Raw genomic sequence first — 57,671 nt, 5'->3', positions numbered from 1 at the left:
TTTCTGCAATCTCAATCACTTTAGGGCGCAGCTCAACGGCATTTAGTTTGATGCCAGGTACTGTATCTAGCAGCGCTCTTAATAGGCAGCCTCCGCCTAAGCCTAAAACCGTGGCTCTTTTAGGCTTGCAAAAAAGCAGGCTTAGCATCATTGCTTGGGTGTATTCGTGTTGCAATACATTAGGTTTAGCCAAGCTAATACGACTTTGCTCATCGCCTTGGGCAAAAGATAATAGGCGATATTGACCATCTTCATGGACCGTCATCTTTCCCAGTTCATCTTGGCAAAAATAGATTACTTGCGAGTTTTGCATCTTTTAGCTCTTTATAAAAAAGCACCCGCTTAAATGGCGGGTGCGATGGTGAGGAAGTTAAGCGTTAAACTTGGGCCGCTTCTTTTAAGTGTTTTAGCAGCGCTTGTAGCGGGTGTAATACGGCTTTTTGATCAAAACGTTTCACCTGACTACGACATGAATAGCCTGTTGCTACAATACGATCTTGCAAGGTTTCATCGTTTACCTTGTCTTTCCAAGACAACTCATAAATGTCTTTTGATGTTTCAAGGTTTGCTGTCTCATGGCCATAAGTGCCTGCCATGCCACAACAACCCACATTCTCAACTTTTAAGCTTAAACCCAGTAAAGAGAAGACTTTAACCCAATCTTGGATAGAGGCTGCCGCATTGGTTTTTTCCGTACAATGGGCCAATAAATGATAGGTTTCATCTTCTAAGGCAAAAGGCTGACTCGACAGATGCTTTGTTTTACCGACTAACCATTCTTGTAATAGGTTGACGGTTGGAATCTCACGGTTATCGCCAATGACTTTAGGGTACTCTGAGCGAAAACTTAAGGTCATGGAAGGATCAACCCCCACAAATGGAATCTTATAAGCTGCTAATTCTTCTAACATGTCTAGGTTCTTATTCGCCGCTTTCTCAAATGCCTTGAAGAAACCATGTACATGCAAGGGTTTACCATTTGGTTTGTAAGGCGCTAAGAAGGCTTGAAAACCAAGGCGCGTCAATAACTCCATGGTGTCTAGTACCAATTGTGTCTCAAAATAACTGGTAAAAGCATCTTGCACTATGATGACCGCTTTATGTCTTTCATATGGGTTGATTGCATCAAGCGCCATTGGTGTTGCGAAGCGAATACCACGCTTATCCATCTCTTTTTTGATGTTGAGTTTAGAGAGTGTTGGGCTATCTGTGATGCCTAAATAGTTAGCGCTCAAGCGGTTGATCCAAGCTTGTTCCATCATCCAATTATAAGGCTGAGGGAATTTAGCTAAAGTCGGCATAATGTATTCCATTGAACCAACCACATAATCTTTTACTGGACGCAAATAGCGTGAGTAATAGATCTCTAGGAACTTGGCTCTAAATTCAGGCACATCGACCTTAATCGGGCATTGGCCTACACAGGATTTACAGGCAAGGCAGCCCATCATGGATTCATGGACTTCGTTGGAGAAATCATAGTCACCACGGCGTTTTTTCAAGGTATTACTCAGGCGAGGGATGAAGCTAGTAATAAAACTCCCTAGATAACCCGTTTCTTTTATCTTGTCACTGACAGCTTGAGTGTCGACCCCTTGCTCACTCATGCCTCTTAGCCATTCACGCATTAAAGACGCACGGCCTTTTGGTGAGTGAATACGCTCGCGCGTCCCTTTGTAAGAAGGGCACATGGCATCGTTTGGATCAAAGTTATAACAAGCACCATTACCATTACAGTACATGCCGGCTTGAAATTGATCGCGGTTAACCAGCGGGATTTGACGATCAAACTGACCCCTCATCGGCACTTCATCAATTTTTAATAGTTCAACGCCAAGCTCGAATGGGGTGGCAATTTTGCCTGGGTTTAACTGGTTGTGTGGGTCAAACGCGCCTTTTACCTGCTGAATCACAGGGTAAAGCTCACCAAAGAATTCAGTCGCGTATTCAGAACGAACCCCTTTGCCGTGCTCACCCCATAAAAGACCGTCATATTTCTGCGTTAGGGCAACCACTTTATCTGTGATGTCACGAATCAAGCTTTCGTTCTTTTCATCTTTCATATCGATAGCAGGGCGTACATGTAAAACCCCGGCATCCACATGACCAAACATGCCATAGCTTAAATCATGGGCATCGAGCACGGCACGAAACTCCATAATGAAGTCAGCAAGATTTTCGGGCGGCACCGCCGTATCTTCAACAAAGGGAATCGGGCGACCTTCGCCTTTGGCATTACCCAAAAGGCCAACTGACTTTTTACGCATGGCCCAGATTTTTTTCACATTTTCATGGCCTTGGGCCAAGGTGTAGCCCAGTACCTTGCTATTAGGCTTAGCAAGAGCGGTATCTAATAAATCCGTCAGGACCTTAATGCGATTGTCTACTTCAGTTTGGTCGTTACCTGTGTATTCAACTAAGTTCACACCCTGAAGCTCTTTACCGACATTATCCCCACTTTCATTTGGAAAGAAATCAGCGACTGAATGCCAAATGATGTCGTCTTTGGCAAGGCCAAGTACGCGAGAGTCTACGGTTTCAATCGAGGTTGGGGCCGCGTTTAGTAACTCTTTGGCGTGACGTAATGAGCCTTCAAAGCTGTCATAACGAATGTTGACTAAGGTGGCGAAGGTAGGAATCTTAAGCAGGTTAACCTTGGCTTCGACAATAAAACCTAAGGTGCCTTCTGAGCCACAAAGTACCGAGTTTAGGTTGAAGGCTTTGTTCTCATCTCGTATGTGAGCTAAATCATAGCCAGTAAGGCAACGGTTTAATTCAGGGAAAATCTCATCGATTTTAGCTTGGTTCTGGTTAAAGGCATCATCAACCACACGGTGAATATGGCCTGCATAATCTTCACGCTGTTTTTCTTCAGCCAGCGCCTCATCAGAAATAGGACCAGAGCTAATAAGGGTGCCATCAAGTAATACCGTATCAAGTGAAAGGACATGATCACGGGTTTTACCGTACATGACAGAACCTTGACCACTGGCATCGGTATTTATCATGCCGCCTATGGTGGCACGGTTACTGGTGGAAAGTTCTGGTGCAAAGAAAAGTCCGTGTTCTTTCACCGCCGCATTTAACTGATCTTTTACCACACCGGTTTGGACTCTGGCCCAGCCTTCTTCCGCGTTAATTTCAAGCACCTGATTCATGTGCTTGGATAAGTCCACAATCAAACCATCGGTTAATGACTGGCCATTAGTGCCAGTACCACCGCCTCGTGGGCTTAGTACAATGGACTGAAATTCTTCAAGGTGGGCAAGGCGGGTTAATAGCTGAATATCAGCGACGGACTTGGGGTAAATAACACCTTGAGGAAGTACTTGATAAATCGAGTTGTCCGTGGCGAGTACAACTCGATTTGCATAGTCAGGGTTAGTATCACCACTAAAACCATCGGCCTTTAAACGTTCGATAAAACCTAGATATAGGGATTGAGTTGGGGTGATATCTGACAGCTTAGGGATCATGTTTATTGTCTCTACTTGAATGGCTCGGTGATTTTAACAAATAACCTGTCGCTTTTGGGGATATCTAAAATGAAAAAAAATATTGAACTAATCATTTTTATGCATGTCAGATATTTTAACTTTGAGATTGCTCAAATTTATTGATTCCTTAGTATGTTAGTATTCGCCTCATTTTTAATGAGGCTTTTTTTTGCCTGCCTTTTATTGTTATGAGAACGAGTACGGAATCTTCATGATACACCCCTTAACACTCACCTTAGATGATCAGCTTTTACGTGATAGAAATATCAGTGTGTGTATTTATCGTGGGGATCTTGAGTATGCAGACGCACCGGGTAATAAGTGGCATAAATTAAGATTTAATCTGGCAGCAGCCAAAGCTCAAGGTGCAAAGCATCTGATAAGTTTTGGTGGACCTTTCTCTAACCATTTGCACGCGTTAGCTAATACGGCACAACAAGAAGGTATGATACCTGTTGCGATTGTTCGGGGAGAATTACAGCCTCAACTGACGCCGACCTTACGTGATTTTGTAGCAGCTGGCGGTATTTTGTGGCCAAGTAAGCGTGTTGATTACCGAGCAGGCATGGAATCTGACTTTGTGTCGAGTCTTAAAGGTTATTATCCAGACGCTTTTTGGGTGCCAGAAGGCGGGTCTAATAGCTTGGGGGTAAAAGGTTGTTATTACTGGGCAAATGCTATAAAGCAGCAAGCGGATGAAATTGGCAGCTTTGATACCTGGCTGGTAAGTGCGGGAACAGGTGCAACCAGTGCAGGTTTTTTAGCCAATGATAATGTTCCTAATATGCTTGTCTTTCCCGCGTTAAAAGGAGGGGAGGCCTTGCTATCAGATATTCACTCCCTTGCGCTGCAACAAAACCCTGACAGTCACTTGCAACGTTTATCTATTGTGGGTGAATATCACCATGGCGGTTACGCGAGACTGCCAAGTGAATTAAAGGACTATATTGAGCAACTGCATCAACTTAACCCTCATTTAAGGTTAGACCCTGTTTATACGGCCAAACTTGTCTATGGGGTAGAGCAAGAAATACGCAAAGGTAAGTTGACGAATCAAAAGCTGTTGCTTATTCATACAGGAGGGCTGCAGGGTTGGCGCGGATATCAATAATATCCGACAAAAATACCTAAGCATTTAGTTTTCTTTAGTCTGACGTGGTAAAGTTCGCACCGAATTATTTGTCACTTGTTTTTAAGACAGTGATTTTATCCTTTTGTTTTTAGTATTGATTATCAAAGAGTGATGCACATGAGTCAGTTTGCAAGGGTAGGCATTATTGCCAGACTGGATAACCCCAAAGTATTGGAAACGGTTAAAAAACTGCTGGATTATTTAATCAAAAAAGGGATACAACCGGTTTTAGAAGAAAACCTAAGTACCATGTTACCTGGGATCAAAGTGGATATCGCTCCTATAAAAGAATTAGGGGATAACTGTGACCTGGCCATGGTGGTAGGTGGTGATGGCAGTTTTTTAGGCGCTGCGCGAGCCATTTGCAATTACGATATTCCGGTTTTAGGTATTAACCGAGGTACCTTAGGCTTTCTCACCGATATTTCACCTATCTCTTTAAAAGAAGAGCTAGACCCTATTTTTGCGGGTGAGTATCTAGAAGAAAGGCGTTTTATGATTGATGCCAAGATTACCCGAAATAATAAGCCTAGTGGTGAAGGTAACGCCCTCAACGACATTGTTTTACACCCGGGTAAATCCGCACGAATGATTCGCTTTGATATGTTTATTGATGATCAATTTGTAATGAATCAAAAATCAGATGGTCTGATTGTCGCCACCCCAACAGGGTCAACCGCCTATGCATTATCTGCAGGTGGTCCGATTATGTTACCTAAACTGGATGCCATTGTATTAGTGCCAATGCACCCCCATACCTTGAGTAATCGACCGATTGTAATTGATGCGAATGCAAAAATTCGTATTGTGGTTTGTGATTCAAACTTAACTTACCCAAGTGTGAGTTGTGATGGACAGTTACATATTACTGCTGCGCCAGGAGATGAAATTCACATTGGTCGCAAAGAAGGTGGCATTAGGCTGATACATCCTAAAAATCATGATTTTTATGATGTTTGCCGCAGTAAGTTGGGCTGGCAAACAGGTTACACATCCTAATTTTGGTGAGTTGATAAAAGCATTTTGATACTAGGTATAAGTCGTTTTTAACAATGATTTTTGTTTATGAGTTTGCATTAGAGCAAGACCCCGCTGCCTTAAGTAAGGCTTTATGGCAGCAAAAAATCCCCCATAGAGTGATTCAGAAAGAGGGGATAGACCAACTTTGGCTGTTAGATGAGCGCCATCTTCCTATCGCGCAACAAATTATCAATATGTACTTAGGTTCACCTGATAAGCTGGCCCAACTTCCTGCTAACAATAAAGGTAATGGCACTTTTAATGTATCTGGACTGACACACCAAGTTCGCCTTTACCCTGTCAATGTGAGTTTAATTTTATTGAGCTTTCTGGTGGCCATTCTCACAGGGCTTGGCAGTCAATTTGAAAGCTTGTCTTGGTTTAGCTTTTTACCTATTCAAGTCAGTGGTGACTATCTAACCACCACACATTTTTCTTATGTATTGGACAATCATCAATACTGGCGTCTGATTACCCCGATTTTTATTCATTTTTCTATGATGCATATTGCGTTCAATTTGCTTTGGGTATGGGATATCGGCCGAAAAATTGAAAAAGTCATTGGCTCAGTACTCTATTTAATTTTGGTGGTGATAACCGCATTGGCAAGTAACTACCTACAATACCTAGTGACAGAGTCTCCTTTATTTGGCGGCATGTCAGGGGTTGTTTATGCGATTATAGGTTTTGCTTGGTTGATGCCTAAGCTCATTCCCAATTGTCCCAACCTTGTTAGTAAGCCTATTATGATGTTTTTAATGGTCTGGCTTGCCTTAGGCTACACGACTTTTTTTGAGCAAATAGGCCTAGGGAAAATTGCTAACACTGCCCATCTTGTTGGTCTTATTAGTGGCTTAATTTGCGCTTACCTGTATTACCTTTATGCAAACTCTCGCAGACGTTAATTTGCTAAAGCTTGAACAAAGAGAAAATTATGAATTTTAAAGAAATGATCGACAATATGTCGCCAGAAGTTTATGAAAGTTTGAAACTCGCCGTTGAGCTTGGTAAATGGCCAAATGGTGTGCGTTTAACTGATGAGCAAAAAGAGCTGTGTCTACAAGCTGTCATTACATTTGATTATGCGAATAAAGATGAAGACGAGCGAGTGGGCTTTATTGATCGTAATGCGCACCTTGGTTGTTCTTCTAAAAAAGAGACCTTAGAACACGAAACGGTGAAGTGGGTTGATCAGCCAATTGCGCCTAACGAGAGTGATAAATCATGATCACAGGCAATATCAAAAAAATGGCGAGCCGAGTTAGTGCTGATGGCAAGGTGCATTATCAATTAAACCTAGCAGACACTAGCATTGAAATGAATGCGTTGCTGGGCCAAAAAGTAAGCTTGAATTTTGATGGATCAATACAGTGTGTTAATTGCGCCAGACCGACCAAGAAGTCTTTTAGTCAGGGGTTCTGTTTTCCTTGCTTTAAAAAGTTAGCTGCCTGCGATACGTGTATTATGAGCCCTGAAAAGTGTCATCACCACCTAGGTACTTGTCGAGAGCCTGAATGGGCGCAAAAGTACTGTATGCAGAGCCATTATGTGTATTTAGCTAACTCATCTGGGATTAAAGTGGGGATCACGCGAGGTGATCAATTACCTACTCGTTGGATAGACCAAGGGGCCACGCAAGGTCGTGCTATCTTTAGTGTTCAAAATCGTCGTATGTCAGGTTTAGTGGAAACCCTTTTCAAGCAAGAAGTTGCTGATAAAACCAATTGGCGCAATATGCTCAAGGGTAATGCGGATGATCTTGATTTAGAAAGAGAACAAGAGCGGCTTATTTCCATCTTAGGTGAGGGTTTAGATAGCCTACAATCTGAATTTGGCATACAGTCAATTACAGATCTCTCAGAAGAAAATGAAACTCATTCGTTTGAGTATCCTGTTTTAAGCTTTCCGACTAAAGTGGTGAGCATTAATGCAGAAAAGACGCCTTTAGTGGAAGGCACATTGTTAGGTATTAAAGGTCAATATTGGTTACTGGATACTGGGGTAATTAATATACGTAAATATACTGGCTACCAAGTTTCATTTAGCCAATAGCAGCAGCGCAAAGGAAAGAAGAATCATGAAAGAAGCTCAACCGGCAGCGATTCACTTAAAAGATTATCAAGTCCCTCCCTTTTTAATTGATAAAACAGAGTTAACATTTGACCTTGATGAGTCAGTGACGATAGTGACTTCACGTCTTCATATGCGCCGAAATCCTGCCTCGAAAAAGGCTAATGCGCCGTTAGTACTAGATGGTGGCGAAGATGTCAGGCTTGTGGCTGTGGCGATTGATGATTACCAGCTTCCTCCTGCTGAATATCGATTAGATGACAATCAGCTCATTATTACAGCCACGCCTGATCTTTTTGTTTTGACCTGTGAAACCCTGATTGAGCCGCAAAACAATACTCGCTTAGAAGGTTTATATCGCTCTTCATCCATGTTTTGTACCCAGTGTGAAGCAGAAGGTTTTAGGCATATTACCTACTATTTAGACCGACCTGATGTCATGTCTGTTTTCACCACAAAGATTATTGCTGATGCCAATGTTTATCCAACCATGTTGGCTAATGGTAATCAGGTAGATGAAGGTGAAACGGAAGAGGGCAAACGTTTTCTTGTTTGGCATGATCCTTTCCCTAAACCAGCCTATTTGTTCGCTTTAGTAGCCGGCAACCTTAATAAAATTGAAGATACTTTTACCACTATGTCAGGTAAAAATGTCGCGCTTGAGATTTTTACAGAAAGCCATAATATCGATAAAGTCGATTATGCAATGGATTCTCTCAAACGTTCGATGAAATGGGATGAAGAGGTTTATGGGCGTGAGTACGACCTTGATATCTTTATGGTTGTTGCTGTCGATGATTTCAATATGGGGGCAATGGAGAACAAAGGGTTAAACATTTTTAACTCATCTTGTTTGTTGGCAACCCCAGAAACTACCACGGATGATGGCTTTTTACGTGTAGAAGCCGTTGTTGCTCATGAGTATTTTCATAACTGGTCAGGTAATCGTGTAACCTGTCGTGACTGGTTCCAATTAAGTTTAAAAGAAGGTTTCACCGTATTTCGTGACCAGATGTTTTCATCGGATATGAACTCACCGACAGTGAAGCGTGTCGAAGATGTATCCTTTTTAAGAACGGCACAATTTGCTGAAGATGCTGGCCCAATGGCGCACCCTGTACGTCCCGCGTCTTTTATCGAAATTTCGAATTTTTATACCCTAACGATTTACGAGAAAGGCGCAGAAATTGTGCGCATGATTCATACCTTGCTAGGGGAGGATGCATTCCGTAAAGGCTCAGATCTTTACTTTGAACGTCATGATGGACAAGCCGTAACCTGTGATGACTTTATTCGAGCCATGGAAGATGCGAGTGGGGTAGACCTTAAACAATTTAGTCGTTGGTACTCACAAGCGGGTACACCCGTTTTAAGTGTGGCTTTCGAATATAATGAAGCAGAGACCAGCCTGACCTTGACTGTTAAGCAAATGACACCCGCAACACCGGGTCAACCAACTAAGCTTGCTTTACATATGCCAATTAGAATGGGATTGATTGGTAAGGATGGCCAAGAGTTAACGACTCAGCATCAAGGTGTCGCAGCGAAAGAGCATGTATTGCACCTTAATCAGTTATCTCAAACGTTTGAATTTAAAGGCGTTTCACAAGCGGCTGTACCTTCTCTATTAAGAGGCTTTTCAGCACCTGTTAAGCTAAATATTGACCTAGATGCACAAGAGTTACTATTGCTGTTGTCGAGTGATACGGATGGGTTCAATCGATGGTGTGCTGCACAGCAACTGGCTGTAAATGAATTAAGTGTTTTAATTGAACAGGCCAAAAATGGTGAGACATTAAACATTGAGTCTCATTTGGTTGAAGGCTTTGCCAGCATCTTAAAAGATGAAAATTTAGACCCAGCGATGGTTGCACTCATTTTAACGTTACCTAGTGCTTCTTATTTGGCTGAGCTGGCTGACAGTATTGATCCTAAGGCGATCGCTAAGGCAAGAAAGTTCTTAAAAGAGCAGATTGCAAACCAGCTTAAGGCTGAATTAGTGACTTGTTATGAGCGTAATAAGATGAGTGATGCTTATTTGCCCAATGCTGAACAAATGGCAAAACGTCAATTGAAAAATGTGGTGTTAGGCTATTGGTCTGTTACCCATGACACTGCTGTGGCGAAGGTTATTTCTGAACAATGTTTAACCTCAGACAATATGACGGATGAGTTTGCTGCTTTATCTATTGCTGTGAACAGCGAGCATAGCGAGGCGGATAAGCTATTAGCTGGTTTCTATGACAAATGGTCAAATGAGTCATTAGTGGTAAATAAATGGCTAATGTTAAGTGCGTCTCAAGAAGGAAGTGATGCGCTTGCTAAGATTAAAACCTTAATGGAACATCCTGCTTTTGATCTTAAAAACCCTAATAAAGTCAGATCTTTGTTAGGTGGCTTAACACAAAATGTGCCTTGTTTTCATCATCAAGATGGCAGTGGTTATGCTTTCTTAGCGGATTTGATTATCGAGCTGGATAAACGAAACCCTCAGCTAGCCTCTCGACTCTGTACGCCACTGTCTCGCTGGCGCAAAATGGAAGCAAGTTTGTCGGCCTTGATGAAGGCGGAATTGGAAAGAGTTCAGGCGCAAGATTTGTCAAAAGATGTATATGAAGTGATTTCTAAGTCATTAGCCTAGTTAATGAATTATTTTTTTAGTATCAAGTCGTCCAGCATGACTTAAACAAAAAAAATACTTTAATAGTCTAACTTAATAGATTAATGTAAAAACCTAAGTGATTATCATTGCTTAGGTTTTTTTTATGAAATTTGCAAAGCCTGTTTAATCTTTCTGTAATATCATGGTTTTAACCTTGATTTAAATTACGACTCTGACATGCTGAAAGTTAAACTGAATGGGTCTGCAAATTAGCTGCCGAACTGTGTTTAGCTGGAGGTAATTAAACAAGTAACTATAATCTTATGAGAAAGGCTGAAACGTGTTCAGTTCTTAGGTGCTTGTTTTTATTTTATGAATAATAAATTTTTAACTGGTTTATCTTTTAAGTTGACTAGGTCAACTGTCTCCATTGCCTTTATTTTAGGCTTGTTGGTGAGCTTGCTACAGCTTTACAGTGACTTTGATAATCAGGCTAAACTTATAGATGATAAAGTCGAAGAAATTTTCTCCATCACTGCACCAGCAGCACAGCGTGCAGTGCATCAACTTGATCCAGGCTTAGCGTCTGAATTAGTCAATGGCTTATCCCATTTTGAATTTTTAAATAAAGTGAAGTTGGTCGACGACCGCAAAAATACCTTGGCATCCTTTAGCCGACAAGCCGTACCGTCTAATACCTATTGGCTTTCTAATTTATTTGGTTATTCCACTGAAGAATACTTATTTGATCTAATAAATGATGCACAAGTCAGTGAAGGGGAGCTAGTCCTTGAAGTGAATGGTGATGCGGCCATGGCTCCCTTCTTTCAACGAGCTTGGTATGTTGTGCTATCTGGTGTTTTACGAAACTTGTTATTGGGCCTGCTTCTGTCTGTTGTCTTCCAAAATATTCTTGCTATTCCGTTAATAAAATTACGAGATCAATTAATGAAAATTGATCCTAAAAAACCAGCAGGTTATCGTCTTGAGCCTGTTAAACATCACAACAGTGGTGAAATCTCAGATATTGTTGATACCACCAACTCACTTTTAAACCAGTTAGAAATTAATCAAAGTGTGCTTCGTGAAAATCGAGATCAATTAAAGGCCTTAATTGATGTAAACCCAAATATCGTGATGGCATTGGATCGCAATTTAACTGTCTTGTTTGCTAACAACTCTGCCAACTTATTTTATGGCGTAAAAGCTGAGCAAATCTTGGGCGCTAATTTTTTAGAGTTGCATCGAAGTGTTAACTCTCAAGAGGCGGATAGGTTTGCCCATGAGCTGATTCAAGTTATCCATAACCTAGAAGAATCTTATGAGGTAGAGCGCGAGTTAACTGATGGTATGGCGCGTAAGCGAGTTTTACAAATCAGTTATACCGCCATTGTTTATGAAGGTCATGCGAGCCTCTTATTAGTCGCAAGTGACATGACTGAGAAGATTACCCGCGAGAAACAACTGATTCAGGTTGCTTATCAGGACCAGTTAACCGGTTTACCAAATCGCGAACTCTTTCTGGATAGATTAGGTATGGCGATTACTTATACTGCTAGCCATAAGCAATATGGGGCTCTGTTATACATAGACCTAGATGAGTTTAGATTGATTAATGATTCCAAAGGCCACTCTGTCGGTGATTCTATAATACTGGCTTTGTCTGATCGACTCGCGTCTAAAGTAAACAGCAGTAACACATTGGCCCGAATTGGTGGCGATGAATTTTGTATCATTTTAAGTGGTGTAGACGAAGATAAAGAAGCCGCAATTAATAAAATAGTGAGTACCGCTGAGCTTATTTTAAGTGACATTAGGCAGCCCCTAACCATTAAAGGCAATGAGTTTAGAGTCACCGCAAGTATTGGTGTTGTGATTTTTTCTGAAGAAGATTCCGATGCTGAAGAGCTGTTTAAGTTTGGTGATACCGCCATGTACAACGCTAAATCTGCAGGGCGTAATCGTATTTCCATGTTTAAGATGGAGATGACGCAAGAAGTTGCCAGTTATGTGCGTCTAGAAAATGATTTAAAAAGCGCAATTGAAAACAATGAGTTTGAGTTTTATTTACAGCCCATCGTATGTGTAGGCTCAAATCAAGTGAAAGGGGCTGAGGCGTTAATTCGTTGGAACCACCCTGAAAAAGGCATTATTGGGCCAAATGAGTTTATCGACTTTTTAGAGTCATCTGGGCTTATTTGTAATATCAGTGATGGTTTGTTACGAGATTTATGTGCCTTTATTAATGAAAAAGATTTGTTATCTGTTTTACCTGAAGGGTTTAGAATTTCATTAAATGTCAGTGCGATAGAGCTGCACTCTAAGAACTTCATCGAAACCTTTAAAGCGACATTGCGAGACTATGCAATGCCAGCAGATTTGTTTGAACTTGAAATTACTGAGTCCTCTGCCATTCAAGATATCGAAGAGTCAGTCGCTAAAATGAAAAAGCTGGCTTTGATCGGCGTGCATTTTTCATTAGATGATTTTGGTACAGGTTATAGCTCGCTCAGCTATTTAAAGCGTTTGCCAGTGAATAAAATCAAAATTGATCGTAGCTTCATTCAAGATTTAATTATTGATCATAATGACCAAGCGTTAGTGACCGCAATTATCTCAATTGGTAAACACTTAAAACTAGATATCGTGGCCGAAGGTGTCGAATGGCAAGCTCAATTAGATTGGCTAAAGCAGCATTCCATGATGTACCAAGGTTATTTATTTTCCAAGCCAATTAAGCAACAAGATTTCTACCAGTTATTAATGAGAAATTTGTCTGAAACCCTTGATAAAGACAATGCTAAAACGGTAAAAAGTGATTGATCAAATCGTTAAAATAAGCCTTTGCTCAGTGATTGAATTTTTAAAAAACCTATCTATATGTTGAGGGCGTTATCAATAGAATAAGGGTCAAGCTGCGCACCTCGCCATAAATATAAGCGCTTTTATCCATATGCTGAGGCGGGAAGGCTTGTTCGCTGCTTATCAAGGTTTTGCAATGGAGGCGGTTTTTGAATTATGATGACCTGTTCATATTTTTTATAGGTCATTGTTTTAATTGATGTTGACGGAGTAGGAAATGAAATTGAAAAAGCAATATTTTGTATTGTTCTCTTTAGCTGGTTTTCTTACTGCCTGTAGCACAACTTCCACCACCTCAGATCAAAGTACAAGTGACCCCTTAATTAGCTCGTCAACGAGCCAGACCCATTTGGACACTCAAAATAGTTTACTTGCTAAGCAAACGGTTAAAATTAATCAGCTGGAACAAACGTTAGCGGGTAATCAGGATGAAATCCTTCAATTAACCCGTCAATTAGATTCTCAAGAAGCAAAGCTGTCCCAATTAAAAGCGAATCAGCAAGATACCAAAGCCGCCCATTTACTTGAGATTGAAGCAGAAAAGCAAAAGCTTGTTGAGTTAGAGGCTAAATACATTGCGCTTAAATTAGAAAATGAGCAGCTAGCTTTATCCCTTGAGCAACTTAAAGCATTGAATCAAGAATATAAAACTCAAATCCTAGCAAATAATTTAATTCTAAAAGAAGTAGAAGCGCCTGAGCTAGTTGAATCAAAGTATGAAAAAGCGATTGATGAAGGTGAACCTGATTATGATGTATTAAACAAAATGCATCGTACCTTATTGCATAAATATTCTGCCTTAGATGCTGACTACCAGTCTCTAGATACACAATACTTATCGAAACAAAAAGAGCTGGATGATTTGCAAACTCAATATGCGAGATTAGAGCAAATCAATCAAAAGTCTCGATCTGATTATGCCTTGTTAAAGCAGCAAAATTTAGATCTTGGAGGTGCGATTTCTGATGCGAGGGCGCAGCAGCAAACCTTGTGGGATCAAATTCAGGTGAAGGATAATATTATTAGTCGCTTAGAGGCTGATAATAGTGCATTGCGAGACCAATCCAGCGCCATAGAAAGCATCACCTCAGGGCAGGTGACAACAGCCTTACCAGCGGTTGATAACTCGCTAAAGCTTGGCACGCTCAATGCTAAAGTTTTGGTGTTAGAGAGTGAGATCGCTGCTCAGAAAAAATTATTGTCTGAATATCAGAGTAAGCTGTCTAATCTTGAGCAAAGTGATGATAAGTCGGATCTTAAGAATATCGAAATTGCCCGTTTAGGACAGGCTTTAGCAGATTTAGAGTCTGAGCATAAAGAATTAACCTATGAGTTTGAGCAGATTGAATTGGCACAACAGGTTAGCCAAGAACAACAGCTCACACTGTTACAAGACCTCACCCAAGCTAGAGCAAACCTAGCGGAACTGACCTTGCAAAAGCAAAGATTAGAAGAGGATCTTAAACTGGCTCAAACTGAATTGATTGATTTGCAAGGGCGTTATGAAAATAGCCTTTTGGCATTAGAGTCAGCAAAAGAAACACGCCAAAGTTTAGAAAATCAATTATCTGATCTTATCGAACTCGAAGCGATCAGCGAAGGCTTTAAAAACCAGTTGACCACCAGTTTGAGTAATGTGCAGTGGCAGATTCCTAAGCAAGTGGAATTAGATGCGTCATTTGAAATTATCTTAACCGCAAACGTCAATGATGCTTTAGCAGGTCAAGTATTTATAGCTGAGTTAACAAGTGATAGCTCGCTCGAGTTTGTGAGTTCAATCAGTGCTGAGGCGCAAGCTATTGACGGACAATTACAATGGCGCTGGCGAGCAAAAGGTGTGAGTGAGAGCCAAACAGCCCAAGTAAATCTCTATATACATCAAGACATTCAATACCAAGAAGATAGGGTGTTAAGACAAGTTTATCGGGATCAAAAAATTCTAAGTTTGGTGAATGATAACCTGTTTGAGAAATATGGCTTTTGGGTGATTGCTATTTTTGCAGGACTAATGGGTGGTTTCTTAATTGGCAAGCTTAATAAGGCGCCATCGTCTAACGTATAGGGCTAACTTGAAAGAATCAAAGCAGAGCGCGCAAGAGTGCCTCTGCTTTTTTTGTTTTATAAGCTTAGGTTGATCCATTTATTCCGATATTTTTCATTTAGTTATTATTAATTTTCACTAACAAGTTACCTGCTTTTGGGTATAGTAGCCTTGCATTTTGTTTTTTGAGGTAAGATCAGTGGTTAAATCAAAGTCATATTCATTAATAGAAGAACGTCTAGCGCAAAATATCTTGGTATTAGATGGTGCTATGGGGACCATGATCCAGGCCTATAAGCTAACGGAAGATGATTTTCGAGGTGACCGCTTTGCTGATTGGCCGAGTGATGTACAGGGGAACAATGACCTCTTATCCTTGACTCAAGCTAAGATTATCAAGGATATTCATAAGGCTTATTTAGCCGCTGGCTCAGATATTGTTGAAACCAATACCTTTAATGCTAATGCGATTTCCATGCTTGATTATGGTATGCAGTCGCTAAGTTATGAATTGAACTTTGAATCCGCTCGTCTTGCCCGTGAAGCCTGCGATGAATTTACCAAGCAGAATCCAGATAAGCCAAGGTTTGTTGCCGGTGCCGTTGGCCCGACAAGCCGCACCTGTTCGATTTCACCAGATGTGAATGATCCAGGTTATCGTAATATCGAATTTGATGAGCTTGTGGTTGCTTATACCGAAGCCGTAGATGGCTTGATTAAGGGTGGCTCAGACCTGATTCTGATCGAAACCATCTTTGATACGCTAAATGCAAAAGCCGCCATTTATGCGGTACTCGAATATTTTGAAACTACAGGTGTGCGTTACCCTGTGATGATTTCTGGCACCATTACTGACGCTTCTGGCCGTACGCTTTCGGGTCAAACAACCGAGGCTTTCTGGAATTCAGTGTCTCATGCGAATCCGATTTCTGTTGGCCTTAACTGTGCACTTGGCCCAAAAGATCTACGCCAATATGTGGAAGAGATTTCACGTGTTGCCGATGTGAATGTGTCTGCTCACCCTAATGCGGGCTTACCTAATGCCTTTGGTGAGTACGACGAAACCCCAGAAGAAATGCTTGAAGAGATGCAAGAGTGGGTTAACTCTGGCTTCCTTAATATTATTGGGGGCTGTTGTGGTACTGAGCCTTCGCATATTAAGGCCTTTGCAGATGCGGTGGCTAATGCCAAGCCAAGAGCCATTCCAGAGATTCCAAAAGCCTGTCGTTTATCCGGTCTAGAGCCTTTTAATATTGATGAGAACACCCTGTTCGTAAACGTGGGTGAGCGAACTAATGTGACTGGTTCTGCAATTTTCAAACGTCTGATTAAAGAGGGTGATTTTGACAGTGCCCTTACGGTTGCACGTCAACAGGTTGAAAATGGTGCTCAGATTATCGACATCAACATGGATGAAGGTATGTTGGATTCAGAAGCGGCCATGGTGCGCTTTTTGAAACTGATTGCTTCTGAGCCTGATATCTCTCGTGTGCCTATTATGTTGGACTCTTCTAAATGGGAAATTTTAGAAGCCGGCCTTAAGTGTATTCAAGGTAAGGGTGTTGTTAACTCCATCAGCATGAAAGAAGGGGTTGAAAACTTTACCGAACAAGCCCGTAAATTACGTAAATACGGTGCTGCCGTTATCGTCATGGCCTTTGATGAAGTGGGCCAAGCGGATACCCGTGAACGTAAAATTGAGATCTGCCGACGCTCTTATCAAATCTTGGTTGAGGAAGTGGGTTTTCCGCCAGAAGACATTATCTTTGACCCTAACATCTTTGCCATTGCAACCGGTATTGAAGAACACAACCGTTATGCCTTGGACTTTATTGAAGCAACCGGTGATATCAAGCGTGAATTACCCCATGCGCTTATTTCGGGAGGTGTGTCGAACGTTTCTTTCTCATTCCGTGGCAATAATCCCGTGCGTGAAGCCATCCATGCGGTGTTTTTATATCACGCCATTCAACAAGGGATGACAATGGGTATTGTCAATGCAGGCCAGTTAGCCTTGTACGATGATATTCCGGCTAAATTGCGAGATGCGGTTGAAGATGCGGTGTTAAACCGTACCGATAATGCCACCGATACCTTATTAGATATTGCGACCGAGTTTTTAGGAACGGGCTCTAACGACAATGAAGTGCAGGTGCAAGAATGGCGCTCTTTAGCGGTTAACGAACGTCTCAGTCATGCGCTTGTGAAAGGTATTACCGAATTTATTGATGAGGATACTGAGGAAGCTCGCCTTGCTCATACTCGACCATTAGAAGTCATTGAAGGGCCGTTAATGGATGGCATGGGCATAGTGGGCGACCTATTTGGCTCAGGTAAAATGTTCTTGCCTCAGGTGGTGAAGTCTGCCCGTGTGATGAAAAAAGCCGTTGCTTATCTCATGCCTTTTATCGAAGAGGAAAAAGCCCGTAATCAAGATATGGCCTCTTCAAGTAATGGCAAAATTGTCATGGCGACCGTGAAAGGGGATGTACACGATATCGGTAAAAATATCGTGGGTGTGGTACTTCAATGTAATAACTATGAAGTGATCGACCTAGGTGTCATGGTGCCTGCTGAGAAAATTTTACGAACAGCCCGTGAAGAAAATGCAAATTTAATAGGTTTGTCTGGTTTGATTACCCCTTCACTTGATGAAATGGTGCATGTGGCCAAAGAAATGGAACGTCAAGAGTTCGATATTCCGGTTCTAATTGGTGGGGCGACCACATCGAAAGCTCATACGGCGGTTAAAATAGAACAGGGTTATAAACGTAGCCAGGTGGTTCATGTGACCAATGCCTCACGAAGTGTGGGTGTCGCCTCTAATTTATTGAGTAAAGATACAGAGAAACGCCAAGCCTTTATTGATGATATTAAGCTAGATTACGAGAAAACCCGTAAGCGTTATAAAGAACGTAGTAAAGCGGGTCGTCGAGTATCATTGGATAAAGCACGTCAAAACAAAGCACCCATTGATTGGACCTTGCCAATTCCAAAACCTAAGAAATTAGGGGTAACTGTCTTCACTGAAAAAGATATCGATTTAGCAGAGCTTAAAAACTATATCGATTGGACCCCATTCTTTATGACGTGGGAGCTTGCGGGCGCTTACCCTCGAATTTTGACAGATGAAGTGGTTGGTGTTGAAGCCACCAAACTTTATAAAGATGCCTTGGTGATGTTGGATAAGGTTATTGATGAAAAGCTATTAGAAGCAAAAGCCATTGTGGGGATTTTCCCAGCGAACCAAGTCAATCATGATGATATCGAAATCTATACGGATGAAACCCGTAGCGAGGTCAAAGAAACCTTGTCTTTCTTACGTTTGCAAAATGAATTAACTGCCCCTGGTAAATACAATAACTGTTTAGCAGACTTTGTCGCGCCAAAAGAAACGGGTGTTGCTGATTACATGGGCGCCTTTGCCTGTGCGACCGGCTTTGGTATTGACCCGCTCGTTGCTGCCTATGAGGCGGATCATGATGACTATAACAGCATTATGATTAAGGCGATGGCAGATCGTCTGGCTGAAGCGTGCGCTGAATACCTACATGAAAAAGTACGTAAAGAGATCTGGGCTTATGTGCCTAATGAATCTTTAAGCAATGAAGAGCTCATTAAAGAGAAATACCAAGGTATGCGCCCAGCACCAGGTTATCCTGCTTGTCCTGATCATACGGAAAAAGATAAGTTATGGTCTTTGATGAATATTGAGGAAAATACAGGTATTAGCATCACTGAGAGCTATGCCATGTTGCCAACGGCAGCGGTAAGTGGCTGGTATTTTGCTAACCCTGAATCAAGTTATTTTGGTGTCGGTAAGATAGGCCCTGATCAGGTTGAAGATTATGCGAATCGTAAAGGCATGTCGAAGGATGATGCCGAGCGCTGGTTGGCACCAAATCTGGGTTATGATCCAGAAGATGATAAGGTGTAACCTTGCTCTCTGGTTCACTTGAAATAGAGGTTGCAGCCAGCCAAGATGAGGTCTGGCTGCAATTGGTTAATATCGAGCGTTATGGCCTTTGGTCACCGTCTGTTATGCATGTTGAAATTCCTGCCAGTGCGCCGACCTTATTATCAAGCCCAGTAAAGTTTACGTTAAATACCTTAAGTGGACGCCAGATAAGGCAAGGTAGGGTTGAGGAGTTAAGTGCGCCCAATCGGTTATATTTCAGTTTTACTCGGCCTTATTCTTGGTGGCTCTCAGAGTCTTGGTGTTTTAATCTCAGCTCTGATAAGAGAGGCAATACTAAGCTTGAGGTGGAGCTTAAATATAACGGCTGGATGAAAACACGTGCTTTTCATTTTGAGTACTTGCTTACTAAGGCCTTGCTAGAAGCGCATCTTATCGCCTTAAAAGAGACATTAGAAACCCTCGATTATGATGACAGTCTCGATGACATGAATTTTATGCCATAGCTCTTGTTCCATAACACTTGTTCCATAGCTCTTGTTACATAGCCCTTAAATAAAAGTGCCTATTAAAATGCTTGTTTAATGGACAATAAAATCCTTCAGTTAAACCTTAAAAATAGGTGATTAGATCATGTCTAAAGTGATTAAAGATCCAGAACAACATGCTAAACGCATGCAAAAAATTAAAATGCATGTGGATAAGCGTATTGCTAATGCTCAGCAAGATAAAGGCACCTTTGTCTTGTTAACGGGTAATGGTAAGGGCAAATCCAGTTCAGCCTTAGGTATGGTAGCAAGGGCGTTAGGCCATGGTATGAAAGTGGGCGTGGTACAGTTTTTAAAGGGAGACTGGGATACAGGTGAAATCAGTTTTTTCAAGGCTCAACCCAATGTAGATTGGTTTATTATGGACTCAGGTTTTACCTGGGAAACCCAAAATCGAGAACAAGATATCGCCTCTTCAAAAGCGGCTTGGTCGTCAGCCAAAGCCTTGTTAGAAGACGCAAGTTATGACCTTGTTGTATTGGATGAACTGACCTACCTTCTGCATTATGACTATCTAGAAGAAGATCAGGTGTTAGATGCCATCATGCAGCGACCCGATACTCAGCACCTTGTGATTACAGGTCGAGGCGCCTCTGATGCCTTGATGGAAATTGCCGATACAGTCAGTGACATCAAAGAAGTAAAACACGCCTTTAAGCGAGGGATCAAAGCGCAAAAAGGGCTGGAGTTTTAAATCTGAATTGATTTTATAGGTCCCTTTGATTCTTTTTAAAAAGCCGATAATGACGTTTCATTATCGGCTTTTTTGTTTTTGGGCAATTAGTTACTCGAAAATTAGCAACAACTTGCCTAGAAGTCGGGCCTTTGACGCTTAATTAGCGCTGATTGCAGCTTTATTACGCCTTGGTATAAATTTTGCCTTATTAGTGGCTGCTTTCGCCTTTCATTGTGTGCTTAACTCAGCGATGAAAGTGAACAAGCAAATTTTGATAGGCGTATGGATTGGGCGCTTTTTACTTTTTTGATTTATATGGAAATTACCCATGGCACTAAATAGCGGACTGCAATTTACCCTCACGGTAGAGGGCCTACCTGAGACGGCCTTTGTCGTCACTCAATTTAAAGGGCAAGAGTCCCTCTCACGTTTATTTCAGTTTGATGTGTCCTTGGCCAGTCGTGATGAAAAGATCACAGTAGACCAGGTATTAGATAAAAATGTCAGTTTGAGTGTCTGGCAAGATGGCTTTATAACTCAAAAATGGCAGGGTATTGCTCAAGCGTTTGAGCGAGGGGATACCGGGCTGCACCACAGTTTTTACCGCTTAGAAATGGTGCCGGCGTTTAAGCGTTCTACCCTTAGGCACAATAGCCGTATCTTTCAGCTTCAATCCGCACCAGAGATCATTGCCACATTATTAGAAGAAATGGGCATTACAGAGTACGCCTTTTCAACGGCAAGGGTATGTGAACAAAGAGAATACTGTGTTCAATATCGTGAAACTGATTTCGACTTTATCACTCGTCTCGCTGCTGAAGAAGGGCTTTTATACTACTTTAGCCACCTAGATGATAAGCATACTTTAGTTTTCAGTGATGACAGTCAAAACCTGCCAATTTTACCCCTGCCAGCAAGTTATAATGCCTTAGGAGGGGGGAAAGCCAATCAGCCCTATGTGCGCACATTCAAACGCTTTACCCAATCTGAAGTGTCTTCTGTGCAATTAAAAGACTATAGCTTTAAACGCCCTGAATACAGTTTCTTGCAGGAAACCATGGGCACAGAGCTAGAGGCTCAACAGCTTACCTACGAGCACTATGATTACCCAGGTCGTTATAAAAGTGATGATAGTGGTAAAGCCTTTGCTCAGTATCGAATTGATGCGTTACGAAGGGATGCCATCACCGCAAAAGGGGAGAGTAATCTGTCTCACCTAGTAAGTGGTCATAAGTTGACTCTGCTAGAGCACCCGCAAGATGAATGTAATCAAGACTGGTTAATTGTCAGCATAGAACACACAGGCACTCAGCCCCAAGCCTTAGAAGAAATGGGCGGTGAAGGGGCAACCACCTATAACAACCAGTTTGATGTGATTCCAGGTGCTCGCCAATGGCGCCCAGATGTGAATAGCAAACCCTGTGTCGATGGCCCGCAAATTGCGACGGTGGTTGGCCCTGCGGGTGAAGAAATTTATTGTGATGAATTTGGCCGTATCAAGGTGCAATTTAGCTGGGATAGACTAGGTCTAGCGGATGAGTTTTCTAGTTGTTGGATGCGGGTCTCTCAAGGTTGGGCAGGCGGCCAATATGGCATGCAAGCACTGCCTAGAGTCGGCCATGAAGTGATTGTTAGCTTTTTAGAAGGGGACCCTGATCAGCCCATAGTGACAGGGCGCACTTACAACGCCAATAACCAGCCTCCCTATGCCTTGCCAGAACATAAAAGTAAGACGGTGATTCGTACTCAATCTCACCAAGGGGAAGGCTTTAACGAGCTGAGTTTTGAAGACCAAGCGGAGCAAGAAGAAATCTACCTGCATGCGCAAAAGGATTTAAACCTTAAGGTACAAAACGATAGAAGCGAAACCATTCAACATGATCTGACTCAAACCGTCGGCAATGACAGGTTCGAGCAAGTTGGCTTGAATGACAACCTGACAGTAGAAGGTAACCAAACTGAGACCATCACAGGGGATCATAGTCAGCAGACCGATGCCTCTTTACACATTAAAATCACAGATAAACACCTTATCGAAACGGGGACGGATGTTACCTTAAAAGCGGGTACAAAGGTCGTCATCGAAGCGGGCGCTGAAATGTTATTAAGCGCGGGCGGCAGTACCGTCAAAATCGACGCCGCTGGGGTGAGCCTGTCAGGTGCGGCCATTAACCTAAACTCAGGCGGCGGCGCTGGCAGTGGCGCTGCATACGCTGGACAGCTAGCAGAATTACCTAAGTTCTTAGAACAAGCCGAAGTCATCGATCCCACTATGACAGCCCTTGAAAAAGGCACAGCCGTAGCAGGGGAAGCCAATGTACAAGACGTGGTGTTTGAAGCGGTAGAGGTTGAGTCTCCTGAGCTAGAAGCGGCCGCTATAGCTGCTGTGCCTGTGAAAGGGGCTGTTGGCGAAGTCATCGAAGAGAACGTCGCTGAAGAAGAGGCTCCAGAAGAAGAAAAGGATCATTTCAGAGCAATATTGTTACAAGATCAAAATGCTGAACCCTACGCTAATTGTCAGTGTGAAATTGACACAGGTACCGAGATAATCGAAACACAAACTGAAGCAGATGGAACCTTGTTTTTTGATTTTGATTTATCAATTAAAGAAGTAGATGTGAAATTTTGGCCTGAAGCAGACAATGATTTTTATCATCAAATGCATGTTTATCTAGAGGAGTTAGCGCCTGCAGAAGAACCAAAAGGCGTACAACAGCGTTTAGCAAATCTAGGGTATTTAGACAGCAAGATAGATGGATCAATTGGGCCACTAACTGAATCAAACATTAAAGCACTGCAATATGTTGCACAGTTAGATTTAAGTGGGGAGGCGGACGATGAGCTGCTAGCTTGGTTTGAAAGCGGTGATTATAAAGTCTAGACGCCAGCTCTTTTACCAAACTCATACAAGCTAGGGATAAAGCCCATTAAAGCGATAAATAGCCAGTAACTAATGGATTAATAACATGCTATCAGAACTTGAAAAATACTTACCCAACTTTGATTTAGAAAATAAACAAATCGCCCATGACAATGCGCTAATTGAGAAAATCAAAACAAAAGCAGACGAACTTGTTAAAGAAAATGAAGCGCAATACAACATTTTAGCCTTTAAAGCGCGCTCGCAGGTTGAACTACTAAAGCTAAGAGTGAAAGGGTTAGAGCAGTATATAAAAGATGCCATTTCTGAACATAAAAAGCATTCCTATCCTTACGATAACTATAAAGAAGACCTCGACTTTAACTTAGAGGAGCTTGAGGCTAGAAGAGAGCAATATGATGCCTTGTATCTAGATGAAAAGGTAAGCCTTATTTTTGAAGAAAGTGGGAGTATTTTAGCCCCTAATCAGTGGTCTTTAGACTTAGATAACTTAGGTGAACTGCCTGAGCCATTTGTCCCTAGATGCGTTAGAAGTGTACATACTCACAAAGAAACGCCAGATAAAAAAACCTTGGTGCAGTTCGAAAAATACTACAACTACAGCAATACCATATTTAGATATGCTGATGATGGCTCAGTCATTCATGATAGATTTGTCTTGTATTGGAAGAGTCATACCAAAGAAGCACTAGAAGCGCAGTCGAAAACCACTCATTCTTTTAGTCCTGACTATTTAAGAGCCGCTTATATTAAAAGTGGAGAAGCTCAATGCACCCATTTTAAAGAAACCACCTATAAAAATGACTTTGGCAATGTGCTTAAACGTAAGTATGAAGACTCAGAATTACGGGCGCAAAAGTTTGAATTGGTAAAACCTGTTTTAACAAAAGGGTTAATGGCAACCTCTGGGGTTCATAATGAATATGGACACAGTGATTCAATTATTAACCTTAATTCACCAACACACTTCCTTTTGTACCCCTTAGATCAAGGGCCATTTGTCACTAACAAACTAGATGATCTACCAGCAATAAAAGTCCCTGAGTCAGAAGGTATGGCTCAAAAAGTGACTTCCATTGTTTATGATGGGGGCGATGCGCCAGCACCTAAAGAAATTTACTTGCATTGCACCTTGCCAGAATGGAACTATCGCCTTAAAAAAGCACTCTCTGATGTAGAGCAGCAAACCAACGAATATAATTTAATGGTGTCGCCTCATTTAGAAAAAATGATGATAGCGCAGGAAATGAAATCGCTAGTCGATCTTCATGTTAAATTCCCTTACTTTGATTCCAATAATCTCTTTATAAATACTTCTAAAGTCAGCCGTAGAACAAAGCTAAGTGAGGCATTAGAAGATCTATACCGTGGAATTGATACTGTGGTTCACACTCCTAATGTCCTAAATGCACCCATTTCTGACTTAGCTTTAGCTAAGCAAGATCAAGAAAGCGCTGCAGGTAAGTTGTATCATCTCATCCGCTCCCCTGCCTTATTGGCAGAGTTGAAGCATTATGTTGAGCATATAGAGAGTAAAGAAATTGAACAAGGCACCATGGATGCAGGTCCCTACATGGAGAAAGAAGACAGGTGGCGTGAGATCTTTATCACTATTTCAAGGTGTTATGCGGCCCTGTCTCATTCTGAGCTTTATGGTGAAATGATCTGGGATGAAGATTTAGTTTATTCAATAGATTCGTTAAGTAAGTTATCAGGAGATAAGGTTGATGAGCAAATAAAAGAGTTATGGGAAAGTTTGTCAGATCCTGATGCAGATAGAAAACATACTGAGGAGGATTTTAAAGACGTTCCTGAATACCTCTTAGATCAATCAAGTAGTAATTTCATTGAAGATAATAGTTTACAAACAGAAATGTCTCTATCTTCTTATATTATAGGTCAGTATGAAGTTCTGGCTAAACCTTATTTAAATGCTTTAATTCCCAGTGCTGGCGCACCCTGTATTTTACAAGTGATACTTGGAAGTTATGATAGTTTTGTGAATAGTCATATTAAACAGGCGTTAAGAACGGATCTATCCTATCACATAAGAATGTTTAAAAATGTACTAGTTCTATTTTCTATACTAGATGGGCGAGACTCCATCACTAAATTAGATGTTGGTAGCTTTTTAAATATTTTTAAAGCGTTAATTGTCACTAAAGATATTAGCGCTTCGAATAAAAGAGGGCAGTATATAGTTTCTAAAATGATGGACTTTTTTGCTTCATTAGATGATGACATTAATTCTGGTAAAGGTACTGCGCACAAGTTTTATACGGGTATAAGCGAGCATAACAATAAGTTGGTTAGTTTAGGGGCAGCTTATGGCAAGGTGGTTTATGGGCTATTTAATTTTGCTTTGTCGATACAACAGCTTCAGGCTTTAGAAGAAAAGGCAGTAAAAGAAAACTGGAGCCAAGGTCGCTTACTTACAACGTATGCAGCCAGTACTGTTGAAGTGTTTCAAATGACAGGGTCAGCCGCGCAAAGTGTCTTTATGGTGGCAGCGAGAACCAATACGTTTAGCCATTTAAGGTCATCTTGGATGGTTAAACCAGAAGGGTTAAGCTCTTTACTAAATAAAACTGCGATGCTTACTGGGATATTGCAGGTTATAGTATCGAGTTTTGCAGCAGCAGATCACCTTAAATCAGGTGAATATAAAAAGTTATTTATTGATGGTTTAAATATTGTAGCTGGTAGCATGCTAGTTGCCTCACAAATTCTTAAGCTATTTGCATATCGCTTAGCCTTAGCTGGGGTGCTTTTAGTTGTTGGTAGTGTAATTAATATTGGTTTGTTAGCTTTGATGCTGGCAGAGTTGTGGCATTCAAAAAGTAAAAGTGCATCACAAAACCTATTAGAAGGTTATTGGCAAGAATTCTTGAAAGATAACTCTAAATTAACTCGATCAAAAGTAGAAGCTTACGGGTTAAAAGTATTGAATTACGATAAAGTTGATGACAGAGTGTATCAGATTGAAACAGATTTATTGTATGAGCGTGGTAAAGGTATAGAAATACTAACTGCTTATAATAAAGCGCCTTATGATGTTTATGTTGGTAATTTAGATAAGGTGGGTGTGGATAATAATGGCAACATTAAAGAGGCAAGAAATATAGGTTTTTGGAGCGATGAAGGTTTAACCAAAGAACCTGCTTTAATTGTCAATGATCTACATCGTCAAGACTTCTTTTTTGATAATGATAGTGTTTATCTTGGAAAGCTTTCTTGGCGAGCCATAGTGCCATTATTACAAATGGGCTATCAAGAATCAGATATTGAAGACATGGTAGAATTCCCTACTAGTTGGTTTAATAGTGCTTTTTTTGATGGAATGAAAAGCGTTGCCCAAGTTATTCAATATTACAATGAAGTTAAAGCTGGCGATGAAAAAAATATAGTACTGCCAAAATCCAAATGGAATAAAGCCTATTATGTGGACTCTCTTGAACAAGATGGGGAGGGTGAAAGTGCACAGCCCAAATCTATGCCTATCTATGTTTTAATGGAAAGAGGCACTTTTTTACCACCAGATCATAATCTATATTATCAGTCTGAAAAGTGGAATCATGATGCTTTTAAGCAAAAGAAGCATTTATACCTTATCGTGGAAAAATAATTTCTAGGTTTTAATTTTTTAGGAATTATAAATTAAGTAGAGGAAAGAGATGATTACAAGGATAAACCTAATAATTAACCTTAAAATCTTGGGGACTGGTAAGAAAATTAAAAAATCCATTCCGAACATTCGTAAATTCTTTTTTATGCTCTTAAGCCTTATACTTGGCTTAACTTGGCAGTTTAATGTCTATGCACAAGAGCTAGATTATTCAGATGAGTCAGGTAAGGCAGCTGAGATCATAAAAAACTCGAAGCAGTATCAGAATTTTTTAGCTTTACAAAAGAATATCGCCGAGGAAAATGGCGATAGAGTTAGAAAGTTCGAAGTTTTTGTTAACAACGTTAATGTTCGCATTGTACCAACTGATGATTCTATAACAGAGGTTACCTATAATGGTTATCCTAGAATAAATTTATTTAGAAAAAATGCTTATGATTATGTGTTTCAAAGAAATGATTCAATTATTTTAAACGAAAAAGGAAGTTTTGAATTTATTAACTTAAAACCAATTTATGATGGTGAAATAAAAAAATTAATTTCTTTTTTTAAAAAAATTGAAAGTTTAAAAGGTTTTTCAATAGAGGAAGATTCATACGAATTAAAAGAATTAGATTTACACGGGTTTTCTAATGTTAAATATTTGAGATTATATAAAGTAAGTTATGAAAGTATAAAAATACCAGAAAAAAATTCGATTAAAGATTTTAAAGTAGCCTTTTCTAAAGTGAAAAATATTGAAGGTATTGGTTTTTTGAAACATTTAGAAAACCTTAACTTAATAAGAGTTAAGGTTAGTGATTTAAATGGACTAGAATATAGTAAAGATCTTAAACGAATAGATATTGGAGCGCCAAAAGAAAAAGGATTTCATATTGAAAATATTCCCGACTTATCTAATTTTAGTAAACTTGAATTGCTTATATTTAATTCAAAGTATACAAAAGGTGTTGATGGTATTGAAAATTTACATAACTTGAAAAGATTACATGTAGGGAGCGAATTTAATTACGAAGGAATAGATTTTCCTGATAGTTTAGAGTATTTGCATTTGGCAGGGTTGGAAAATAATAAAATGCCGAATTTGTTTGGAAATAATAAATTGAAAGAGCTTGGTATTGCTAGAACAAGTATTAGTAAAGTTGAGGGTTTTTCAGATTTAAAGAAACTAGAAAAACTTAATTTGGTAAGCAATGAAATTAAAGAGATTTCTGACCTGGATAGTCTAAAAAGTTTGAAAATTCTTAGCTTATCTGGTAATCGTATAAGAAGTATTGAAAATATAGAAAAGCTAAATTTACTTGAAGAACTTGATTTAAGTTATAACATGATCGAAAGTACAAAAGGATTGAGTAAAAACTTAAATTTGAAAAGAGTAAATTTGGAAAATAATAAAATCAAGAAAGTTGAAGATGTAAATAACTTAACTAACCTGATTGTATTAGATCTAGTATTTAACCCAATTGAAGAATTTGATTATAGCACCGTTAATAATTTAACGAATACTAAAATTAGACTTTCAGATACACCAGTTGGCGATGCTATGACTAAGGCTGAAAAGAAGAAATATCGTAAATTAAATAAAATGCTTTTCTTTTAAAAATCAATTTCAAATTAGCCCGACCTGTTTCGGGCTTTTTTATGGTTTTTATCTGTGCATAAATGAGCTAAATAAAGGGAAATTATGAATTTAGGGACAAGCCTAAAAGACAATAATCTTGCAGAGTTAAGTTCAGGTAAGGGTTATAAAAAATCCATGTCGAACATTCGTAAATCATTTTTCATACTCTTAAGCCTTATGCTTGGCTTAACTTGGCAGTTTAATGCCTATGCACAAGAGCTAGATTATGCCGATAAATCAGGTAAGGCAGCTGAGATCATAAAAAACTCGAAGCAGTATCAAGCTTTTTTAGCTTTGCAGAAGAAGATTGCTGAGAAAAATGGGGATAGAGTTAGAAAATTTAGAATAGTAGTTGATGGTGTTAACGGAAAGGAATTTTATCGAGAGTTTAATGAAATAACAAAAAAGGAAAGCTACTACCCATATATAGAAATGAAAAACAATAAATCCATAGAGCTACTTAAGGATTTTTTATATTTAAATTTTGATGGAACTATTAAATATATTAACTTATCACCTAAATATAAAACAGAATTAAATAGAGTTATAGGTTTTTTTAAAAACAAAAAAGAATTGTTAGGTTTTTCTTCTTCGCCTTCTTTTGGTAATGATTTTCATTATGAAAAATTAGACTTTACAAGCTTCAGGAATATTAAATATTTACATTTGAATGATGTTGATATCGAAAAGTTGTATCTTCCAAAAGTAAGTGATTTAGAGTCTATTAGATTATATAGTACAAATACTAAAAGAATAATAAACTTAGATAAAAGTGAAAGTCTTAAAAATTTTGAAGTAAAGGGTCTGATTTTAAATGATTTTAGTCTCTTAGAAAAATCTAAAAAACTTAAGCAATTGGATATTTTGAATTCTAAAGATTCAACTTTAAAAATACCAAATTTATTCAATTATAAAAAACTACAGTATCTATCTATTATCTCAAAAAGCATTGAGCCCTTTATAGGGATTTCTGATTTGTTAGAGTTAAAGTTTTTATATGTAAATTCAAATTACAAGTTCAATGATATAAGGTTTCCGAATAAAATCGAAGAAATTTACTTGTCTGGCATTGAAAATATTAAAATACCCAATTTAAAAAATAATAAAAAATTAAGAGAGTTAGGTATAACAAGAACAAAAATAAAAAAAATTGAAGGACTGGATAGCCTTAATTATTTAGAGACTCTTAATTTAGTAAGTAATGATATTGAAGAAATTTCAGGTCTAAATAATCTTATTAATCTTAAAGTGCTAAATTTATCTGGAAATAAAATAAAAAGAGTTGAAGGTTTGTCAATGCTAAAAAATGTTGAAAAAATAAACCTAAAATATAATAAAATATAATAAAATAAAGAAAATTGAAGGTTTTGATAATCTTCCAAATTTAAAAGAAATTTTGCTAAGTTATAATGAGATTGAAAAGGTCGAAGATGTTAATAAACTTGAAGGAATAGAGTTGTTATCTTTGTTTGAAAACCCTATTGAAGCTTTTGATTACTCAGAAGTTGAGAAGCTTAATCAAACCAAAATTCTTCTTTACGATACACCTGTAGGCGATGCTATGACTAAGGCTGAAAAGAAGAAATATCGTAAATTGAATAGACAGCTTGGTTTTTAATGTTTCATATTGTAAGTTTAGCCCGATCAGTATAGGGCTTTTTTTGAATTTTATCTGTGCATAAATGAGCTAAATAAAGAAAAATGATGAATTTAGGAACAAGCCTAAAAGACAATAATCTTGCAGAGTTAAGTTCAGGTAAGGGTTTTAAAAAATCCATGTCGAACATTCGTAAATCATTTTTTATGCTCTTAAGCCTTATGCTTGGCTTAACTTGGCAATTTAATGCCTATGCACAAGAGCTGGATTATGCCGATAAATCAGGTAAGGCGGCTGAGATCATAAAAAAATCTAAACAGTATCAGGATTTTTTAGCTTTTCAGGAGAAAATTGCACAGGAAAATGGTGATAGGGTTAGAAAGTTTGAGACTTTTGTTGATGGTTATAATACAAACTTGATAAACACTACCGATGATTTGAGCGATATTGTTTATGGGGCGTTTCCTAATATTAATATACATAGAAAAACTAAAATAAAAAATTTTGAATTTTTAGAAAATTATGTTGTTTTAAATGATTCTGGAAATGTTACTTATTTAAGCGTTTCTCCTAAATATAGTTTTGAAATTAAATATGTAATTGAAAATTTTAATGCTTTAAAAGGACTTTCTATAAGAAATGATAACTCAGGTTTGGCTGTTTTAGATTTAAAAAAATTAAAAAATGTAAGCTATGTTAAAATTCACAAGTCTAAATATAAGAAATTGATATTACCATCAGAGAATGAAATTGTTAGTTTGGAAATTCTTTTCACTCCAATAAATGAAATTTCAAACCTGAAATCAATGACTTCTTTGCAAAACCTAGTTCTCGACGGAGTTAAAATAAAAAGCTTAAATGAATTAACTGAGAACTCGTATTTACAAAGAATGGATATAATTAGTAGCAGCAACTCTATTAAAGAAATTCCTGACTTATCTGGTTTTATAAATCTTGTTTATTTGACTTTTAACTCGAAAAATATTGAAGAAATTAAAAACATTAGTTCTTTAAAGAGTCTTAAAAGACTTTCTGTGGGTTCATCTTTTAATTTTCAAGAAATTGATTTTCCTGATTCTTTAGTACATTTACAATTAGCTGGTATGCAAAATACTAGAATGCCTAACTTAAAAGGAAATATAAATTTAAAGGATTTAACAATTTCAAGAACAAGAATAAGAAGCATTGAAAGACTTGAAGAACTTGAAAAACTTAATCTTATTAAAAATGAGATTTCAGAAATCTCAGGATTAAATAACCTTAAAAATCTTAAAGTTTTAAATCTTTTAGGTAATGGTATTATGAAAATACAAGGGCTATCTAAATTGGTTGGTCTAGAGAAAATAAATCTTCAATATAATAAAATAGAAAAAATTGAAGGTTTTGAAAATTTGCCTAATTTGGAAAGTGTTTTGCTGGGATATAATGAAATTAAAGAAATAGACGCGATTAATTTTATGACTTGGCTAGATGTTCTTTCTTTGAATAATAATCCAATTGATACCTTTGACTATCAATCGATAGTGGGCTTAGAAAATACCAAGCTCATTATTAGGGACACACCTCTTTCTGATGTTTTGACCGACGAAGAAAAAGAAAAATATTATGATACGCATAGATATCTAAGGTTTTAATTTCATTATTAAAAAAGCCCGACCTGTTTCGGGCTTTTTTATGAAGTTGTACTGAAACCGTTTTAAGCTGAGTTTGATTTTAAGTTAATTTTAAAAATGGATGTTTAATGGAATACACTAAGGATAAAATTAAGGTCAGTGATTTGCCTTGTAAAATAAGAATTGCCCTCCCACCAAAACCAGGTTCGTTTTTAGACCTTGCTCTAACAGGCGTGTTTGTATTTATTGTTGGCACTATATTTGTGATCTTTGGACCTTTTCCAGGTCCTGATTTTTTTGTGAGTTTACAGAGCTATCCTGGATCTTTAAGCATAATAGGATGCTTCATTGTTATGTCATCTTTTTACCTTGAGAATGTTGCAAAAAAAATCTATTCAAAAAGAATACAAAAAACTGTTAACGAGATGATTGATTTAAACGATTCAGATATGCCTGAGTCTATGAAATTAAATATTGAATCATATAAAAAATATGGTGAGTTCTTTGAACTGTCATTAGTTCATAAATCAGTAGAGGAAAAGCTGGTTATATAGAAAACGTAAATGACGTTTTTATACCCAGTCTTTATCTAAGACTGGGTTGTTTTATTGACATCTAGTTTAGCTATTTATCACAGGCAGTTTTGGCCAAGCACGTTTGTGTAGAAGCTCGCAGCCTGTTTCAGTGATGAGAATGTTTTCTTCATGCACCATCATTTTTCCTGGTGCAAAGGTCATCCCAGGCTCAAGTGTGAGTATCATGCCGGCTTCTAAAGTCACGTCACCGTTTTCGACATTAGAGGGCCACTCAGTGAGCTGCATACCTAATCCGTGACCCATACGGCCCACATCGTTACCCAGTGCGCCGGCATTTTCGAGTACATTCCACATGGCTTGCCAGACATCTCCCGTGGTTTTGCCTGCGCTCGCCGTTTCTAGCCCTGCTTCTGTGGAAGCGTAAACAGCCTCGTAAGCATAATGGGTGTGTTTATCGACTTGGCCAAAGGCATAGTTGCGATCAAAGTCACTAAAGTAGCCATCAAAATTCGCACCTGTATCTATGATCAATACATCTCCTTGGGTGAGAATACGATCCGTTGGCCCCATGATGATATTGTCGTATCCATTTTGACCGGATGCGGAGATAAGGTAAGGGCAAGTATCAGCGCCAAGACGAAGCATTTCTAATTGCATGGCTTTACAGGCTTGTCTTTCTGTCATGCCTGCTTTTAGGTTCTCAAGTAGATAATCAAAGCCTGCAGCCGTAACTTCACAAGCAAAGCGGGTTTTGGCAACCTCAGCAGGGGATTTAACACTGCGCACTTGTCTAATTAAGCCGTTAATGTCTTGTATTTGATGACGTCCAACACTTTGGTTTAATGAACGCTTTAAAGACTGGTAGTTATCAGCAGGCATACGCAGGTGTGTTTCTGGGCCAAGCATGGCACCAATTTGAAAACTGGTGTTTGATACTTCTATCAAGGTATCTCTTAGTAAGCTGATACCGTCATCTTCAGGCCTTGGAGAGGGCCAACATCTGACATCCTCTATCCAAGTTTCATCAAAGCCTGCTTTACCAATTTCTGGCACCACAGCAATTGGCTTGCCTGTCACTGGAATGACTAAAAACCAAGGCCTTGTTGGGCTTTCCCAAAATTGAGACTTAAAACCGCTGAAGTAACGAAACTCAGGCTCAGTGGTTAAAAATAGGGCGTCAATATTTTGTTTAGCCATTAAAGCTTGAAGCCTTTCGGTTCTTTGTTCAAATTCGACTTGATCAAAACCCCGTGGTGGTGCAATTAGTTCTGTCTTCATGATTCGTTTTATTCTCTGTGTTAAATGGGCTAAATTGGCTTATGTATGAGTCAGTCAGAAAATGCCAGATCCCGTAATAATAGGGCAATATCAGGGAAGTAAATCAATAAGGCCGACATGGTAAATAAGATAAGTATGAAGGGTAATGTCCCTCTAATCACTTCCATATAGGGCTTATTGAAAATAGCAATAGCAGTGAAAATATCACAACCAAAAGGAGGTGTGGCGGACCCAATGGCCATTTGTAAGGTAATCATGACACCTACAAGCACAGGGTCTAAACCGGCAGCATCTACGATAGGGACAAAGATAGGTGTCAGAATGACGAGTACGACGAGTGAATCTACAAACATGCAGCCCACAAAAAAGCTTAAGGCAATCACAAAGAGAATATACTCTTTAGAGGCATCTTCAAGGTTAAGTGGTGCCAGTAAGTCTTGTGGGATTTGCTCAAATGAAATGTACCAAGAAAAAGCTTGCCCCATCCCCACAAGGATGAAAACCACCGCGGTAATTAAACCCGTACTTAAAGCCGCATCAATCACATCTTTTAAGCTAAGCTGACGATAAATAAAGCACTCAACTATGATGGCATAAAGCACCGAAAAAGATGCCGCTTCCGTTGGTGTTACCGCGCCAGAGTAAATACCACCGACAATCAAAGCAGGGAACCCCAGTGGAATCAGTGCTTTTTTAAAGGCAGTGACTCTCTCTTTAAGTGTCGCTTTTTCAACTAAGCGAATGCTGTCCCCTTGCAAGACGCTATAAAAATAGCAATAAGCTGAGAACATGATTGCCAACAAAATGCCTGGTCCAATCCCGGCAATAAAGAGCTCGCCCACACTGGTATTGGCCAAGGTGCCATACAGGATCAAACCTATGCTGGGTGGTATCAAAAAGGCAATGTCACTGGCATTGATAATCAGCGCCATGACAAAACTGTCTTTATAGCCTGCCTGTAATAATCGTGGACGCATGATCTGGCCGACAGAAACCACAGTCGCCTGTGTCGAGCCTGAAACAGAGCCAAACAAGGTGCAGCTAATACAAGCTGTAATAGGTAAGCCGCCACGTAAATGGCCGATAAAGGCTTGAATTAAACCTAATAGATTATTGGCCGTATGACCGCGTGTCATAATATCGGCTGCCAAAATAAACATGGGTACGGCAATCAAGGCATTAGGGGAAATACCTGTGATCATTTGTTGAATGATGACACCAGTATCTATGCCTGAAAAGTGGATTAAGCCAATCAAGGCACCAACCGCGAGTGGCACCACCATAGGAAAACTTAAGAATAATAAAATAACCATGCTTGCCACGAGTGTGAAAGTGACAACATAGATGTCTAATTCACCGGCAATAATGTCTGAAAAAAACTCGATAAATGAACTCATAAAAGGGTACTCATTAAACCTTAAAAAAGTTGATAACCTGATGTGTATTGTTTGGGCTAGATATCAACTGTGTCGTGAGATAAGTAAATCTCCTTATGGGTAAGGTTCATAAAGAAGGCAATCATGTATTGAAGTCCTGCCATGGCTAAGCCAATTGGGATGATGGAAAACACCCAATAAACGGGGATTTGTAAGGCGGGGCTTAAACGATTTAGGTCTTTTACTTCCATCACATAGAGACAGGCTTTATAAGAAAGGTAAAACATTAATAGGCCTGTTGTGATAGCAATTAATGTGGCAATGAACTTTCTGGCAGGGAAATTAAGCGAGTCATATAAGGCTGTCATGCGAATATTACGGCCTTTTCTAACCGCGTAAGCAAAGCCTATAAAGGTAATCGCAACAATTAAAAATTGGTTGAGTTCTTCCGAAAAGAAGAGGCTCTTTCCAAATGCATAACGGCCAATTGCGTTCGCAGTAGAGTTGGCCATCATCAGCAGAATAGATGAAAAAACAATGGTTTTTTCGATGGTTTCAGTAACACGGCTGATGTGAAAGAGGATTTTTTTCATAAGAACACACCTTAATAAAGCAGTAAAAGCAAATGCTTAGACCTAACCTTTGTCTTGACGTAAAGGGTTAGGCCTAAGGCTTGGGGTATTACATAGAGGCGTCGTTTACTTCTTTAATTAAGCTTTGAAGTATCTTCTTCGCGCCGGCACGGGCTTCTGCTTTATCGCTAGCTTGGTAAGCATTTTCAACCACATTGTAGTAAGTCTCATGTAGATTTGTGCTCAGTGCTTTGAAACGAGCGCGTTCATCTGCATTAAGGGTTACAACCTGCATGTCAGGACGTTCAGCCATGATTTTCTTCATGTTTTCAGCATTGATTTTAAGCTGGTAATCATGGGCGGCTTGCTCTGCAACCTTAATGGCTTTACGAACCATGGCTTGTTTATCACTTGAAAGGCCATTGAACCATTTGCTGTTAGTTGACACTGTGCCTACGTAAGGTTGTTGACCTGGCAGCATTAGGTAATCTTGTACTTCATGCCATTTGGCGTTGTATACGAAGTAAATAGGGTTAACCATGCCATCCACGGTTTTAAGTTGAAGTGCACCATAGACTTCGCCCCAAGATAAAGGTGTGGGTGTTGCACCAAAGGCTTTATAGGTTTCAACTGGGATCGTTGAGGTGAAAGTACGAATTTTCTGTCCTGCAAAATCTTCTGGGCTACGAATTGGCTTATTCGCTCCCCATACCATTTCACCTTCAGATATCATGGTCAGTAGCTTCAAGTTTACGCGCTCAAATTTATCAGCAAGGTCTTGATAAATGGTTTTACTGCCCGTTAATACTTCACGCACAACGTCTGTTTCTGTGCCCATTACATAAGGTACGCTAAGCGCTTGTACTTCAGGGACATAAGAACCCAGGTGCCCAGTACCCACAGAGACAAATTGCACCGTGCCCTTAGCAGTGAGCTCAACAATGTCATTCTCTGTGCCAAGCTGGCCGTAGTAATAAACTTTGACGCGAATATCACCATCGGATTCTTTTTTGATCGTTTTAGCAAAGGTTTGTGCAAAGATATCTTGCACATCTTTTTTATCTTCTTCTGAGGCAAACTTCCAAGTTTCTGCGCTAGCACCCATGCTAATGCCCATTGCCAGTAATGTAGTTAATAGTTTTTTCATGTGAATTTCCTTAGATTTTATTGTTAGAGTTAAGGTTTGCTTGATTGATTTTTGCCTTTAGATAGCCAAATTAGGCCAATTGATCCGAGACCAGCTGTACCCAGTATTGAGCGCCAAAGCCTAGAATATTGTCGTTAAAGTCGTAATTAGGGTTATGAAGTGCACAGCCACCAACGGATTCCACCCCATTGCCGATAAGGGCGTAACAGCCTGGTTTAACCCTTAACATGCTGGAGAAATCTTCTGAAATCGTAAGGGGTAAGCAATCTGGGTCGACATTGTCTTTGCCAAATACTTTGTTCGCAGCCGCAATAGCATGCTGGGTTTGAACTGGATTGTTCACCGTTGGGTAAAATGCATTGCTAAAGGTGAATTCATATTGCGCACCCGCTGCATGACAAATACCAGAAACAATGCGTTCCATGCTCTCTTCAATTTTGGCAAGGCTTGCCTCACTAAAGCAGCGGCAGTCACCTTTAATAGTGACTTTTGATGGGATGACATTGACTGTGCCATTGGTGAGAAACTCTGTGGCAGACACAACCGCGGTTTCTTCAATGGCGTTGAGGTTACGTGAGACGATGGTTTGAAGCCCTAAAATGACTTGAGAACCCACTACAATCGGATCAACGCCTTTATGTGGCATAGCCGCATGACCACCTATGCCATTTATGACAATTTCAAAACTGGTTTCACTGGCCATTAAAGAGCCGGGTCTCACAATATATTTACCTTCAGCGAGCCCCGGCATATTGTGTAACCCATAAACCGCATCAATCTGAAAGCGTTCAAACAGGCCATCATCTATCATGGCTTGTGCACCTTCGCCATGCTCTTCATCCGGCTGAAAGATAAAGTAAACCGTACCGTTAAAATCTTTGTTTTGAGCAAGATAACTGGCTGCGCCTAATAACATGGCAGAGTGTCCATCATGGCCGCAGGCGTGCATTTTTCCTTGGTGCATTGAGCAGTGAGCGAAGGTGTTTTCTTCATTGATAAAAAGGGCATCCATATCAGCCCTAAGGCCTATGCTCTTTTGGCCATCACCACTTCTTAACACGGCGATTATGCCTTGTTTGCCAATATGACGAATGACTTCAAGGCCAAAGCTTTCTAACTTTTCTGCAATAAAATCAGCTGTTAATGGTAGGTCAAAGCCACATTCAGGAAAGCTATGCATGTGGCGACGCCATTGGGTCATTTGTTGTATGAGTTGTGGATCTAAGGACATATCTAAACTTCTCTTTTCTAATCAGGGTTAAGCTTGTTTAAAGGTGTTTTTGTAACAGTAAGCGGCCAAATCCAGTGACTCGCTTAGGGTATTGCAGTAACTGTAAGCTGTGCCAAGTTAAAGCTTGATTGCTGCTAATCACAGGGATCTTGAGTTTGGCTTCTAACGTGTCTAGCACTAACGAGGCGCGTAATGCGGTGCAGGAGATAAACATGAGATCTGCCTCTTCATCGCATGTAGCGAGAGCGGCATCTTGAATATCCTGTGCTGTGATATAAGTCATGGCTGTATCATCTTCAAAGCCAAACCCTGCAATACTGAGTACTTCGTATCCTTGGTTACTGAAAAAATCGGCAACTTCTTGGTTAACGGCTTCGGTATAAGGGGTAAGAATCGATATTTTTTTTGCTTTGAATTGATCGAATGCCGCTAAGGCAGAGGTGACAGGGTTAGTCACTGGCACATTTGGTTGTACCTGTTGAATTAGCTGAGTAATGCGCTCTACACCTATGGCGATAGTGCCAGAGGTGCAGGCATACATAATGGCATCAAGTTGCGTACCGGGTAATAGTGTGGCCGCCGTCTCTGTGATGCCGGGTGCCATGGTGCGCAGATTCTCAATCGTCAAAGGGTTGATGTTTTTGACGCGGCTGGTAAAAAATTGCACATCATCTGGATACATACGAGACAGATCCATTTCGATATTGAAGTCTGTTGCTAACGCAATCACACCGATACGTCCTGCTGGAGCGAGGCGTTCTAAAGGTTGCTGATGCTGTACATTGAATATTTTCATCATGCTCTCTTATCGATTTTGGATCCTTGGTATGGCCTATGAACAGCAAGTTAAACCTTGTATTTGCTCTGCGGCTAAGTCATGTATCCATGCTACGCCTTTGAAATGCGGAATTTCATGCAATAATGAGGGCAGGATGAAGAACCGCCGCAAAATTTTGATAAAAATGCGTGAAAACTCTCGTCACAATTCTTCACTATGAAAGCTTTCTTTAATCCTATAAATAGAAGGCGCTTGAGCTGAGCTTCTATTGAAACCAAATTTTGAAACCAAGTGGGTGGTGTGATTTATGAGTGACCTTCAATCAACAAGCTATGATGCATTCGATGCGAAAATTCTTGATATTATCCAAGCTTCAAATCGAGCCACTTCAGAGCAAATTGCTGAGCAAGTCGGCTTGTCTGCTGCTGCCGTTCAAAGGCGAATGAAGCGTATGCGAGAGCAAAACATTATCAGTGCCGATGTGGCGTTAGTGAACCCAAAAGCAGTGGGGCGTGCGGTCACCTTGATTGTGCAGGTCACTTTAGAAAGAGAAAGGTTGGATCTGTTGGATACCTTTAAAAAGGAAATGAAACGTCACCCTTATGTGCAGCAATGTTATTACGTAACAGGCAGCGCCGATTTCATTTTAGTGGTCACAGCAAAAGATATGGCAGATTACGAAGCTTTTACTCGCGATGTGTTTTTTGAAAACTTAAACATTCGCCATTTTGAAACAAATGTGGTCATGGACCCGGTAAAAGTGGGGTTATCTGTGCCATTGGTGATTTGAACGAATAGTGATTTATACTTGTAATTATTTGGTTTTAAAGTGTTTTTATCTTTAAAATTCCAAGTATATAGTTTATTTATAGTGGATATTTTTTATATTTATTTTACTCAATAAAAGAGGATGAAAATTCATTTTAGCTGGTTTTTTAAATAGGGTAATTTGAGGGTTCATTAAGACAAGTTTAAGTCTCTTAAATGGCTTTGGGCTCTATTACTTTTATGTATTTAATAAGAGGACGCTCCCTTGGTTTGATTAACTTGGTGAGAGTCGTCTTAAGATAAAAGTGTTTTGTGGCGAATGTTTTAATGGTTTAAAGGATACCCTGAGACGATTGAGTATGAGGGGGTCTAATCATCAAATTTTAGCAAAACTCATATTTAAAAAAGGGCAAAATAATGAAAAAACCCGTACGTATTGCTGTCACTGGTGCTGCTGGGGCAATCAGCAGTTCTTTATTGTTTCGTGTCGCCGCTGGCGAAATGTTTGGCACGGATCAGCCTGTTATTTTACAGCTTATTGAAGTGCCCCAGGCAATGGAGCAATTACGTGGTTTAGCGATGGAGTTAGAGGATTGTGCTTTACCTTTGCTGCACACCATTCGAATTTTTGATAACCCTGAAGCGGGTTTTGAAAACGCCCATTATGCGATTTTAATCGGTGCTCGCCCGCGCTCTGCAGGTATGGAGCGTAACGACCTATTAACGGCCAATGCCGAAATATTTGAGCGCCAAGGTAAAGCATTAAACGAAACCGCAGCACGTGATGTAAAAGTCTTGGTGGTGGGTAACCCTGCCAATACTAACGCTCTGATTGCTAGTCGAAATGCTCCTGATTTAAGTCCGACACAATTTACCGCCATGACACGTTTAGATCACAATAGAACCAAAGGGATGGTCGCAAATTATTTAGGGGTTAATGCTGAAGAGATTCATAAGGTGATCATTTGGGGTAACCATTCATCGACTCAGTATCCGGATTTAAATCAAGCCAGGATCTTTGGCGATGCAGTTCTTGGTCAGCTAGATACCTCTTTTTATCGGGATGAGTTAATTCCTCGTATTCAGCAAAGGGGGAGTGAAATTATTAAAGCCCGTGGCCACTCATCGGCCGCTTCAGCCGCTCAAGCGATTATCGATCACATGCGAGATTGGGCATTAGGGACAGCAGAGGATGAATTGGTCAGCATGGCGATTGTCAGTGACGGTAGTTATGGCATCGAAAAAGGGATTTTTTACTCTTTCCCTGTGCGTTGTCGTTATGGCCGTTATCAGATAGTGACAGGACTTGAGCTTTCTGACTTTAGTAAAGAGAGAATGAAAATTACAGAAGCTGAGCTATTGGACGAAAAAGCCTCGGTGAATCATTTACTGCCTAAAGGTACAGAAGAGTCTCATTCCAACCTCACCATTTGTTTGCGCTCTGGGAAGACCTTGGTAGGAGACGGTTTGTTAAAATCAGGTTCAGCTGTGTTGGAAACTAACCGCCTTTTATAAAAGGTTTTTTAAGCAAAAGACAAACCCATTAAAGGCCTGTTATTGGATTGATAGCAGGCTTTTTTTATTGGCAATTAGCCTGTGCTGTCCTATTAAAATCATTAGGGCATTTAGCCTTCTAAAATGGTTAACGAGAATTCTTATATAAAATATAAATATCTCAATTTCACATTATAAAACATACGTTTCACTCTGTGGTGCTTTCCTGTATTCTCATCTCAATTGAATGTGTAAGACGATTCACTTATTTAGTTATTTAGATTTGCCTGTTGAGGGGAGAATAATGAAAAAGCCCGTTTGTATTGCTGTTACAGGTGCCTCTGGTGGCATTAGTAGTTCACTCTTATTTCGTTTGGCTGCAGGGGAGATGCTTGGCAGAGACCAGCCTCTTATATTGCAGCTGGTGGAAGTCTCACAAGCAATGACATCTCTAGCTGGATTAGCCCTTGAATTGGAAGATTGTGCTTTACCTCTGTTGCAAGATATCCGTATTTTTGATAACCCTGAAGAGGGTTTTAATGGGGCGGACTACGCCATTTTGATTGGCGCTCGACCAAGAAGTGCGGGTATGGAACGTAATGATCTATTAACGGCTAATGCGCAAATTTTTGAGCGTCAGGGAAAAGCGCTAAATGACTTTGCAAGCCCAGATGTGAAAGTGCTGGTGGTGGGTAATCCTGCGAATACGAATGCCTTAATTGCCTCACGTAATGCACCTGATTTAGATCCAAAACAATTTAGCGCTTTAACAAGGCTTGATCATAATCGGACCAAAGGCTTGGTGGCAAAACATCTTGGTGTAACCGCTGAAGCGGTTGAAAATGTGATTATTTGGGGCAATCATTCTTCGACTCAATACCCTGATTTAAACCAAGCACAAGCAGCGGGTAAATCGGTTTTAAATCAAATTGATGAGTCATATTATCATCATGAATTAATCCCTAAAATTCAGCAACGCGGCAGTGAAATCATTAAAGCCCGTGGCCACTCTTCAGCGGCCTCAGCGGCACAAGCAATTATCGATCATATGCATGATTGGGCCTTGGGCACTCAAAATGATGACATTGTCAGTATGGCCACCTTTAGTGATGGTAGTTATGGGATTGAAAAAGGCTTGTTTTATTCATTTCCTATGCAATGTCATGATGGCGTGTGTGAGATAAAACAGGGGTTGGCGTTAAGTGAGTTTAGTAAAGCGCGCATGTTAGAAACACAGCAAGAATTGATGGCAGAAAGGGCGAGTATTAACCACCTTTTACCCTAATAAATACCACTCGCAAAACTTATATGAAACCCAATTAAAGCCACTTTAATTGGGTTTATTTTTGCCTGTGAATCCTCACCATAAATGTTAAGGAACCTGCGAATAAGTCCTCCCGCCTCAGCGTGTGGATAAAAGCAACTAGATTTATGGCGAGGGGCGCAACTTAATAGTTATTCTATTGATAAGGTCCTCAACTTAAAGATAGGGCTTTTAGACCACGCCCTTCGGGTCTTTCAGAAAAAATGTCACTCTTCGTTGTCCCTTCTTGAAAGGTACCTACATTACTTCAAAGTGACGCCTTGTTTGACTCTTTTTCTGATAAGACTGAGAAGAGGTGACTTAATCGCAGGTTCCTTAAGTCATTGTTGAAAGGCCTTCTTAGGCAATAACTTACTCAGCTTTTAGCAATAGTTTGCCTAATGGCATGCTTTATTATTGAAAGCTTAGTCATTTCAAGCCTTTACCCTCTCTGGCCTAATATTTGCTTTATATGCCTGCTTCGCCATGTATGTGGCGCTAACCTAAATAATTGGGCTCATTGCTCAGAAAATAATAAGCATCAGGACGATGAGCTTATTATCTATTAAAGATTAAATGGATTGATGTCATGGCACAGCAAACTGGATTGCAATTTACCCTTAATGTTGAAGGCTTAGCAGAAAATGCGTTTGTTGTGACTGCATTTACTGGTGAAGAGTCTCTCTCCCTTCCTTTCAATTTCAATGTCAGTTTGGCAAGTCGTGTGGAGACGATAACAGCACAAGATGTGGTTGATAAAAATGTGTGCTTAAGTGTTTATCAAGACGGTGTTGCTCAGCAAGTATGGCATGGTGTTGTTAAAGGGTTTGAGCAAGGTGACACGGGACATCATCATACGTTTTATCGTTTAGCCATGGTGCCAGCGTTAAGCCGTTTGGCCTTAAGACACAATAGCCGTATTTTTCAATTACAAACGGCTCCAGAAATTATCTCTATTTTATTACAAGAAATGGGGATTCAAGATTATGCCTTTTCTTTAGGGCGAGAATGCCAACAAAGAGAATACTGTGTTCAATATCGAGAGTCTGATTTAGATTTCGTCGCAAGGCTTGCTGCAGAAGAAGGGATTTTTTACTTCTTTACCCATCTTGAGGGTAAGCACACGTTAGTGTTTAGTGATGATACCCAGACCTTACCTAATGTGGCAAAAGCCATGATGTATAACACCTTATCAGGTGGACAAGCTGGCTTACCCTTTGCGCAAAACTTTATCAGACACACCCAAGTTAAACCTTCTAGCGTGCAATTTAAAGACTATAGCTTTAAACAGCCTGACTATAGTTTTTTGCAAGATGCTATGGGCACTGAGCTTGATGCTCAGCAGATTAATTATGAACATTTTGATTATCCTGGACGCTATAAAGATGATGAAAGTGGCAAGGCGTTTGCGCAATATCGCATGCAGGCACTGAGAAAAGATGCCATTTATGCACAAGGTAAAAGTAACTTTGCGGCGTTAACAACGGGATATAAGGTGACCTTAATGGATCACCCCCAAGAGAATTGTAATCAGGCTTGGTTATTAGTCAGTATTAAGCACAAAGGCGAACAGCCCCAGGCCTTAGAAGAAATGGGTGGTGAAGGGGCAACCAAATATCATAATCAATTCGATGTGATACCAGCATATCGGCAGTGGCGTGCGAATAGCGATGCTAGGCCGAGAGTTACTGGGCCACAAATTGCCATCGTGGTGGGACCAGAAGGGGAAGAGGTCTATTGCGATGAGTTTGGGCGAGTAAAAGTTCAGTTTCCTTGGGACAGATACAGCCAAGGTGATGAATTTTCCAGTGCTTGGGTGCGGGTTTCACAGGCGTGGGCAGGGGCACAGTATGGGATGGTGACCCTGCCGCGGATTGGACATGAAGTTATCGTCAGCTTTTTAGAAGGTGATCCTGATCAGCCGATTATTACGGGTCGTACTTATCATACGGCTAATCAAGCGCCTTATGCCTTACCAGAACATAAAACAAAAACCGTATTGCGCACTGAGTCCCATCAAGGGGATGGTTATAACGAGCTGAGGTTTGAAGACCAAGCCGAGCAAGAAGAAGTGTATTTGCACGCACAAAAAGACCTTAACCTTTTAGTTCAAAATGATCGTACCGATGACATTCAAAATGATCATCATATTAAGGTGGCCAATAGTCGTTTTGATCACATCAAACTAGATGATTCTCTTACAGTAGAAGGGGAGAGGCGCGAGCATGTGGTTCAAAATCAAACCTTGGTGGTTGAAGGCTCTTTAACCCTGAAACAGGGCGAAGCCCTAGTTAACGAAGCCGGAAATGAAATCCATCTTAAAAGTGGCTCAAAAGTCAGTATTGAAGCCAGTAGCGCCATTACGATTAAAGCGGGTGGTAGCTTTATGCAAATTGACGGCGGTGGCGTGCACCTTGTCGGTGGGGCAATTAACCTTAATGCGGGTGGTGCAGCAGGTAAAGGATCTGGCTATCAGGGGGTGGCGGCAGAGCTGCCGAATGCGTTAGAAAATCCTGAACCATTAGCAGAAGCAAGACGTATCTCTTTAGCTGGTTTCTTAAAAGCAGAAGAAGCCAATGTGGTGGCAGTTAAGCTTTGTCCCTTAGCTGAAGGGGGTGCATAATGCGCGAAGCTTGGCTTGCAAAATATGATCAGCAAAACTGTTATTGGCTACTTGATCATGGTACCTGTGAAAAGGCAAAAGATTACTTTTTAGAGCAGGCTGTACAGGGCTTTATGGCCTCTGCTGAGCCGCTTTTTATCGAGCCGCCTTTTGATACTTTAAAGGCGCAAACGCCTTGGCTTATTCCAATATCTGATGTGGCTTTATCTTTACCTGAGAGTATTTTATCTCAAGGAATTTTGTTGCATTCCCAAGCTGAAAAGGCGCTTATCGCCAGGCATTTACGTAGTTTGTTGAATGCTGAGTTAGCAGAAGAGCAAGTGCTTTTTAGGTTTTATGACACCAAGGTGTTATCACAAATGTTGCCTATCTTTAGCCTAGCCGAACAGTCGGAATTTATGGGAAATATTGATTCCATGCTGATTCAACCTGCTTTTGATGAAGGCTCTTTAGAAGAAACCGCTGAGGGCTCTTCAGAAGAAAAAGCTGAGGGCTCTTTAGAAGAACCAGCAGAAGGCTCTTCAGAAGAAACCGCTGAGGGCTCTTTAGAAGAATCAGCTGATGTTGAAAAGGCTTTTATTACCTTAGAAAATGATAAGGCGGCAGAATATCAAGTACGTACTGAGCCTTGGTGGATTATCGCGCCTGAGCATTTAGAGGGTTTATACAATATTAAACACCATGCCTATGCTATTTCTCGTCGCTTATGGGAAGTACTGCCGAGCCTCATGAGCAAACTAAAGGAGCCACTTGCTAAGTTAGAAATGGGCTTTGAAAAAGCAAAAGAGCAAAAACTGTCAAAAGATGACGCTGAGCTTTGGGTATTAGCCCATATTGCCCATGCAACACAAACGGAATTGGATGAGCTTGTTTCCAGTCTAAAACTGGATACTGAGCAGCAAGAATATGTACAAGAATGGATGGAGAATAGTGCATGGCAGCTTTAGCGGGCGATGGTACCTGTATTGAGTGTGAAGCTTTAACTCATTGGATCGAGCTTCAAGTTATTGATGAACACAATAAGGGTTTTGCTGGTATTAAAGGCCTGTTAACTGATGGCGCTGGCACTGAGTATGAAATCACCTTAAAAGATGGCCCTATTCTGGTTAATAAATTAGCCCCAGGGCCTGTGACCTTGGTGCTTGATAATGAAACTTGGTTGGCAGAAGCACAAACCCGTAAACCTGATGATGGCAGTGATCCAGAAATTGCAGCAGAGCTTGATAAAAACCTTTCTAAACCCGGTAATAAAGCCAGTGTAAAAGTGCTTCAATCTGTTACCACAGGGGATTTAATTGTTCTTGAAGGCGAACAAAAACTACCTGAAAAGCATGTGGCAACCGGTTGCCTGAGCCTTATCGCCGATAATAGTTATGTGATTAAAGTAGCTGGCTTTAACTACATAACTTTGAGATTGGGTGTGTTTTTTGATGGTACAGGAAACAATACAGAGAATGCCTTAAATGGACAGCAAGAAATTGAAGAGTGGTTAACAAAAGTTTGTAATGATCCTACTGAGCTAGAAGAAAATTTAGAACTCTGTCGTGAAGGCCAATTACCAGTGGAAGGTAGCTATGCTAATGATAAAACGAATGTGGAAAAACTTTATGCTTTGTATCTAAATCAATTTGATGAAGCGAATAGTCAATTGGCAACTGGAATTTACGTAGAGGGTATAGGTACCACTGAAGGTGAAAGCGACAATATCTTGGGGTCTGCTTTTAGTTTGGGTGATACTTCAATTAAGGCTAGAGTCGAGCAGGTATGTGAAGTACTAATTAAAGATGAACTTGAAAAAATTCAAGGTAATATCGAATATGATGGTGTTTTAAAAATTATATTTGATGTCTTTGGCTTTAGTCGAGGGGCAGCAGCGGCTCGTCACTTCGTAAATACGATAGATACTAAAGATGATCATGGTTTAGTTGAGTCACTACCGACTATTAATGGATTTAGCTTTAAGCTTGGCTTTGACTGGACAAAGCGTGAAGACAGTCGTATTGGCTTTGTTGGTATTTTTGATACGGTTGAGTCTGCTGTGCAGGACACCTTGCTTGGATTGTCTGAAGATTGTGCTGAAAGGGTTGTGCATTTATGTGCGGGCGATGAATATCGTAAAAACTTTCCCTTGACCCGGATTACCTCAGACGTTGAAGGAAGAAAGATAGCGCCGCAATTTACTGAGGTAATGTTACCAGGCGCTCACTCTGATGTGGGTGGTGGTTATAGAAGCCGTCATTCATATTCTGCTAATGCGGATGCTGCTATGATCGAAGGGAGTCGATTGCGCTATTTTGTATGTTCTGAGAGGGAGGAGGCTGGTAAGTTACATACAGATAATAAGGCTTATAGAGACGCATTAAGCTATGCAAAACTTAAATTATCAGAAGGTTGGGGTGATAAAATTGTCACTAAAGTTAAAGGCGACAAGTCATATAATGACGATTTCGCATTTGGTGAAATAGGACTAAAAGTGAAATACCGCTTTATAAGGCGTAAAAACTATAAGCGTAAAGTGATACACGTTGATGTTATGCTAAAAAGAATGGTTGAAGGTGAGTTGTCACGTATTCCACTTCATATGATGTTTGAGGCCGGCTATCAGGCAGGGGCACCATTTAAAGAATGGAAAGAGTCAAATCCAGATTTGAAATTAAATTTAAAAGATAGGTCTTTACCTATAGAACTAAAAGGTATTGATAGTCAGCTTCTTAAGAGTGCTTGTTCAAGTGGTGTATTGGATTTAAGGAATCAAATAGACAATAAAAAGTATAAATTAATTAGACGATATTATTGTCATCATAGTTCTAAAAATAATGGCTTTGTTGATGGTATAGTAAATAGTGCAAATATTGTAAATGATTTACCTGTAAGGGAATATCTTGCAAATACTCCAGGAGAGGAATCTTGAAAAAAAGCATAGTAATTTTACTATCATTTGTACTGGTTGCTTGTACTACTAGCACACCAAAAGAGTGGCGTTACAGAATAGGGCCGACAAACGATGAAATTCATAACACAGGATTAGGCTTTTTTTTCGAAGATAAAAAGTTATTTCAAGGTTATGAGGTAGGCTCTGTTTCTGATTTTCAAAAAAAATCAATTTTAAAAGGTAAATTTAAATTTTTCCATGTAGGGAAGCGAAGTGTAAAGCATGGAGTGCCAGTTGGTGCATTTGTAGAGTGGGTAAGTTTTGTCTCAAAAAAGCGTTATGGTATTGCTCTAGATTTACCAAAAAACTTACCTGAAATGATGATGGATACAACTTCAGCTTCAAATTGTCAGAGTTTGTTTGTTCCTAAAAATCTTGTGTTTGGCCTTGCTCCAAATGGTTATGTGGAAGTGTACTTATTTAATGGTTGTTGGGATGAGAGTGTTTTAGTAAGTCGGGCTTTTGCTAAAGAGGTGGAAACAGAGTATGACAAATCATATGCACTTGAAGAGCAATATGGAATTAATGAATTTCACAATAAGAACAAAGAGTTTCTTGAGAAAAATGAAATGCCTTATTGGCGTTTTCAACTTGATCAAGAGCCTATCTCGACAAGCTATGGTGTGATTAGCTTACCACCTGAAAATGCTAAATAATTCAATTTATAAAATGGAAAAGCCGCTTTCACAGCGGCTTTTTTATTGTCAAAATACGGGTGTAGATTCTAAACATACATAGGGAGAGTGGTTATTTTTAGTTTGACAGGAAGTGTGGCCTATACCATGGGGGTTGTTTTATCCATTTTGGTTTTTGCCTCTTTGGTGTGCGGTTTTATGAAGAGCAGGATGGCGCAAGATAGTTATGAGGAGCTAAAGCAAAGGATTAAGTCTTGGTGGGTGATTATCGGGCTTTTATTTGTTGTGCTGTTAAGCGGTACGACCCTATCCATTATCTTTTTTGCATTTTTAAGCTTCTTGGCGTTAAAAGAGTTCTTATCTATCGTGCCTATGCGACCGGTTGATCGTAAGGTGATTTTCTGGGCCTATTTGTCTATTCCTTTGCAGTATTACTGGGTGTCAATCGAGTGGTATGGCATGTTTATTGTGTTTATTCCTGTGTATGTTTTTTTGTTCTTGCCCATGCGCATGGTGCTTACTGGGGATACTAAGGGGTTTATTCGCTCGGCAGGAGTGGTGCATTGGGCCTGTATGCTGACTGTTTTTAGCATTAGCCATATTGCTTATCTGTTAGTTTTGCCCGGATCTCATAATGAGTCTAATAACGAATATGAAGCATTAGGATTAGTGTTGTTTTTGCTCTTTATGACACAGTTTAATGATGTGGGCCAATATGTTTGGGGCAAGTTGTTTGGCCGTCATAAGATTATCCCTAAAGTGAGTCCGAATAAAACCTGGGAAGGCTTTATTGGAGGTGTTGCAACGGTAACTGTGTGCTCTGCTATCATTGCACCTTTATTAACCCCTTTAAATTATTATCAAGGTGCGTTTGCGGGTTTACTGCTTGCTAGTAGTGGCTTTGTGGGCGATGTGGTTATCTCATCTGTGAAGCGGGATTTGCAAATCAAAGACAGTGGTAGCTTGATTCCAGGGCATGGAGGCATTTTAGATAGAATGGATAGTCTGACTTATACCTCGCCTTTATTTTTTCATTTTATTTATTATGTGAGTTACTGAAAATGGCAAGACTGCTGAAAATTATATTTTTTGCGCTAGTCGTTAAGCCTGTTGTGCTGATCGTATTAGGGCTAAATGTAAGAAATCGAGTCAAGTTACCGACACAGGGCCCCGCCATTATTTTGGCTAACCATAACAGTCATTTGGATGCCTTGGTATTAATGAGTTTATACCCCTTGTCCCAAATTCATAAGGTAAGGCCTGTGGCTGCGGTGGACTATTTTTTAAGTAAAAAAGGTTTTCTTTCTTGGTTGTCTCTGCGCTGTATTAACATTGTGCCTATGCACAGACAAGGCGGGGTAAATAAGGATGAACTCTTTTCTGAATGTCATAAAGCCTTGGATAATAAGGAAATTTTGATTTTATTCCCTGAAGGTAGTCGAGGTAAGCCGGAGCAACTTAGTCAGTTTAAAAAAGGGGCACATTATCTATTAAAGGCAAGGAATGAGACCCAAGCAACGCCCGTTATGATACATGGTTTAGGGCGTTCTCTGCCTAAGGGAGAAGCGCTGTTGGTGCCTTTTAATTGTGATGTGATAGTGGGGGATGAACTGGCTCCAAGTGAGGATGCCGATGACTTTATCAAGCAATTGGATTCAAGTTTTGATTATCTTTCACAGTTTTGCATTACTCGACAATTAGGGGAAAGTAATGATCTTCGTTAGAGGGTATGTAAGATGACTGAGTAATTTGCTCTTTAAGGGATGGAGGGAAGAATTTCGATAGGAAAGGAGCTGTTTGCGTATCAAACAGCTCCTTTTTTGTGAGTAGTGCTTTGTGCTTTCTTAGTTTTATCTGGGTTCTATCTTGGTATTTTTACTTTGTAATCCCTTTTAGCAGGTTTTAGCTTTTGATTTTAAAAAGTTTTCATAAAGAGCAATGTTGACGGCCATATACTTAGACTGTACATAGTTAGGCCTAATTTCATTTAGGTGCTCTCGGATCTCTTCATGACTTTTACCGTTAAAGAGTTGCCAAGCCCAAATGACAATTACAGAGCGAGAAAGCCCTAAGGCGCAATGTACATAAATACCATCTGACTTATGTTTTTCAATTAACATCACTACTTTATGGATGGCTTCAGGGCATTGGATTGTTTGATCTAAAAAACTAAACCTATGCTGAATCAAGGCGGTTTTATTTAAGGGTAACTCGGTTGCCAAGTTGATCACTTGCTTCACGCCTAACTGCTTTATCGTGACGTATTCGGGTAGGCTTGGGTGACGACCAAAATAGACGTTATTTTCGACTTTAGATAATAGGGGTAAAGATGGTTTGTAAAGCATCCATGAAATCTTACAGCCCAAAAAGTAGGGGAGAAAAATAATCCATCGAATCAATCTGGCTTTTTTATAGGTGATATCTAATAGGTGATTATAGCCAAAGGCATAAATCACACTGACACTAAAAGTGCAGATGAAAAAGTACAGAAATACAGGGCTTAGTGCAAAGCTTAGCAAGATCAAAACAATGCTTAAGGCAAGGAAATAATACGCCATCTTTAAGTGTCTTGGGGTCATGAATTGCGTGAGGGCACTCATTTTGGTCTCTTTGCGTATTAGGCAAACGGCTAAAATGCCGACGGCTAAGCCTGTTGGAATATCAATAAAATGATGCTGATAAACAAACAAGGTGGATAGCATAATCATTAACAACCAGCAGAGTAGCACTGACTTAACTATATGGTTAGACAGGGTGTTTTTCATGCTAGCCCAAAAGACAATGGCAAAACTAATGTGTAAAGAGGGTAATTGATTAAAGGGTTTATCTGCTTCTAATAGTTTGAAAAGTAACGAAAATTGATCAGTCACAGGTTTTTCAAAGGCAAATTCTAATGGTATTAAAATAAAGACAATGACGGAAAGTAAGATAATAAAGAGGACTCTTAAAGCCAGTGTTCTTAATTCAATTCGAGTTTGTGGCAGCAAAAATGCGATCACAAAAACCAAATCTGAAGACATATAAGGAATGATAAAGATGGGAATAAAGTCGATGCTTTTTTCCCATTCAAAATAAAAGGAAGGATGTGGCCCTGTTAGGCTCGCCATTTCATTAGCAGCACCATAGAGTAAAAAGAAAACCGTGCCCATGAAAAGGACCCAGATAACTCTTTCTTTTAAGCTGGCATTTGCTTGCATTGAGGGTTCGAAAGTTAACATTGTCCCCCCCTAAAAAGTGCAGTGGAAACAGTAAAAATGCCCCAATTATCAATTTGCATCTTGTCTTTTTCAAAGCCGTGAGAAGAAAAAAGTTTATCAAGCTCATACTGGCTGCGCCTGCGCATCACCCATTTGCTATTTTGATGATTGCCTAAAACATGGGCAATCTGAGTGAGTTGAGGGTGCCAAGGCTGGCCTGTGTAAATAAGATAGCCTTCCTCCTCAATGATGGATGAAACACCCTTGATCGCGTTGATGATGATGTCATTACTGGGGAAAAGCTCGAAGACTCCTGAAATGATGACAATATTGGGTTTAAAGTCATTCTCTTGATAATTATTGAGGTCGAAGGCATCACTTTGAGAGTAGTGAATGTTGTCTAAATTGAGTGCCTGGGCAAGTTGTTGCCCTTGTTCTATGTTCTGAATTTGATAATCCCTGACTTGAATCTGAGCCTCGGGGAACTCTTTTGCAATTTCAATCAGATAGCGTGCAGGACCGCCTGCTATATCCAAAATTTTAATGTCTTTATCTTGTGCCTTTAAGGCGAGAATCTTTTCCCTGATAGCTTCTATACTGTGAGCTTTACGCTGTCGTATGCCTTTCCAACCTATGCTGTTTAAATAGCCCTTATCAATGAGCTTACCTGCTTTAGTGACGCCTTCTGGTTGGTTTTTATAGATATGATCTAGCGTAACGCCTGAATCAAAACCATATTTAAGGCCGATTTTCATCCCTTTACTCATGAAACCTAAATGTCGCATAGCAAGTCGCTGGCAGGCGAAATTTGCTCTTAGGTAAAAAGGCAAAGAGCCAAAGCTGATTTTATCGCACTCTTGTTCAGCAAGATTGATTAACTTATCACTGATGTCCTCTGGTTTGATAGCGAAGGCTTCTTGTGCAAATTGAGCAATTTCATGAATCGCTAAATCCGCATTGTTTTCATATAAAACCCCATGATAAAACCCTTCAAGAGAGATAAAACGCTTATATGGTGAGGATAAGTTGGCATAAAAATCCCCTTGTACCTTTGAATCAACCACATAGTCTTTGCTGGCAGACAAAACTAAAGTGGGGACAGTAATCATGCCCGCATCTTTTACGATACGCTCTCCTGTATCTAGCAGGCTGGTTAGTTGGCTGGCTGGGATGTTTGGTGTAATAAGTGAATCTTGATCGTACTTTTCTTGCTCGGCGATGTTGTGAGTTAAAAAACGTGATTTCACATAGGAGGTAATATTGAGCTTAGGCTTAAAGCTTAAAGCCAGCTTGAGTAGTGGTTTTGCAAAGGGAAAATAGAGTTTGATTTTAAAGGCGGGTGCTACCAGAGCCATACCTTTAATCGCGGGGGCATAATCATGAACCCACGTAGAGGCAACGACACCCGAAACTGAATTGGCAATGATGAAAAGATCTTGAGTTTGTTTCTTTTTTAGATCGCAGACAAAAGTGACAAACTGTCTAAATCTCTCACCAAATGCATAAACTCATAGCTTGCTTCTGCGCTTGATTGGCCATGCCCTCGGTTATCAAATGAATAGATACAATAACCTTCAAATGCTTTGTGTCGTGCAATCTCATCTAGCCGTTCTGAGTGCTCGTGGCCTCGGTGAAGTAATAAAAGTAGCTTGCCATTCGCCTCTTTTGGGTGCCAACTGCGGTAAAAAAGCGATTGCCCATCAAAGCTAGTAAAAGTCCCTGTCTGCATGTCCATAGTTATCATCCTGATCTAAGGTTTTTCTGTCCAATATTGGAATCAATGATTAATTTTTGTGGTTTATTTTATTCCTTTGCTCATGCGTTTATACAAAGTACAAAGGCTAAGTATGAGGGCCACAATGAAATAATAAGTTGCTAGGGTCTCGGTAAGCATTTCGTATGCCAATAACATAGAAAATAATCCCATAATAAAGCTTCTATCACTTTTTCCCATTGGGCCATCATAACGTCTAGTCTGGCTAATGGTTTGGGCAACGACACCAGACATTTCGACCAAAATACTTAGAATAACAAAGACAATAATCAGCTTACTTGGGGCGTTAGGGAGCCAGGCAAAAGGCAAATAAATCACAGTGTCAGAAAAAACATCTGTCATTTCATTTAGCATGGAGCCTTTTTTTGATTGCATCTTATGCTCACGTGCCAGCATGCCATCAATGGCATTAAGCGCCATTCTGATAAATAAGCCCACAGGTAGTAGCATTAAGGCCCAAAACGCGCCGTTAGTCACATAGATAGCGGCCCCTAAAAAGGCGGATAGAAATAGGGCGAACCAGGTCACTTGATTGGCGCTGATACCTAAGTTTGCCATGCTTTGCACTAGGGGTCTTAATAGGTTTTGGAACTTAGGTTTTAATTGATAAATGGTTAACATAAAAATCCTTTTTTAGCTGATAACTTAGGTCATTAGATATAAACCGAGTGCGCAACTTTACGCTGTCGGCTCACAAAATACATCAAAAAAATTCATACAGCCCCAACCCCAATAAGTAGAAATAATTGTGCTTATCTTTAGGTGATGAGTTTTTGTTAACTTTGGGTAATAACTGGCTCGCGCTGGGCAATATCTTGCTCTGTATGCCTTGTTCATTATAAAAAATTGAGTGAGAACAGCGTTTTATATAATTGGCTAAGAAATTGCTTTGGGATCAACTAGCAAAAAAATTGTTATCACTAGAATGGATTAGTTAGATGGAATTGCAATCTGGACTGCGTTTTACACTTCAAATTGAAGGAATGGATGAAAATACCTTTGTGGTTAGAGGGTTTGAAGGTGTGGAATCACTTTCTCAACCTTTTGAGTTTGTGGTGGAACTAGCTAGCCGAGTGGAAAATCATAGCCCGTTGGATATTTTAGATAAGGGTGTCAGTTTATCTGTATTCAATGATGGTGAAGAGCAGCAAACCTGGCATGGGGTTGTTAAGCAGTTCTCTCAAGGGGATACAGGTCATCATCATACTTTTTATCAGCTTATCATGGTGCCTTCTTTAAGTCGCTCTGGTTTGCGTCAAAACAGCCGGATTTTCCAGCTGCAAACTGTGCCTGAGATTATTTCAATTCTGCTCCAAGAAATGGGGATTGATGATTATGCTTTTTCAATGCTTAGAGAGTGTGAGCCGCGTGAGTTTTGTGCCCAGTACCGTGAAACTGACTTAGATTTTATTCAGCGAATTGCCGCCGAAGAAGGCTTGTTTTTCTTCTTTAGTCATGTGGCAGAAAAACACACCTTAATATTTAGTGATAATAATCAGGCTTTACCTAATATCAGTGAAACCTGCGCTTATAATGCCAATGCGGCAGGTGGAAAAGGGGCACCTTTTGTTCAAGCCTTTAAACGTTTAGATCAGATTGCGCCATCTAATGTGACCTTAAAGGATTACAGCTTCAAACAGCCAGATTATTCTTTTTTACAAACGGCTAATACCGATGCCTTAAGTCATTATTATGAGTTTTTTGATGCACCTGGACGCTTCAAAGAAGATGAATCAGGCAAAGCTTTTACCTTGTATCGACTTCAATCTTTACGAAAGCACTCAGCAATTGCCTTGGCTCAATCTAATATTGCAAGTCTTACTGCTGGCGCAAAAATGCTACTTGAGCGCCATCCTGATGATGATTGTAATCAAGATTGGTTACTGACTCGCGTTGTCCATAAAGGCGAGCAGCCCCAAGCATTGGAAGAAATGGGGGGAGAAGGTCTGACTTATTACCGAAATAAGGTGGAAGTTATTCCTAGTGAGATGAGCTGGCGGGCTGATATTAATGGTAAACCCAGAATTGACGGTGCCCAAATTGCAATTGTGGTTGGGCCTGAAGGTGAAGAGATTTACTGTGATGAGTTTGGGCGAGTTAAAGTACAATTTCCTTGGGATAGGTATGCTAATGGTGATGACCTTGCTAGTTGTTGGGTCAGAGTTTCAAGTCTTTGGGCTGGGTCCATGTACGGTGTTGTGAGTATGCCGCGCATTGGTCATGAGGTTGTTGTTGAATATCTTGAGGGTGATCCTGATCAGCCTATTATTACAGGGCGCGCTTTTAATGCGATGAGTTTACCGCCTTATGCACTGCCTGAACATATGAGCAAAACGGTCTTGCGTACCCAGAGTCATCAAGGTGAGGGATATAATGAAATTGCATTTGAAGATCAAGCTGAGCAAGAGCTGATTTCTGTTATTGCGCAAAAGGATTTAAATTTGACCGTTTTGAATGATCGTATTGATACGGTCGATCATGATGTGCATTTGGCGATTGAAAATAATCGCAGTCAAACGGTAAATGCCAATCATCACCTCAAAGTGGAAGCGGAGCAAAGAGTGAAAGTTAAAGGTAATAAGGAGAGTGATGTTGCTGCAAACTTGCAGCGTAAGCAAGCCAAGGCCTTATTGCTGGATGCGGGTCTTGATATCGCATTAACCGGGGCTTCAAATGTCGTCATTGATGCCGGTAATGAAATCACCCTGTCTGCGGGAGGAAGCTTTGTTAAAGTGGATGCGGCTGGGGTGCATGTTTCTGGCGCTGCCATTAATCTTAATTAGTGTCTAAAATTTTAAAAGGATTTAACTTATGGGTAATGCCGCAAAGGTTGGGGATCAGGGTTTGGATCATGATGGTTTTCCACCCACAGCAATTACAGCAGGGTCAGGTACGGTGAAAGCAGATGGTGCTGCGATTGCAAGGTTAGGAGACCCACTTGAGCAACATTCAAAGCCTAAGCATCCACCCCATGGGCGTGCTATTGCAGGGGGATCTGGAAGTGTATTTGCAGATGGCAAACCTGTGGCAAGAAGTGGTGATCCGGTGGGGTGTGGTGGCGCGTTAACAGGTGGCGGCACGGTGAATGTAGGTTGAAGCATTCTGGTTAACGAAAGTCTTGACCTCTTATACTAAGAGAGGTCAAATTTTCAGCATTTCAGCATTTCAGCATTTCAGCATTTCAGCATTTCAGCATTTCAGCATTTCAGCATTTCAGCATTTCAGCATTTCAGCATTTCAGCATTTCAGCATTTCAGCATTTCAGCATTTCAGCATTTCAGCATTTCAGCATTCCGTCAGCTATAAAATATTAAAGAGAGCCTCTCATCTCGTGTGTTTGTCTTTGGATTAGAAGCAAGATATTACTCTTAAGCAAACAATGGCTTGTGGGCCAAGCAATTAGTTGCTTAATAAAAGTTAAAAAGAGTGTAGAGAAATTTAAAAATTTAAAAAAATAAAAAATATAATCATTTAAAATCAATGGCTTATAAATATGTTTTGTTTGTTTTTATTTTTTGGCATGTGGGTTGCTTTATAGGGGTGTCTACATGAGTAAGACGTCATTTTTTAAGGAACTGCGGTTCACATTTATAAGGATTATATTATGCCAACTCCATGCTACATTGCGATTGAAGGTAACACACAAGGTAACATCACAGCAGGTTCATTCACTGCAGATTCTGTCGGTAATATTTATGTAGAAGGTCACGAAGATGAGATGCTAGTTCAGCAGTTCGATCACATCGTAACTGTTCCTACAGACCCTCAGTCTGGTCAACCAGCTGGTCAACGTGTACATAAGCCTTTCAAATTTACAGTAGCACTAAACAAATCAGTACCTCTAATGTATAACGCATTGGCATCTGGTGAAGCGCTTCCTACTGTTGAATTGAAGTGGTACCGCACGTCAGTTGAAGGTAAGCAAGAGCATTTCTTCTCAACAAAATTAACGGATGCAACCATTGTTAATATTGATTGTAAAATGCCTCATTGCCAAGACACTGCTAAGTCTGAGTTCACTCAGCTAGTCGAAGTATCTTTAGCATACCGTAAAGTTGATTGGGAACACACAGTTGCAGGAACATCTGGTTCTGATGACTGGAGAGCGCCTGTAGAAGCATAAGTTATTATTATAAATTATGCTTAAGATTAAATAATATAATTTAATCTTATTTAAAAGAAACCACATGACCTTAATCGGCATGTGGTTTTTTTTGGTTTTTAATTATTTGAAATGTGTAGAAATGGTGCAGTTTATAAGGTGGTGAGCAAAATTCATTTTTAATGTAATTTTTAGTTAATAAAAATACGAAATTTTTAATATAA

General features: G+C 40.0%; 41 protein-coding genes and 1 pseudogene (1 of these 42 cut by a window edge). 30 read left to right on the top strand and 12 right to left on the bottom strand.

Translation table 11 applies throughout. The features are described from left to right. Together MED121_RS00595 and MED121_RS00590 are read right to left on the bottom strand one after the other, a co-directional pair. Nucleotides 1–313, bottom strand: partial view of a fused MFS/spermidine synthase gene (locus MED121_RS00595; protein WP_009831625.1) — the start only. Its footprint begins 428 nt before the window's first position; 313 of the gene's 741 nt are visible here — the first part of the coding sequence; it begins with the start codon at nucleotides 311–313; the stop codon falls past the left edge of the window. Between the two features lie 64 nt (nucleotides 314–377). Continuing rightward, nucleotides 378–3,476: an FAD-binding and (Fe-S)-binding domain-containing protein gene (locus MED121_RS00590; protein ID WP_009831624.1), complete on the bottom strand. Its 3,099-nt coding sequence runs from the start codon at nucleotides 3,474–3,476 to the stop codon at nucleotides 378–380. Nucleotides 3,477–3,708: 232 nt separating this feature from the next. On the opposite strand from MED121_RS00590, the gene MED121_RS00585 reads away from it, so the two are divergent. From MED121_RS00585 to MED121_RS00500, 18 genes are all read left to right on the top strand, one after another. After that, nucleotides 3,709–4,608: a putative D-cysteine desulfhydrase, PLP-dependent enzyme gene (locus MED121_RS00585; protein ID WP_009831623.1), complete on the top strand. Its 900-nt coding sequence runs from the start codon at nucleotides 3,709–3,711 to the stop codon at nucleotides 4,606–4,608. A gap of 138 nt (nucleotides 4,609–4,746) precedes the next feature. Next, nucleotides 4,747–5,628, top strand: coding sequence for an NAD(+) kinase (locus MED121_RS00580; RefSeq protein ID WP_009831622.1), 882 nt, complete (start codon nucleotides 4,747–4,749; stop codon nucleotides 5,626–5,628). A gap of 53 nt (nucleotides 5,629–5,681) precedes the next feature. Further along, nucleotides 5,682–6,554 (top strand): rhomboid family intramembrane serine protease, encoded by an 873-nt coding sequence (locus MED121_RS00575; RefSeq protein ID WP_009831621.1) that lies wholly within the window; start codon nucleotides 5,682–5,684, stop codon nucleotides 6,552–6,554. Nucleotides 6,555–6,583: 29 nt separating this feature from the next. After that, the gene (locus MED121_RS00570; protein ID WP_009831620.1) at nucleotides 6,584–6,877 is read left to right on the top strand and encodes a DUF1315 family protein; all 294 of its coding nucleotides are present in this window, start codon (nucleotides 6,584–6,586) and stop codon (nucleotides 6,875–6,877) included. Then, nucleotides 6,874–7,701, top strand: coding sequence for a DUF2797 domain-containing protein (locus tag MED121_RS00565; protein WP_009831619.1), 828 nt, complete (start codon nucleotides 6,874–6,876; stop codon nucleotides 7,699–7,701). Before MED121_RS00570 ends, MED121_RS00565 begins: the two co-directional genes overlap by 4 nt. Before the next feature lie 25 nt (nucleotides 7,702–7,726). Further along, nucleotides 7,727–10,360, top strand: coding sequence for an aminopeptidase N (gene pepN, locus MED121_RS00560; protein ID WP_009831618.1), 2,634 nt, complete (start codon nucleotides 7,727–7,729; stop codon nucleotides 10,358–10,360). A 333-nt stretch (nucleotides 10,361–10,693) separates the two neighbouring features. Continuing rightward, nucleotides 10,694–13,144 carry an EAL domain-containing protein gene (locus MED121_RS00555; RefSeq protein ID WP_009831617.1) on the top strand — a complete coding sequence of 817 codons (2,451 nt, stop codon included), beginning with the start codon at nucleotides 10,694–10,696 and terminating at the stop codon, nucleotides 13,142–13,144. Nucleotides 13,145–13,400: 256 nt separating this feature from the next. Then, a complete protein-coding gene (locus MED121_RS00550) occupies nucleotides 13,401–15,245 on the top strand; it encodes a hypothetical protein (RefSeq protein WP_009831616.1) in 1,845 nt (614 codons plus the stop codon). A gap of 178 nt (nucleotides 15,246–15,423) precedes the next feature. Then, a complete protein-coding gene (gene metH / locus MED121_RS00545) occupies nucleotides 15,424–19,161 on the top strand; it encodes a methionine synthase (RefSeq protein WP_009831615.1) in 3,738 nt (1,245 codons plus the stop codon). Nucleotides 19,162–19,163: 2 nt separating this feature from the next. After that, nucleotides 19,164–19,646, top strand: coding sequence for a hypothetical protein (locus tag MED121_RS00540; protein WP_009831614.1), 483 nt, complete (start codon nucleotides 19,164–19,166; stop codon nucleotides 19,644–19,646). Between the two features lie 127 nt (nucleotides 19,647–19,773). Beyond that, nucleotides 19,774–20,382 (top strand): cob(I)yrinic acid a,c-diamide adenosyltransferase, encoded by a 609-nt coding sequence (gene cobO, locus MED121_RS00535; RefSeq protein ID WP_009831613.1) that lies wholly within the window; start codon nucleotides 19,774–19,776, stop codon nucleotides 20,380–20,382. A gap of 310 nt (nucleotides 20,383–20,692) precedes the next feature. Further along, on the top strand, nucleotides 20,693–23,245 hold the full coding sequence (gene tssI / locus MED121_RS00530) for a type VI secretion system tip protein TssI/VgrG (protein WP_009831612.1): 2,553 nt from the start codon (nucleotides 20,693–20,695) through the stop codon (nucleotides 23,243–23,245). A gap of 85 nt (nucleotides 23,246–23,330) precedes the next feature. After that, the gene (locus tag MED121_RS00525) at nucleotides 23,331–26,870 is read left to right on the top strand and encodes a hypothetical protein (protein ID WP_009831611.1); all 3,540 of its coding nucleotides are present in this window, start codon (nucleotides 23,331–23,333) and stop codon (nucleotides 26,868–26,870) included. A gap of 49 nt (nucleotides 26,871–26,919) precedes the next feature. Next, nucleotides 26,920–28,470, top strand: coding sequence for a leucine-rich repeat domain-containing protein (locus MED121_RS00520; RefSeq protein ID WP_009831610.1), 1,551 nt, complete (start codon nucleotides 26,920–26,922; stop codon nucleotides 28,468–28,470). 84 nt (nucleotides 28,471–28,554) lie between these two features. Next, complete coding sequence (locus tag MED121_RS00515; protein WP_009831609.1) at nucleotides 28,555–29,835, top strand: leucine-rich repeat domain-containing protein; 1,281 nt, start codon at nucleotides 28,555–28,557, stop codon at nucleotides 29,833–29,835. 52 nt (nucleotides 29,836–29,887) lie between these two features. Next, nucleotides 29,888–30,109, top strand: a complete 222-nt coding sequence (locus MED121_RS00510) for a hypothetical protein (RefSeq protein ID WP_009831608.1) — start codon at nucleotides 29,888–29,890, stop codon at nucleotides 30,107–30,109. Nucleotides 30,110–30,195: 86 nt separating this feature from the next. Next, nucleotides 30,196–31,722: a leucine-rich repeat domain-containing protein gene (locus MED121_RS00505; RefSeq protein ID WP_036178417.1), complete on the top strand. Its 1,527-nt coding sequence runs from the start codon at nucleotides 30,196–30,198 to the stop codon at nucleotides 31,720–31,722. 107 nt (nucleotides 31,723–31,829) lie between these two features. After that, a complete protein-coding gene (locus tag MED121_RS00500; RefSeq protein ID WP_009831606.1) occupies nucleotides 31,830–32,255 on the top strand; it encodes a hypothetical protein in 426 nt (141 codons plus the stop codon). A 66-nt stretch (nucleotides 32,256–32,321) separates the two neighbouring features. Here MED121_RS00500 and MED121_RS00495 read toward each other — a convergent pair whose 3' ends face one another. The 6 genes from MED121_RS00495 to MED121_RS00470 all read right to left on the bottom strand — a co-directional run bounded on the left by MED121_RS00495 (nucleotide 32,322) and on the right by MED121_RS00470 (nucleotide 38,637). Next, nucleotides 32,322–33,515, bottom strand: coding sequence for a Xaa-Pro peptidase family protein (locus MED121_RS00495; protein WP_009831605.1), 1,194 nt, complete (start codon nucleotides 33,513–33,515; stop codon nucleotides 32,322–32,324). A 50-nt stretch (nucleotides 33,516–33,565) separates the two neighbouring features. Further along, nucleotides 33,566–34,912, bottom strand: coding sequence for a TRAP transporter large permease (locus tag MED121_RS00490; protein ID WP_009831604.1), 1,347 nt, complete (start codon nucleotides 34,910–34,912; stop codon nucleotides 33,566–33,568). Nucleotides 34,913–34,968: 56 nt separating this feature from the next. Further along, entirely contained in the window at nucleotides 34,969–35,484 is a 516-nt protein-coding gene (locus MED121_RS00485; protein ID WP_009831603.1) for a TRAP transporter small permease, read from the bottom strand. A gap of 88 nt (nucleotides 35,485–35,572) precedes the next feature. Then, a complete protein-coding gene (gene dctP, locus MED121_RS00480) occupies nucleotides 35,573–36,610 on the bottom strand; it encodes a TRAP transporter substrate-binding protein DctP (protein WP_009831602.1) in 1,038 nt (345 codons plus the stop codon). Nucleotides 36,611–36,680: 70 nt separating this feature from the next. Continuing rightward, nucleotides 36,681–37,841, bottom strand: a complete 1,161-nt coding sequence (locus MED121_RS00475) for a M20 aminoacylase family protein (RefSeq protein ID WP_009831601.1) — start codon at nucleotides 37,839–37,841, stop codon at nucleotides 36,681–36,683. Between the two features lie 37 nt (nucleotides 37,842–37,878). Further along, nucleotides 37,879–38,637: an aspartate/glutamate racemase family protein gene (locus MED121_RS00470; protein WP_036178413.1), complete on the bottom strand. Its 759-nt coding sequence runs from the start codon at nucleotides 38,635–38,637 to the stop codon at nucleotides 37,879–37,881. A 289-nt stretch (nucleotides 38,638–38,926) separates the two neighbouring features. Between MED121_RS00470 and MED121_RS00465 the strand changes: the two genes are divergently transcribed. From MED121_RS00465 to MED121_RS00425, 9 genes are all read left to right on the top strand, one after another. Beyond that, entirely contained in the window at nucleotides 38,927–39,409 is a 483-nt protein-coding gene (locus tag MED121_RS00465; protein ID WP_009831599.1) for an Lrp/AsnC family transcriptional regulator, read from the top strand. Between the two features lie 395 nt (nucleotides 39,410–39,804). Further along, on the top strand, nucleotides 39,805–40,902 hold the full coding sequence (locus MED121_RS00460; RefSeq protein WP_009831598.1) for a malate dehydrogenase: 1,098 nt from the start codon (nucleotides 39,805–39,807) through the stop codon (nucleotides 40,900–40,902). A gap of 283 nt (nucleotides 40,903–41,185) precedes the next feature. After that, the gene (locus MED121_RS00455; RefSeq protein WP_009831597.1) at nucleotides 41,186–42,166 is read left to right on the top strand and encodes a malate dehydrogenase; all 981 of its coding nucleotides are present in this window, start codon (nucleotides 41,186–41,188) and stop codon (nucleotides 42,164–42,166) included. A 607-nt stretch (nucleotides 42,167–42,773) separates the two neighbouring features. After that, nucleotides 42,774–44,807, top strand: a complete 2,034-nt coding sequence (locus tag MED121_RS00450) for a type VI secretion system tip protein VgrG (protein WP_009831595.1) — start codon at nucleotides 42,774–42,776, stop codon at nucleotides 44,805–44,807. Further along, the gene (locus tag MED121_RS23495; RefSeq protein ID WP_009831594.1) at nucleotides 44,807–45,754 is read left to right on the top strand and encodes a DUF4123 domain-containing protein; all 948 of its coding nucleotides are present in this window, start codon (nucleotides 44,807–44,809) and stop codon (nucleotides 45,752–45,754) included. The genes MED121_RS00450 and MED121_RS23495 overlap by 1 nt, the downstream gene beginning before the upstream one ends. Then, nucleotides 45,742–47,718, top strand: coding sequence for a DUF2235 domain-containing protein (locus MED121_RS00440; RefSeq protein WP_009831593.1), 1,977 nt, complete (start codon nucleotides 45,742–45,744; stop codon nucleotides 47,716–47,718). Before MED121_RS23495 ends, MED121_RS00440 begins: the two co-directional genes overlap by 13 nt. Beyond that, nucleotides 47,715–48,395 (top strand): DUF2931 family protein, encoded by a 681-nt coding sequence (locus MED121_RS00435; RefSeq protein ID WP_009831592.1) that lies wholly within the window; start codon nucleotides 47,715–47,717, stop codon nucleotides 48,393–48,395. The genes MED121_RS00440 and MED121_RS00435 overlap by 4 nt, the downstream gene beginning before the upstream one ends. A gap of 102 nt (nucleotides 48,396–48,497) precedes the next feature. Further along, nucleotides 48,498–49,433, top strand: coding sequence for a phosphatidate cytidylyltransferase (locus MED121_RS00430; RefSeq protein WP_207382761.1), 936 nt, complete (start codon nucleotides 48,498–48,500; stop codon nucleotides 49,431–49,433). Nucleotides 49,434–49,435: 2 nt separating this feature from the next. Beyond that, entirely contained in the window at nucleotides 49,436–50,098 is a 663-nt protein-coding gene (locus tag MED121_RS00425; protein ID WP_009831590.1) for a lysophospholipid acyltransferase family protein, read from the top strand. Nucleotides 50,099–50,266: 168 nt separating this feature from the next. Here the strand turns inward: MED121_RS00425 and MED121_RS00420 are convergent, their stop codons facing one another. From MED121_RS00420 to MED121_RS00410, 4 genes and pseudogenes are all read right to left on the bottom strand, one after another. Then, complete coding sequence (locus tag MED121_RS00420; RefSeq protein WP_009831589.1) at nucleotides 50,267–51,592, bottom strand: dual specificity protein phosphatase family protein; 1,326 nt, start codon at nucleotides 51,590–51,592, stop codon at nucleotides 50,267–50,269. Beyond that, nucleotides 51,586–52,506: a class I SAM-dependent methyltransferase family protein gene (locus MED121_RS24575; protein WP_278043824.1), complete on the bottom strand. Its 921-nt coding sequence runs from the start codon at nucleotides 52,504–52,506 to the stop codon at nucleotides 51,586–51,588. Before MED121_RS24575 ends, MED121_RS00420 begins: the two co-directional genes overlap by 7 nt. 84 nt (nucleotides 52,507–52,590) lie before the next feature. Further along, nucleotides 52,591–53,300, bottom strand: a pseudogene (locus tag MED121_RS24570) (lysophospholipase); the annotation flags it as partial. A gap of 69 nt (nucleotides 53,301–53,369) precedes the next feature. Next, nucleotides 53,370–53,966 (bottom strand): CDP-alcohol phosphatidyltransferase family protein, encoded by a 597-nt coding sequence (locus MED121_RS00410; protein ID WP_009831586.1) that lies wholly within the window; start codon nucleotides 53,964–53,966, stop codon nucleotides 53,370–53,372. Nucleotides 53,967–54,283: 317 nt separating this feature from the next. On the opposite strand from MED121_RS00410, the gene tssI (MED121_RS00405) reads away from it, so the two are divergent. The 3 genes from tssI (MED121_RS00405) (at nucleotide 54,284) to MED121_RS00395 (ending at nucleotide 57,468) form a co-directional block, all read left to right on the top strand. Then, nucleotides 54,284–56,128, top strand: a complete 1,845-nt coding sequence (gene tssI / locus MED121_RS00405) for a type VI secretion system tip protein TssI/VgrG (RefSeq protein WP_009831585.1) — start codon at nucleotides 54,284–54,286, stop codon at nucleotides 56,126–56,128. Nucleotides 56,129–56,156: 28 nt separating this feature from the next. After that, nucleotides 56,157–56,441: a type VI secretion system PAAR protein gene (locus MED121_RS00400; RefSeq protein ID WP_009831584.1), complete on the top strand. Its 285-nt coding sequence runs from the start codon at nucleotides 56,157–56,159 to the stop codon at nucleotides 56,439–56,441. A 508-nt stretch (nucleotides 56,442–56,949) separates the two neighbouring features. Next, complete coding sequence (locus tag MED121_RS00395) at nucleotides 56,950–57,468, top strand: Hcp family type VI secretion system effector (protein ID WP_009831583.1); 519 nt, start codon at nucleotides 56,950–56,952, stop codon at nucleotides 57,466–57,468. Nucleotides 57,469–57,671: the final 203 nt, after the last annotated feature.

This window comes from Marinomonas sp. MED121 (assembly GCF_000153025.1).
In the GTDB taxonomy this organism is placed as follows: Bacteria; Pseudomonadota; Gammaproteobacteria; order Pseudomonadales; family Marinomonadaceae; genus Marinomonas.
This window is presented reverse-complemented; position numbering and strand designations above follow the sequence as displayed.

Coding starts and splice junctions, on each gene's coding strand:
- MED121_RS00590 (WP_009831624.1), bottom strand. CDS start 3,476: ATGATCCCTAAGCTGTCAGATATCACCCCAACTCAATCCCTATATCTA.
- MED121_RS00585 (WP_009831623.1), top strand. CDS start 3,709: ATGATACACCCCTTAACACTCACCTTAGATGATCAGCTTTTACGTGAT.
- MED121_RS00580 (WP_009831622.1), top strand. CDS start 4,747: ATGAGTCAGTTTGCAAGGGTAGGCATTATTGCCAGACTGGATAACCCC.
- MED121_RS00575 (WP_009831621.1), top strand. CDS start 5,682: ATGATTTTTGTTTATGAGTTTGCATTAGAGCAAGACCCCGCTGCCTTA.
- MED121_RS00570 (WP_009831620.1), top strand. CDS start 6,584: ATGAATTTTAAAGAAATGATCGACAATATGTCGCCAGAAGTTTATGAA.
- MED121_RS00565 (WP_009831619.1), top strand. CDS start 6,874: ATGATCACAGGCAATATCAAAAAAATGGCGAGCCGAGTTAGTGCTGAT.
- pepN (WP_009831618.1), top strand. CDS start 7,727: ATGAAAGAAGCTCAACCGGCAGCGATTCACTTAAAAGATTATCAAGTC.
- MED121_RS00555 (WP_009831617.1), top strand. CDS start 10,694: ATGAATAATAAATTTTTAACTGGTTTATCTTTTAAGTTGACTAGGTCA.
- MED121_RS00550 (WP_009831616.1), top strand. CDS start 13,401: ATGAAATTGAAAAAGCAATATTTTGTATTGTTCTCTTTAGCTGGTTTT.
- cobO (WP_009831613.1), top strand. CDS start 19,774: ATGTCTAAAGTGATTAAAGATCCAGAACAACATGCTAAACGCATGCAA.
- tssI (WP_009831612.1), top strand. CDS start 20,693: ATGGCACTAAATAGCGGACTGCAATTTACCCTCACGGTAGAGGGCCTA.
- MED121_RS00525 (WP_009831611.1), top strand. CDS start 23,331: ATGCTATCAGAACTTGAAAAATACTTACCCAACTTTGATTTAGAAAAT.
- MED121_RS00520 (WP_009831610.1), top strand. CDS start 26,920: ATGATTACAAGGATAAACCTAATAATTAACCTTAAAATCTTGGGGACT.
- MED121_RS00515 (WP_009831609.1), top strand. CDS start 28,555: ATGAATTTAGGGACAAGCCTAAAAGACAATAATCTTGCAGAGTTAAGT.
- MED121_RS00505 (WP_036178417.1), top strand. CDS start 30,196: ATGAATTTAGGAACAAGCCTAAAAGACAATAATCTTGCAGAGTTAAGT.
- MED121_RS00500 (WP_009831606.1), top strand. CDS start 31,830: ATGGAATACACTAAGGATAAAATTAAGGTCAGTGATTTGCCTTGTAAA.
- MED121_RS00495 (WP_009831605.1), bottom strand. CDS start 33,515: ATGAAGACAGAACTAATTGCACCACCACGGGGTTTTGATCAAGTCGAA.
- MED121_RS00490 (WP_009831604.1), bottom strand. CDS start 34,912: ATGAGTTCATTTATCGAGTTTTTTTCAGACATTATTGCCGGTGAATTA.
- MED121_RS00485 (WP_009831603.1), bottom strand. CDS start 35,484: ATGAAAAAAATCCTCTTTCACATCAGCCGTGTTACTGAAACCATCGAA.
- dctP (WP_009831602.1), bottom strand. CDS start 36,610: ATGAAAAAACTATTAACTACATTACTGGCAATGGGCATTAGCATGGGT.
- MED121_RS00475 (WP_009831601.1), bottom strand. CDS start 37,841: ATGTCCTTAGATCCACAACTCATACAACAAATGACCCAATGGCGTCGC.
- MED121_RS00470 (WP_036178413.1), bottom strand. CDS start 38,637: ATGAAAATATTCAATGTACAGCATCAGCAACCTTTAGAACGCCTCGCT.
- MED121_RS00465 (WP_009831599.1), top strand. CDS start 38,927: ATGAGTGACCTTCAATCAACAAGCTATGATGCATTCGATGCGAAAATT.
- MED121_RS00460 (WP_009831598.1), top strand. CDS start 39,805: ATGAAAAAACCCGTACGTATTGCTGTCACTGGTGCTGCTGGGGCAATC.
- MED121_RS00455 (WP_009831597.1), top strand. CDS start 41,186: ATGAAAAAGCCCGTTTGTATTGCTGTTACAGGTGCCTCTGGTGGCATT.
- MED121_RS00450 (WP_009831595.1), top strand. CDS start 42,774: ATGGCACAGCAAACTGGATTGCAATTTACCCTTAATGTTGAAGGCTTA.
- MED121_RS23495 (WP_009831594.1), top strand. CDS start 44,807: ATGCGCGAAGCTTGGCTTGCAAAATATGATCAGCAAAACTGTTATTGG.
- MED121_RS00440 (WP_009831593.1), top strand. CDS start 45,742: ATGGCAGCTTTAGCGGGCGATGGTACCTGTATTGAGTGTGAAGCTTTA.
- MED121_RS00425 (WP_009831590.1), top strand. CDS start 49,436: ATGGCAAGACTGCTGAAAATTATATTTTTTGCGCTAGTCGTTAAGCCT.
- MED121_RS00420 (WP_009831589.1), bottom strand. CDS start 51,592: ATGTTAACTTTCGAACCCTCAATGCAAGCAAATGCCAGCTTAAAAGAA.
- MED121_RS00410 (WP_009831586.1), bottom strand. CDS start 53,966: ATGTTAACCATTTATCAATTAAAACCTAAGTTCCAAAACCTATTAAGA.
- tssI (WP_009831585.1), top strand. CDS start 54,284: ATGGAATTGCAATCTGGACTGCGTTTTACACTTCAAATTGAAGGAATG.
- MED121_RS00400 (WP_009831584.1), top strand. CDS start 56,157: ATGGGTAATGCCGCAAAGGTTGGGGATCAGGGTTTGGATCATGATGGT.
- MED121_RS00395 (WP_009831583.1), top strand. CDS start 56,950: ATGCCAACTCCATGCTACATTGCGATTGAAGGTAACACACAAGGTAAC.